Source organism: Ruegeria sp. BHSB056 (assembly GCF_059613305.1).
Window position 1 is genome coordinate 1 of sequence record NZ_JBXWSG010000003.1, and the last position, 54,859, is coordinate 54,859.

The 54,859-nt window shown below is 57.4% G+C and carries 61 protein-coding genes and 1 pseudogene (1 of these 62 cut by a window edge); 31 read left to right on the plus strand and 31 right to left on the minus strand.

Annotated features, from left to right (window positions below):
- A pseudogene (locus tag AC2FND_RS01325) lies at positions 1–295 on the minus strand (1-acyl-sn-glycerol-3-phosphate acyltransferase); the annotation flags it as partial.
- A 51-nt stretch (positions 296–346) separates the two neighbouring features.
- On the opposite strand from AC2FND_RS01325, the gene AC2FND_RS01330 reads away from it, so the two are divergent.
- The 3 genes from AC2FND_RS01330 (at position 347) to deoD (ending at position 3,577) form a co-directional block, all read left to right on the plus strand.
- The gene (locus tag AC2FND_RS01330; RefSeq protein WP_496767470.1) at positions 347–2,407 is read left to right on the plus strand and encodes a methylmalonyl-CoA mutase family protein; all 2,061 of its coding nucleotides are present in this window, start codon (positions 347–349) and stop codon (positions 2,405–2,407) included.
- Positions 2,408–2,530: 123 nt separating this feature from the next.
- On the plus strand, positions 2,531–2,848 hold the full coding sequence (locus tag AC2FND_RS01335) for an H-NS histone family protein (protein ID WP_496767471.1): 318 nt from the start codon (positions 2,531–2,533) through the stop codon (positions 2,846–2,848).
- Between the two features lie 18 nt (positions 2,849–2,866).
- Positions 2,867–3,577, plus strand: a complete 711-nt coding sequence (gene deoD / locus AC2FND_RS01340; RefSeq protein WP_496767473.1) for a purine-nucleoside phosphorylase — start codon at positions 2,867–2,869, stop codon at positions 3,575–3,577.
- Between the two features lie 24 nt (positions 3,578–3,601).
- Here deoD and AC2FND_RS01345 read toward each other — a convergent pair whose 3' ends face one another.
- The 12 genes from AC2FND_RS01345 to AC2FND_RS01400 form a co-directional block, all read right to left on the minus strand.
- Complete coding sequence (locus AC2FND_RS01345) at positions 3,602–4,465, minus strand: urea carboxylase-associated family protein (protein ID WP_496767475.1); 864 nt, start codon at positions 4,463–4,465, stop codon at positions 3,602–3,604.
- Between the two features lie 290 nt (positions 4,466–4,755).
- Complete coding sequence (locus AC2FND_RS01350) at positions 4,756–4,896, minus strand: hypothetical protein (protein WP_209506507.1); 141 nt, start codon at positions 4,894–4,896, stop codon at positions 4,756–4,758.
- A gap of 122 nt (positions 4,897–5,018) precedes the next feature.
- Positions 5,019–5,798: a succinate dehydrogenase iron-sulfur subunit gene (locus AC2FND_RS01355; RefSeq protein ID WP_152456842.1), complete on the minus strand. Its 780-nt coding sequence runs from the start codon at positions 5,796–5,798 to the stop codon at positions 5,019–5,021.
- A 31-nt stretch (positions 5,799–5,829) separates the two neighbouring features.
- Positions 5,830–6,456: a sulfotransferase gene (locus AC2FND_RS01360; protein WP_209598641.1), complete on the minus strand. Its 627-nt coding sequence runs from the start codon at positions 6,454–6,456 to the stop codon at positions 5,830–5,832.
- 96 nt (positions 6,457–6,552) lie between these two features.
- Complete coding sequence (gene sdhA / locus AC2FND_RS01365) at positions 6,553–8,358, minus strand: succinate dehydrogenase flavoprotein subunit (RefSeq protein WP_209506511.1); 1,806 nt, start codon at positions 8,356–8,358, stop codon at positions 6,553–6,555.
- Positions 8,359–8,376: 18 nt separating this feature from the next.
- Complete coding sequence (gene sdhD, locus AC2FND_RS01370) at positions 8,377–8,748, minus strand: succinate dehydrogenase, hydrophobic membrane anchor protein (RefSeq protein WP_209506513.1); 372 nt, start codon at positions 8,746–8,748, stop codon at positions 8,377–8,379.
- A 13-nt stretch (positions 8,749–8,761) separates the two neighbouring features.
- The gene (gene sdhC, locus AC2FND_RS01375) at positions 8,762–9,148 is read right to left on the minus strand and encodes a succinate dehydrogenase, cytochrome b556 subunit (RefSeq protein WP_496767477.1); all 387 of its coding nucleotides are present in this window, start codon (positions 9,146–9,148) and stop codon (positions 8,762–8,764) included.
- Between the two features lie 215 nt (positions 9,149–9,363).
- Positions 9,364–10,026 carry a DUF1194 domain-containing protein gene (locus AC2FND_RS01380; RefSeq protein WP_209506517.1) on the minus strand — a complete coding sequence of 221 codons (663 nt, stop codon included), beginning with the start codon at positions 10,024–10,026 and terminating at the stop codon, positions 9,364–9,366.
- A gap of 54 nt (positions 10,027–10,080) precedes the next feature.
- Positions 10,081–11,109 (minus strand): MaoC family dehydratase, encoded by a 1,029-nt coding sequence (locus tag AC2FND_RS01385; RefSeq protein WP_496767479.1) that lies wholly within the window; start codon positions 11,107–11,109, stop codon positions 10,081–10,083.
- On the minus strand, positions 11,109–11,315 hold the full coding sequence (locus AC2FND_RS01390; RefSeq protein ID WP_209506521.1) for a DUF1737 domain-containing protein: 207 nt from the start codon (positions 11,313–11,315) through the stop codon (positions 11,109–11,111). Before AC2FND_RS01390 ends, AC2FND_RS01385 begins: the two co-directional genes overlap by 1 nt.
- A 15-nt stretch (positions 11,316–11,330) precedes the next feature.
- On the minus strand, positions 11,331–11,882 hold the full coding sequence (locus AC2FND_RS01395; RefSeq protein WP_496767481.1) for an NnrU family protein: 552 nt from the start codon (positions 11,880–11,882) through the stop codon (positions 11,331–11,333).
- 6 nt (positions 11,883–11,888) lie between these two features.
- The gene (locus AC2FND_RS01400) at positions 11,889–12,746 is read right to left on the minus strand and encodes an HpcH/HpaI aldolase/citrate lyase family protein (RefSeq protein WP_496767482.1); all 858 of its coding nucleotides are present in this window, start codon (positions 12,744–12,746) and stop codon (positions 11,889–11,891) included.
- Positions 12,747–12,915: 169 nt separating this feature from the next.
- On the opposite strand from AC2FND_RS01400, the gene AC2FND_RS01405 reads away from it, so the two are divergent.
- On the plus strand, positions 12,916–13,221 hold the full coding sequence (locus tag AC2FND_RS01405) for a hypothetical protein (RefSeq protein WP_209598644.1): 306 nt from the start codon (positions 12,916–12,918) through the stop codon (positions 13,219–13,221).
- Here the strand turns inward: AC2FND_RS01405 and AC2FND_RS01410 are convergent, their stop codons facing one another.
- The gene (locus AC2FND_RS01410) at positions 13,222–13,977 is read right to left on the minus strand and encodes a sulfite exporter TauE/SafE family protein (RefSeq protein ID WP_496767484.1); all 756 of its coding nucleotides are present in this window, start codon (positions 13,975–13,977) and stop codon (positions 13,222–13,224) included.
- A gap of 161 nt (positions 13,978–14,138) precedes the next feature.
- Between AC2FND_RS01410 and mdh the strand changes: the two genes are divergently transcribed.
- From mdh to lpdA, 11 genes are all read left to right on the plus strand, one after another.
- Entirely contained in the window at positions 14,139–15,101 is a 963-nt protein-coding gene (mdh, locus tag AC2FND_RS01415) for a malate dehydrogenase (RefSeq protein WP_209506532.1), read from the plus strand.
- 308 nt (positions 15,102–15,409) lie between these two features.
- Positions 15,410–16,603: an ADP-forming succinate--CoA ligase subunit beta gene (gene sucC, locus AC2FND_RS01420; protein ID WP_267363198.1), complete on the plus strand. Its 1,194-nt coding sequence runs from the start codon at positions 15,410–15,412 to the stop codon at positions 16,601–16,603.
- Between the two features lie 79 nt (positions 16,604–16,682).
- A complete protein-coding gene (locus AC2FND_RS01425) occupies positions 16,683–17,216 on the plus strand; it encodes a hypothetical protein (protein WP_480506734.1) in 534 nt (177 codons plus the stop codon).
- A gap of 131 nt (positions 17,217–17,347) precedes the next feature.
- Positions 17,348–18,175, plus strand: coding sequence for a glycosyltransferase family 25 protein (locus tag AC2FND_RS01430; protein WP_496767486.1), 828 nt, complete (start codon positions 17,348–17,350; stop codon positions 18,173–18,175).
- Positions 18,176–18,188: 13 nt separating this feature from the next.
- A complete protein-coding gene (gene sucD, locus AC2FND_RS01435; RefSeq protein ID WP_209506539.1) occupies positions 18,189–19,070 on the plus strand; it encodes a succinate--CoA ligase subunit alpha in 882 nt (293 codons plus the stop codon).
- 121 nt (positions 19,071–19,191) lie between these two features.
- Complete coding sequence (locus AC2FND_RS01440; RefSeq protein WP_170712664.1) at positions 19,192–19,503, plus strand: hypothetical protein; 312 nt, start codon at positions 19,192–19,194, stop codon at positions 19,501–19,503.
- A 2-nt stretch (positions 19,504–19,505) separates the two neighbouring features.
- Positions 19,506–20,045, plus strand: a complete 540-nt coding sequence (locus AC2FND_RS01445; protein WP_496767487.1) for a DUF805 domain-containing protein — start codon at positions 19,506–19,508, stop codon at positions 20,043–20,045.
- Positions 20,042–22,999, plus strand: a complete 2,958-nt coding sequence (locus tag AC2FND_RS01450) for a 2-oxoglutarate dehydrogenase E1 component (RefSeq protein ID WP_496767488.1) — start codon at positions 20,042–20,044, stop codon at positions 22,997–22,999. The genes AC2FND_RS01445 and AC2FND_RS01450 overlap by 4 nt, the downstream gene beginning before the upstream one ends.
- A gap of 3 nt (positions 23,000–23,002) precedes the next feature.
- Complete coding sequence (gene odhB, locus AC2FND_RS01455) at positions 23,003–24,499, plus strand: 2-oxoglutarate dehydrogenase complex dihydrolipoyllysine-residue succinyltransferase (protein ID WP_496767490.1); 1,497 nt, start codon at positions 23,003–23,005, stop codon at positions 24,497–24,499.
- 2 nt (positions 24,500–24,501) lie between these two features.
- Positions 24,502–24,771, plus strand: a complete 270-nt coding sequence (locus AC2FND_RS01460; protein ID WP_209598650.1) for a hypothetical protein — start codon at positions 24,502–24,504, stop codon at positions 24,769–24,771.
- Between the two features lie 72 nt (positions 24,772–24,843).
- On the plus strand, positions 24,844–26,232 hold the full coding sequence (gene lpdA / locus AC2FND_RS01465; RefSeq protein WP_209506551.1) for a dihydrolipoyl dehydrogenase: 1,389 nt from the start codon (positions 24,844–24,846) through the stop codon (positions 26,230–26,232).
- 21 nt (positions 26,233–26,253) lie between these two features.
- On the opposite strand, the gene AC2FND_RS01470 is transcribed toward lpdA, so the two are convergent.
- The gene (locus AC2FND_RS01470; RefSeq protein WP_496767493.1) at positions 26,254–26,832 is read right to left on the minus strand and encodes a TetR/AcrR family transcriptional regulator; all 579 of its coding nucleotides are present in this window, start codon (positions 26,830–26,832) and stop codon (positions 26,254–26,256) included.
- A gap of 102 nt (positions 26,833–26,934) precedes the next feature.
- Between AC2FND_RS01470 and AC2FND_RS01475 the strand changes: the two genes are divergently transcribed.
- Positions 26,935–27,528 (plus strand): NAD(P)H-dependent oxidoreductase, encoded by a 594-nt coding sequence (locus AC2FND_RS01475; RefSeq protein ID WP_209506555.1) that lies wholly within the window; start codon positions 26,935–26,937, stop codon positions 27,526–27,528.
- Positions 27,529–27,547: 19 nt separating this feature from the next.
- Here AC2FND_RS01475 and AC2FND_RS01480 read toward each other — a convergent pair whose 3' ends face one another.
- Genes AC2FND_RS01480 through AC2FND_RS01495 form a run of 4 tightly spaced genes read right to left on the minus strand, consistent with a single transcriptional unit; the run spans position 27,548 to position 30,453 of the window.
- Positions 27,548–28,153, minus strand: a complete 606-nt coding sequence (locus AC2FND_RS01480) for a pyridoxamine 5'-phosphate oxidase family protein (RefSeq protein WP_496767495.1) — start codon at positions 28,151–28,153, stop codon at positions 27,548–27,550.
- The gene (locus tag AC2FND_RS01485; RefSeq protein ID WP_496767497.1) at positions 28,140–28,880 is read right to left on the minus strand and encodes a lysophospholipid acyltransferase family protein; all 741 of its coding nucleotides are present in this window, start codon (positions 28,878–28,880) and stop codon (positions 28,140–28,142) included. Before AC2FND_RS01485 ends, AC2FND_RS01480 begins: the two co-directional genes overlap by 14 nt.
- Positions 28,880–29,779 carry a cell division protein FtsX gene (locus AC2FND_RS01490; protein WP_496767499.1) on the minus strand — a complete coding sequence of 300 codons (900 nt, stop codon included), beginning with the start codon at positions 29,777–29,779 and terminating at the stop codon, positions 28,880–28,882. Before AC2FND_RS01490 ends, AC2FND_RS01485 begins: the two co-directional genes overlap by 1 nt.
- On the minus strand, positions 29,776–30,453 hold the full coding sequence (locus tag AC2FND_RS01495) for a cell division ATP-binding protein FtsE (RefSeq protein ID WP_496767564.1): 678 nt from the start codon (positions 30,451–30,453) through the stop codon (positions 29,776–29,778). Before AC2FND_RS01495 ends, AC2FND_RS01490 begins: the two co-directional genes overlap by 4 nt.
- A 182-nt stretch (positions 30,454–30,635) precedes the next feature.
- On the opposite strand from AC2FND_RS01495, the gene AC2FND_RS01500 reads away from it, so the two are divergent.
- Complete coding sequence (locus AC2FND_RS01500) at positions 30,636–31,358, plus strand: zinc-ribbon domain-containing protein (RefSeq protein ID WP_496767501.1); 723 nt, start codon at positions 30,636–30,638, stop codon at positions 31,356–31,358.
- Between the two features lie 3 nt (positions 31,359–31,361).
- Here AC2FND_RS01500 and AC2FND_RS01505 read toward each other — a convergent pair whose 3' ends face one another.
- The 4 genes from AC2FND_RS01505 to argH all read right to left on the minus strand — a co-directional run bounded on the left by AC2FND_RS01505 (position 31,362) and on the right by argH (position 37,094).
- Positions 31,362–33,842 (minus strand): TIGR02302 family protein, encoded by a 2,481-nt coding sequence (locus AC2FND_RS01505; RefSeq protein WP_496767565.1) that lies wholly within the window; start codon positions 33,840–33,842, stop codon positions 31,362–31,364.
- A gap of 96 nt (positions 33,843–33,938) precedes the next feature.
- Positions 33,939–35,204, minus strand: a complete 1,266-nt coding sequence (lysA, locus tag AC2FND_RS01510) for a diaminopimelate decarboxylase (protein WP_496767503.1) — start codon at positions 35,202–35,204, stop codon at positions 33,939–33,941.
- Between the two features lie 304 nt (positions 35,205–35,508).
- A complete protein-coding gene (locus tag AC2FND_RS01515; RefSeq protein WP_209598657.1) occupies positions 35,509–35,709 on the minus strand; it encodes an argininosuccinate lyase in 201 nt (66 codons plus the stop codon).
- Positions 35,706–37,094 carry an argininosuccinate lyase gene (gene argH / locus AC2FND_RS01520; RefSeq protein ID WP_496767504.1) on the minus strand — a complete coding sequence of 463 codons (1,389 nt, stop codon included), beginning with the start codon at positions 37,092–37,094 and terminating at the stop codon, positions 35,706–35,708. The genes AC2FND_RS01515 and argH overlap by 4 nt, the downstream gene beginning before the upstream one ends.
- A 21-nt stretch (positions 37,095–37,115) precedes the next feature.
- Between argH and AC2FND_RS01525 the strand changes: the two genes are divergently transcribed.
- From AC2FND_RS01525 to yddG, 10 genes are all read left to right on the plus strand, one after another.
- Positions 37,116–37,682, plus strand: coding sequence for a TlpA disulfide reductase family protein (locus tag AC2FND_RS01525; RefSeq protein WP_209506573.1), 567 nt, complete (start codon positions 37,116–37,118; stop codon positions 37,680–37,682).
- Between the two features lie 109 nt (positions 37,683–37,791).
- Positions 37,792–37,944 (plus strand): hypothetical protein, encoded by a 153-nt coding sequence (locus tag AC2FND_RS01530; protein WP_496767505.1) that lies wholly within the window; start codon positions 37,792–37,794, stop codon positions 37,942–37,944.
- Between the two features lie 42 nt (positions 37,945–37,986).
- Positions 37,987–38,373: a hypothetical protein gene (locus tag AC2FND_RS01535; RefSeq protein WP_496767507.1), complete on the plus strand. Its 387-nt coding sequence runs from the start codon at positions 37,987–37,989 to the stop codon at positions 38,371–38,373.
- The gene (locus AC2FND_RS01540) at positions 38,370–39,341 is read left to right on the plus strand and encodes a sterol desaturase family protein (protein ID WP_496767508.1); all 972 of its coding nucleotides are present in this window, start codon (positions 38,370–38,372) and stop codon (positions 39,339–39,341) included. Before AC2FND_RS01535 ends, AC2FND_RS01540 begins: the two co-directional genes overlap by 4 nt.
- 91 nt (positions 39,342–39,432) lie before the next feature.
- Entirely contained in the window at positions 39,433–39,621 is a 189-nt protein-coding gene (locus AC2FND_RS01545) for a hypothetical protein (RefSeq protein WP_209506581.1), read from the plus strand.
- 103 nt (positions 39,622–39,724) lie between these two features.
- Positions 39,725–40,558 carry an EAL domain-containing protein gene (locus tag AC2FND_RS01550; protein ID WP_496767510.1) on the plus strand — a complete coding sequence of 278 codons (834 nt, stop codon included), beginning with the start codon at positions 39,725–39,727 and terminating at the stop codon, positions 40,556–40,558.
- 190 nt (positions 40,559–40,748) lie between these two features.
- Positions 40,749–41,924 carry an acetyl-CoA C-acetyltransferase gene (locus tag AC2FND_RS01555; protein ID WP_496767511.1) on the plus strand — a complete coding sequence of 392 codons (1,176 nt, stop codon included), beginning with the start codon at positions 40,749–40,751 and terminating at the stop codon, positions 41,922–41,924.
- A gap of 187 nt (positions 41,925–42,111) precedes the next feature.
- Positions 42,112–42,834, plus strand: coding sequence for an acetoacetyl-CoA reductase (gene phbB, locus AC2FND_RS01560; protein ID WP_209506587.1), 723 nt, complete (start codon positions 42,112–42,114; stop codon positions 42,832–42,834).
- Positions 42,835–43,134: 300 nt separating this feature from the next.
- Positions 43,135–44,082 carry a transcriptional regulator GcvA gene (locus AC2FND_RS01565; protein ID WP_209506588.1) on the plus strand — a complete coding sequence of 316 codons (948 nt, stop codon included), beginning with the start codon at positions 43,135–43,137 and terminating at the stop codon, positions 44,080–44,082.
- Positions 44,079–44,945 (plus strand): aromatic amino acid exporter YddG, encoded by an 867-nt coding sequence (gene yddG, locus AC2FND_RS01570; RefSeq protein WP_496767512.1) that lies wholly within the window; start codon positions 44,079–44,081, stop codon positions 44,943–44,945. The genes AC2FND_RS01565 and yddG overlap by 4 nt, the downstream gene beginning before the upstream one ends.
- Here yddG and AC2FND_RS01575 read toward each other — a convergent pair.
- The 3 genes from AC2FND_RS01575 to AC2FND_RS01585 all read right to left on the minus strand — a co-directional run bounded on the left by AC2FND_RS01575 (position 44,942) and on the right by AC2FND_RS01585 (position 46,214).
- Complete coding sequence (locus tag AC2FND_RS01575; protein ID WP_083445267.1) at positions 44,942–45,106, minus strand: YdcH family protein; 165 nt, start codon at positions 45,104–45,106, stop codon at positions 44,942–44,944. The genes yddG and AC2FND_RS01575 overlap by 4 nt on opposite strands.
- Positions 45,107–45,237: 131 nt before the next feature.
- Entirely contained in the window at positions 45,238–46,002 is a 765-nt protein-coding gene (locus tag AC2FND_RS01580) for a tRNA1(Val) (adenine(37)-N6)-methyltransferase (RefSeq protein ID WP_209506590.1), read from the minus strand.
- Entirely contained in the window at positions 45,999–46,214 is a 216-nt protein-coding gene (locus AC2FND_RS01585; RefSeq protein ID WP_050604033.1) for a putative signal transducing protein, read from the minus strand. The genes AC2FND_RS01580 and AC2FND_RS01585 overlap by 4 nt, the downstream gene beginning before the upstream one ends.
- Positions 46,215–46,270: 56 nt before the next feature.
- Here AC2FND_RS01585 and AC2FND_RS01590 point away from each other — a divergent pair, with 56 nt between their 5' ends.
- The gene (locus AC2FND_RS01590; RefSeq protein ID WP_496767514.1) at positions 46,271–47,269 is read left to right on the plus strand and encodes a polyprenyl synthetase family protein; all 999 of its coding nucleotides are present in this window, start codon (positions 46,271–46,273) and stop codon (positions 47,267–47,269) included.
- On the opposite strand, the gene AC2FND_RS01595 is transcribed toward AC2FND_RS01590, so the two are convergent.
- The 4 genes from AC2FND_RS01595 to soxR form a co-directional block, all read right to left on the minus strand.
- Positions 47,262–48,083, minus strand: a complete 822-nt coding sequence (locus AC2FND_RS01595) for a 4-(cytidine 5'-diphospho)-2-C-methyl-D-erythritol kinase (protein WP_496767515.1) — start codon at positions 48,081–48,083, stop codon at positions 47,262–47,264. The genes AC2FND_RS01590 and AC2FND_RS01595 overlap by 8 nt on opposite strands.
- Complete coding sequence (locus tag AC2FND_RS01600) at positions 48,073–49,743, minus strand: tetratricopeptide repeat protein (protein WP_209506712.1); 1,671 nt, start codon at positions 49,741–49,743, stop codon at positions 48,073–48,075. The genes AC2FND_RS01595 and AC2FND_RS01600 overlap by 11 nt, the downstream gene beginning before the upstream one ends.
- A gap of 145 nt (positions 49,744–49,888) precedes the next feature.
- Positions 49,889–51,535 carry an electron transfer flavoprotein-ubiquinone oxidoreductase gene (locus AC2FND_RS01605; RefSeq protein ID WP_209506592.1) on the minus strand — a complete coding sequence of 549 codons (1,647 nt, stop codon included), beginning with the start codon at positions 51,533–51,535 and terminating at the stop codon, positions 49,889–49,891.
- A gap of 136 nt (positions 51,536–51,671) precedes the next feature.
- Positions 51,672–52,127 carry a redox-sensitive transcriptional activator SoxR gene (gene soxR, locus AC2FND_RS01610; protein WP_496767516.1) on the minus strand — a complete coding sequence of 152 codons (456 nt, stop codon included), beginning with the start codon at positions 52,125–52,127 and terminating at the stop codon, positions 51,672–51,674.
- A gap of 81 nt (positions 52,128–52,208) precedes the next feature.
- On the opposite strand from soxR, the gene AC2FND_RS01615 reads away from it, so the two are divergent.
- From AC2FND_RS01615 to AC2FND_RS01625, 3 genes are all read left to right on the plus strand, one after another.
- A complete protein-coding gene (locus AC2FND_RS01615) occupies positions 52,209–52,589 on the plus strand; it encodes a VOC family protein (RefSeq protein ID WP_209506596.1) in 381 nt (126 codons plus the stop codon).
- Between the two features lie 234 nt (positions 52,590–52,823).
- Positions 52,824–53,294 (plus strand): transcription elongation factor GreA, encoded by a 471-nt coding sequence (gene greA / locus AC2FND_RS01620; RefSeq protein ID WP_209506599.1) that lies wholly within the window; start codon positions 52,824–52,826, stop codon positions 53,292–53,294.
- Between the two features lie 14 nt (positions 53,295–53,308).
- The gene (locus AC2FND_RS01625; RefSeq protein ID WP_496767518.1) at positions 53,309–54,304 is read left to right on the plus strand and encodes a hypothetical protein; all 996 of its coding nucleotides are present in this window, start codon (positions 53,309–53,311) and stop codon (positions 54,302–54,304) included.
- Here AC2FND_RS01625 and AC2FND_RS01630 read toward each other — a convergent pair.
- Positions 54,301–54,859: the 3' portion of a GNAT family N-acetyltransferase gene (locus tag AC2FND_RS01630; protein WP_496767519.1), read on the minus strand. The gene runs 35 nt beyond the window's last position; the window shows 559 of its 594 coding nt (coding positions 36–594); its start codon lies off the right edge, out of view; it ends in the stop codon at positions 54,301–54,303. The genes AC2FND_RS01625 and AC2FND_RS01630 overlap by 4 nt on opposite strands.

Sequence of the window (54,859 nt, forward strand, 5' to 3'; positions counted from 1 at the left end):
GTGCTTGCTCGGATGCGACGGCTTCGGGTATTCCGGTTTCAAGGGCGTGATGCTGGACCGCTTTTCCGACCTGTGGATCATAAATCAGCCGTTGAATCATGTCGTGCCGGCGGGCCAGCTTGAACGGTTGGATCGGACGTTGCAGGCGCTGGTTCAAACGCGCCACGGCACGTTCCAACCGGCGGCGGAAGAACCACCGGACTGACGGGAACAGGAAATGTGAAGCGAAAGTAACCATGGCAAAGACCACGATCAGCACAAAAAGCCAAAGCGGAAGTTCCACGGTTTGCGTCATGGCCGCACCTTGCCACCAAACGCAGCTACTCACAATCTGAACAATTGCAGGATGCCGCAACGCAGCGAATTGACATGTCCCGAAAATTGCGCTTTAGAACCCGTAGACGTAATTTTATTGCCCACCGAAACGCGAGGCCCCTTCATGACGCAGATGCAGAAAGATCGCCCCTGGCTCATCCGGACCTATGCCGGTCATTCTACCGCCAAGGCCTCGAACGCGCTTTATCGTGGCAACCTTGCCAAAGGGCAAACCGGTCTTTCGGTTGCCTTCGATCTGCCCACCCAGACCGGATATGACAGTGACCACACGTTGGCACGTGGCGAAGTTGGCAAGGTCGGGGTCCCCGTTTGCCATCTGGGCGATATGCGGGTTTTGTTCGATCAGATTCCATTGGAACAGATGAACACGTCTATGACGATCAACGCCACCGCCCCTTGGTTGCTTGCCCTTTACATCGCAGCGGCCGAGGAACAGGGCGCTGACGTTTCCAAGTTGCAGGGCACGGTCCAGAACGACCTGATCAAGGAATATCTGAGCCGGGGCACTTATGTTTGCCCGCCAAAACCGTCGCTCAAGATGATCGCGGACGTGGCCGAGTATTGCTATACCAATGTTCCGAAATGGAACCCGATGAACGTGTGCTCGTATCACCTGCAAGAGGCGGGCGCAACGCCAGAGCAGGAGCTCGCGTACGCCCTGGCCACTGCCATCGCCGTGCTGGACGAATTGCGCCCACGAGTACCTGCCGAGGATTTCCCGGCGCTCTGCGGCCGGATTTCCTTTTTTGTGAATGCCGGCATCCGCTTTGTCACCGAAATGTGCAAAATGCGTGCCTTCGTGGATCTTTGGGATGAGATTCTGCAACAACGCTATGGTGTTGAAAATCCGAAGTTCCGCCGATTCCGGTATGGCGTGCAGGTGAACTCTCTGGGTCTGACCGAGCAACAGCCTGAAAACAACGTCTACCGCATCCTGATCGAGATGCTGGCCGTAACCCTGTCGAAGAATGCACGCGCCCGTGCGGTGCAGTTGCCCGCCTGGAACGAGGCGCTTGGCCTGCCACGCCCTTGGGATCAGCAATGGTCCATGCGGATGCAGCAGATTCTGGCCTATGAAACTGATCTGCTGGAATTCGATGATCTGTTCGATGGCAACCCGGCTGTTGATGCCAAGGTCGAAGAACTGAAAGCAGGTGCACGCGCAGAACTGGCGAACCTGGATTCGATGGGCGGTGCGGTTGCGGCAATCGAGTATATGAAATCCCGCCTTGTGGATTCCAACGCTGAACGTCTGAACCGGATCGAACGCAACGAAACCGTCGTCGTCGGCGTGAACAAATGGATGGAAGGCGAGGCTTCGCCCTTGCAGACCGAAGATGGCGGCATCATGGTCGTAGATCCTGCCGTGGAACAGGAACAGATCGACCGCCTGAATGCGTGGCGGGCTGAGCGGGACGAAGCGGCTGTTGCAGCGACCTTGGCCGCATTGCGCCAGGCTGCTCAGACAGGAGCGAACGTCATGGAGCCGTCCATTGCCGCTGCCAAGGCTGGTGTGACAACCGGAGAGTGGGCCGAAGAGATGCGCAAGGTCTTCGGCACTTATCGTGGCCCGACCGGTGTTTCCGGATCGGTCTCGAATAAGACCGAAGGGTTGGAGGACCTGCGCACGGCGGTTGATGCTGTCAGCGACAAACTGGGACGGCGCCTGAAGTTCCTGGTTGGAAAACCGGGGTTGGACGGCCATTCCAACGGCGCCGAACAAATCGCGTTCCGTGCCCGCGACTGCGGCATGGATATCAGCTATGAGGGTATCCGGTTGACCCCGGAAGAAATTGTCACCTCAGCCTGTGACGGTGACGCACACGTCATCGGGCTGTCGATCCTGTCCGGCAGCCATCTGCCTTTGGTAGAAGATGTAATGGATCGGCTGCAAAAGGCTGGGCTGTCTCACATTCCCGTGGTTGTCGGCGGAATTATTCCTGATGAAGATGCCGCAAAATTGAAAGCAATGGGTGTATCCAAGGTTTACACCCCCAAAAACTTTGAACTTAATGCGATCATGAGCGATATCGTAACGCTGGTAGACCCCAAAAACCTCGCAGCCGAGTAACTGAGGTTTTAGACTCCTAATTCTCCGTTTCTTCCCATTGGATATTTGGGATGGAATAAACCATTCGTTAGAATTACGGTGCGCGTTCAAGTGCACCGTAAATATATCCTTCGGAGATGAATGATGGGGATCAATCTTGAACAGATGTCGCGTAAAGACCTTATGGCACTGCGTGACGATGTCGAAAAAGCCTTGGTAGGAGCCGAAAAACGCGAGCGCCGTGAGGCATTGAAAGCCGCTGAAAAGGCCGCCGCGGAATTCGGGTATTCGCTATCCGAGCTTTCAGGCGACGCACCCCGCGCATCCAAGCAAAAGAAAACAAAAGAAAAATACCGCAATCCTGCCAATCCGGAACAAACCTGGACAGGTCGCGGCCGCAAGCCGAAATGGGTGCATTATGCGTTGCAGGCGGGTGCCGATATTTCCGATCTTGAAATCTGATCAGGGCGGATCAAAACAATGACAATCCATATAGGCGCTGAAAAAGGCGAAATTGCAGAAACTGTTCTATTACCCGGAGATCCTTATCGGGCGAAATGGGCAGCCGAGACGTTTTTGGACGATGTGAAACAAGTCAATAACGTCCGGGGGATGCTTGGGTTTACCGGAAATTGGAAGGGAAATCCTGTAACGATACAGGGTAGCGGCATGGGAATGCCCTCGCTCTCTATTTACGTAAATGAGTTAATTCGTGATTACGGTGCAAAAACCCTGATCCGAATTGGGTCGTGTGGCGGAATGCAGGACAGTGTCAAAATTCGAGACGTCATTCTGGCATTGACTTCGACAACGCTGAGCACGCCGTCACGCGGTATCATGAAAGAACTGAACTTTGCGCCCTGCGCCGATTGGAGTTTGTTGCAGGCGGCAGCAAAGGCGGCGGCTGCCAAAGGGACTCCTACCCATGTCGGTGGGATTTATTCTTCGGACGTTTTCTATGATGAGCGCCCGGACCTGAATGAACAGATGGTGCGTCACGGGATTCTTGGCGTCGAAATGGAGGCGGCCGAGCTCTATATCCTGGCAGCGCGCCACAAATGTCGTGCTCTGGCAGTTCTCACTGTTTCCGATCACCTTCTGACGGGAGAAGCTCTGCCATCCTCGGAACGTGAAAGCAGCTTTGGAGACATGGTGGAAATCGCGCTACAGGCCGCATTCCCGGGCAACTAGCAGTAAGGTGGGTGCCCGCAGATCCTAACGCCCGTGCGTGCGATCATAGCCATTGCGCGCCGGGCTTTCCCAGCCATCCAGGTCTGTGGCCGTCGCGGCAAATGTTTCGACCAACAAGGGATAACACGCGGCGGTGTCAGAGGAATGTTCCGAGGAACAATCCCCACCCGGACAGGCGCTGAGATTGCCAAGCAAATCGATCTCGGCAAAGAATTCCAGATAGTCGCCGGGGCGAACGGGCGATGCTTTCATGAAATACCGCCCTGTATCCCGAGTGAAACCGGTACACATGAAGACGTTCAAAACGTCGTGCACCGCGGGTTCGGCCTCATCCATCGGGATATTCAGATGATCCGCCAGCGCGCGGGTCAGGTTGGAATGGCAACAGTGGTGATACTGCGTGCCGGACAGCAAGTTGCCCGTATATGGATCACAACGCGTACCGATTACGTCATGAACCGATCCCCCATAGGCATCGATCCCGTACCACTCCAGTGTATCCGCTATGATGGTGGCCATCGGGCGCAGATGTGGGAAACTGGACCACATCCGCTCTCCGATGGTCAGGTGCGTGCCATGCAGAGCCCGCGTCTTTCCGGAATAAAAGCGCTCCGACAAATCATTGCGGTTCCACAAATTCAAATCGCCAACCTGCGGGCCTTCAACCGATGTGATGCGAAAGAAATGCCCGGCAGGTACATCAAAGCAGCGCGCCTCACGCGGAGGAACCAGGACTTCGCCGGTTTTGGCTGCCCGTTGGCGCACAGATCTCATCCAGGGCAAATCTGGTCGCGGCAATGCATCGTTCGGATAACAAATGACAGGGGCGACCGAACGACGGGCTTCGGCATCTTCTGGGGGGCGGGCAATATTCTCAGAACCGGTCATGGCGTGCAGAGTGGCGGATTCTCTGGCTCGCGAAAAGCCCTATATTCAACCCTCACTTCCCTTAAGACAGCGCATAGGTTGGTCCGTCGCAGCGTCTTCCGCTCCACAAAAGCTGCACCGCCAGATGCCCTGACGTCTGTCCTGCCGCCAGCGACAATCACGTGTCAGCGTTGAATGGCGCGAGCGCCAAAAAAAATAGGCGAACACTGCGGCGGCCAACAAAAGCAGAAGAACAGGCATTCCTCTGCTTTGCCGATTGACCAAAGCTTTTCAAGGGCTGTCGTATTTGATCAGGCCGCGTTTGCGTATTCGAACAGCTCGGGCTCTTTGTCGGCTTTAACCGGCTCCGGTGTGTAGTAGGCCCATGCCTGCTCCAGAAGATTCAGGGCCTCTTTGGCGTCGATTTTTTGTTTGGAAGTGTTTGTATTCATCGGAGTGATCCTGACTCGAACTCATCACTCCTCCCTGACCAAAAAATAAGGCAATGCAGCCGGGGCTACATCGCCTTATTTTGCAAGATCGACATGCGCTTACCGCAATGCGGCGCAGGTGCTTAAACCGCGCGTTCAACCATCATCTTCTTAATCTCGGCTATCGCCTTGGCCGGGTTCAAGCCTTTGGGACAGGTCTTGGCGCAATTCATGATGGTGTGGCAGCGATAGAGCTTGAACGGGTCTTCCAGCTCGTCCAGGCGCTCGCCCGTGGCCTCATCCCGGCTGTCGATGATCCAGCGATAAGCATGCAGCAGAGCAGCAGGGCCAAGATACCGGTCGCCGTTCCACCAGTAGCTGGGGCAAGAGGTCGAGCAGCTGGCGCACATCACACACTCATAGAGACCATCCAGCTTTTTCCGATCTTCAATCGACTGCTTCCATTCCTTTGCAGGACGGTTGGTTTTGGTTTCCAGCCACGGCATGATCGACGCATGCTGGGCATAAAAATGGGTCAGATCAGGGATCAGGTCTTTGACCACAGGCATATGCGGCAGCGGATAAATCTTTACGTCGCCCTTGATCTCATCCATGCCATAGATACAGGCCAGCGTGTTGATCCCGTCGATATTCATCGCGCACGAGCCGCAAATACCTTCTCGGCATGAACGGCGAAATGTCAGGGTCGGATCGATTTCGTTCTTGATCTTGATCAGCGCGTCCAAAACCATCGGCCCGCACGTGTCCATATCGACAAAGTAGGTATCTACACGGGGGTTCTGACCATCATCTGGGTTCCAGCGATAGATCTGGAACTTGCGCACATTGGTCGCGCCATCCGGCTTTGGCCAGGTCTTGCCGGTCGTAATCCGGGAATTTTTGGGCAGGGTCAGTTGAACCATGTCAATTCTCCATTCAGCACAAGGCCGCCTTTCAGCCTGTCCGGGCGCGCTGGGACGCCCCTCGGTTATAATGCCCCCAATGGGCGATGTTCACGTCAAAATCCGGCGCGAGCCAGTCCGCAACGCGTTGCGGATCATCACAGTCGATATCAAAGCGCAGGAAGCGCGGGTTGCCGTTAAAATAGGCTTCTACCTCGGCATGGTGCACATCATACATATGCGCCCAGCCGCGTTTCACTTCATCCACACTCAGGCCATTGGCTTTGCAACACCGATCCAGATACCCGCCACCGGAATGGTTGGCACGCGAAACAATCCAGTCATCCTTGTCCCGTGTGTTCAGCAAGAAATAGGCATCCGGGTAAGCAGCATGCAATTCACGGAAGAAACGCGCCCCGTCCAGCATGAAGCGGGGATTGACAAAAGCGATGTCTGTGAAGGCCCGCACCGCTCCGAACCCGTCCAGTGGTCGTCGCCCCATGGCAATGTTGGTCAACATCCGGTGCGCAAGATTTCGACCTTGGTCATCTTCCCAATGAACCGACGGTATCCCGCTGTTCTGGAACAGTCTGTGAAACGAGGTCGTCGCACAGCGGTTCAGCCCGATCAGGATAATCTTGGGATCGCCTGAACCGGATTGCAGGACCTCGACCGTCATGACAAGCACCGGACACGGATCGACCGCTGGCCAATGGCCGTTGCGGTCTTCGTGTGTATTTGGCGCTTGCTCACCATTGCCTGCTGTCCGAGCCTTTTAGAACGTACGTGCCTTGGGCGCGATTTTCTTCAGGCTGATGCCACCTTCGTCTTCGGTCGTCAGCGGATCGACGATCACGGGACGATAGCTGAGCTCAACCTTGTTGCCTTCGACCCGGCTAACCGTATGAACGCGCCAATTTTCGTCATCACGTGCAGAGAAATCCTCGTGCGCGTGGGCACCACGGGATTCTTTGCGCGCCTCTGCGCCGACGATCGTGGCCAGCGCGTTGGGCATCAGGTTGGTCAGCTCCAGCGTTTCCATCAGGTCACTGTTCCAGACCAGCGACCGGTCGGTGACTTTCAGATCGTCCATCTTGGCAGCGATTGCCGTCATCTTCTCGACGCCTTCGGCCATGGTCTTGGCGGTACGGAACACGGCAGCATCCGCCTGCATGGTTTTCTGCATTTCAAGCCGTAATTCTGCGGTCGGGATGGAACCGCTGGCGTTGCGCACCGCGTCGAACCGGTCAAAGGCCTTATCGACCGATACCTGGTTCAGAACCGGGTTCGCAGCTTCCGCATCCACGACTTTGCCTGCCCGGATCGCCGCCGCGCGGCCAAAGACCACAAGGTCAATCAGCGAGTTCGAGCCCAAGCGGTTCGCGCCGTGGACCGAGGCGCAACCGGCCTCGCCCACTGCCATCAGGCCCGGCACCACAGCTGTCGGGTTCTCGGCCGTTGGGTTCAGAACTTCACCCCAATAGTTTGTGGGGATACCGCCCATGTTGTAATGCACGGTTGGCAGAACCGGGATCGGTTCCTTGGTGACATCCACGCCGGCAAAGATCTTGGCGCTTTCCGAAATGCCGGGAAGACGTTCTGCCAAAGCCTCGGCTGGCAGGTGGCTGAGGTTCAAGTGAATATGATCCCCTTCCGCACCGACACCACGGCCTTCGCGGATTTCCATTGTCATTGAGCGCGAGACATAGTCACGCGGCGCGAGGTCCTTGTACTGGGGCGCATACCGCTCCATGAACCGTTCACCTTCCGAGTTGGTCAGGTAACCACCCTCGCCACGCGCTCCTTCAGTGATCAGACAGCCCGAACCGTAGATGCCGGTGGGGTGGAACTGAACGAATTCCATATCCTGCAAGGCCAGCCCAGCACGGGCCACCATGCCGCCGCCATCGCCGGTGCAGGTATGGGCCGAGGTCGCGCTGAAATAGGCGCGGCCATAACCGCCGGTCGCCAGCACAACCATCTTGGCATTGAAGACATGCATCGTACCATCGTCCAGCTTCCAGCAGACAACACCCTGACACTGGCCGTCATCGGACATGATCAGGTCGATGGCGAAGTACTCGATGTAAAACTCAGCATTGTTCTTCAGCGACTGACCATAGAGCGTATGAAGGATCGCGTGGCCGGTCCTGTCCGCAGCGGCACAGGTGCGCTGTACTGCCGGGCCTTCGCCGAATTCAGTAGTGTGACCACCAAACGGGCGTTGATAGATCTTACCCTCTTCGGTTCGGCTGAACGGAACGCCATAGTGTTCCAGTTCGTAAACAGCCTTGGGTGCTTCCCGTGCGAGATACTCCATCGCATCGGTGTCGCCCAACCAGTCCGAGCCCTTCACAGTGTCGTACATGTGCCATTGCCAATGGTCGGGGCCCATATTCGACAGCGACGCGGCAATGCCACCCTGCGCGGCCACGGTATGAGAACGGGTTGGGAAAACCTTGGTCACGCATGCCGTGCGCAGACCTTGCTCCGCCATACCCAATGTCGCCCGCAGACCGGCCCCACCGGCGCCGACAACGACCACGTCATATTCATGCGTTTCGTATTCGTATGCAGCCATTTCTTTCAGCTCCGGGAATTAAAGGGCAATGCGCGCGATGGCGAAGATGCCGGCCGCAGCCGCACCGTAGGACAGGCAGGTCACCAGAATGATCAGGACCTTCTCAAGCGTGCCGTGAACATAGTCTTCAAGCATCACCTGCGCACCGTCCGCAAAGTGTTTAAAGCCAACCGCCAGCGTCAGTGCTGCCACGATGGCAGGGAAAGGTCGCGAGTAGTAGTCAAGAACGACTTCGAATGGCTGGCCCAGGATCGGACCAAAGGTGAATACAAACAACGGCACAAGGATCAGCAAAGCAACCGAGCTGACTTTCATCGCCCAGAAATGGGCAGTGCCGGATTTCGCCGAGCCAAGTCCAGCGGCGCGTTTGCGGTCGGTCAGATAACGCATGTCAGGCCTCCAATCACGCGACGAGGACAAGGGTCAGAAGGGTCAAAACGACTGATCCGATGACAACAGCCCAACCCAGTTTGGTCGCCGTCGGAATATCCAGACCAACCGCATTGTCCCAGATCAGATGCCGCACACCGGCCAACGTGTGATACCAAAGCCCCCAAACGGACAGCGCCATCACAAGGTCTCCAAGCATCGAGGTTATTACCCCATTCGCTACTGCAAACTCTTCGGGCGAGGTTGCTGCGGCCAGAAACCACCAGACGATCAACAGAGCTGCGAGCAGAAGGGCGTTACCGGTGATGCGCGTCAGGATGGACGTGATCGACGTCAGCTGCGGGCGATAAATCGACAGATGCGGCGAAAGTGGGCGATTGCCCCGATTTACATCGGCCATGGCGGCTCCTTTTCGGTTGGCTACCGAACGTTTTACTGGTTTTTGCGACACTGTCACGTGCTGCGAGTGCAAAAACCATCAAATTGCGCTCAATTACACGGATAAATCAATTATGTGATCACACAAAATAATCTCGTGATCACATATTACATTCCGCGCTGTCAATGTTAGCGTTTTCAAGGCCGAAGAGATGTGATCACGAATCTCTCAAACCGTCATTTCAGGTCTGCCGTTTGCCGCGTCACTTCGCGCAGCAGTTTTCGGCGAATTCGTTCCGGGTAATCCGCGAACCCGGTGGCAGAAACGACAAAGGCACCTTCGCCCACGATGACATTCTCAAAGAAATATGCCGTCAGGTCCGGTTCGCTTTCCTCAATAGCCAGCGCGTTGACAACGATCCCCTCGGCGCGCAGGGCCGCATGAACCCGCGTCGGTTCAATCCCTTCATTGGACACACCGTCCCCTGACAGGTCAATCAGATGCCGTCGGCAGTCGGAAACCGAATCGAATGAACTCAGGGTCATTTGAAGCGCCTCGCCGATAGCCGTCGAAAAATTCCGCCAGATGCGCGGATCGGCGGCAACCTGGCCTGCAAACTGATCCAGCGTGGCAAAGCTATCGATATGTGTCCAGGGAATAGTGATCCGCTGGCGCGATGAGCCGGTCCATTGCACCAGCATCAGCCGCGCCTGCCCCCGCACCAGTGCCTCGGACACGATCGGGTCGCGCAAACCGGCGGCCAACCCATCCATCTGGATGCGGTATTCGCTGCTATCGACCGAACCAGAAACATCCACGGCCAAAGCCAAGGCCAGATCGCAGGCCTGAGCCGCCGGTGCCAGAATAACGCTGGCCAATATCGCGCGTAGCAGGTTCATTGTGCAAACCTATCACGCCTTGCAAGCCGTGGCGTCACATATCCGTCAGATCGCTTATTTGGGCATCAATGCCCAATAGTCGAGATCCAGCAGAACGTCTGGCAGGTACCGCCCTTCTTCGTTCTTCAGCTTGAACGGATCACCTCCCTTGGTCGCGACCAGACGCAATCGTACTGCGCCTATGCCGGGAACCCCAGTTTCCGCTTTGTCCAGAACTTCGGACCATGCCTTGATCGTATCACCCGCAAAACAAGGGTTAGCATGGGCGCCACCATTCAAGCCGACAATCATCTGCGCATTTGCAAGGCCATTGAAGGACAAAGTCCGCGCCATCGAGATTACATGCCCACCATAAATGAGCCTGCCTTCCGGACGGAACGTCAGGTCGTAATGCACCTTGGCGGTGTTCTGCCACAGACGTGTGGCAAGCATATGTTCGGCCTCTTCGACGGTGACACCGTCCACATGATCGATGGTTTCACCGATCTCATAATCGCCCCAGCGATGCACCTCGCCCGCAAGGCCAAAATTGTAGTTTGAAAAATCAAGCCCTTCCGGCACGATCAGGTCCTGCGGATCAAGCGCCGCCTTCAAATCAGGAACAACTGTCTCGGGCGCGGGTGCATCTACGTTTGCCTTGCGCACCATGACCCAGCGCACATATTCAAGAACCACCTCGTTCAACTGGTTCAACCCTTGGGTACGAACCCAGACAACACCGGTTTTTCCGTTGGAATTCTGCTTCAGGCCAATAACGTCTGATACGGATCGCAGCGTGTCGCCAGCATAAACGGGCTTCAGCCAACGACCTTCGGCATAGCCCAGATTGGCAACTGCGTTCAGGGAAATATCAGGCACGGTCTTGCCAAACACGATGTGGAACGCGGCCAGATCATCAATCGGGCTTTCCGGCAACCCACAGTCCCGGGCAAATTCATCCGAAGAGTAAAGCGCATGACGTGCCGGATAGAGCGCGTGATACAAGCCGCGCTCTCCCTCGGTCACGGTGCGAGGTACTGCATGCTGCAACACCTGCCCTACAGAATAGTCCTCGAAAAATCGGCCCGGATTAGTTTTCGCCATTACTGCTGTCCCAGTTTCATGTCGGGGGAATAATCGGCCTCGACCTCTTTGGTCACGGCCTGCGCGCAACGCATTACATTGCCGTTGGCATCAAAGGCGTAAGCCGGGTCGCCATACAGCTCCCATCCCTTTGACAGGGCGTCGGACACCTTGTGGCAGAAGGCCGAAGTGTCTTCTTCGGTCAGCAAGCGATAAAGTTTCGACATCAAATCAAATCCTTATCAGCCGAACGGAGACGGGCCAACCAGCCCGTGGATGTACCCGATAATTCCCATCAGAACGATCGAAGCCACAAAGAACATCGCATCCTTGCCGTAAGTGCCAGGCTCTGCCGGGGTCCACTCGGGTTCAGACTTGTTGATTACAATGACTTCGACCACCGCCCAGGCCAGAAGGCCACCAAACAGGATGATCGAGGCCAGATCGCCGTTCACCAACAGGTGCGCAAAAGCCCACAGTTTGAACCCGCCCAGCATCGGGTGGCGCAGCTTGTTCAGCAGCCGGCCTTTTGTGCCCGCAGGGCTCATCATATAAATCGCGATCAAAACCAACAGGTTGTTGACGTGAACAAGAAAGGTTGGCGGCGCCCAAACATGGATGAAGTCGGTCATGCGATACCCGAAGATCATCAGTAGGATCGACGCGACCAAAGCCAGGGCAACAGCGCCTTTACCCGCGTCACCCATTGCGGCGCGGCGTTCAGGTGCCACACGTTTGAACAGATGCGCCCCCCACCACAGCGCCACACCCAAGATCAGAAGAACAAAGCCCATGCTGGCCTACCCCGCTTGCAAAGCTAATATCGCCTCTGCTTTTGCCAGAATTTCACGAGCAGTTACAACGTGCAGATTTTCGACAATCTTGCCATCAACAACGGCGACCCCTTGGCCAAGGGCTTCGGTCTCTTCAAAGGCCGAGATCTGGCGACGAGCCAGGTCGATCTCGTCTTCCGATGGCGCGAAGGCGGTATTTGCCACTTCGACCTGGGCCGGGTGGATCAGCGTTTTGCCATCAAAGCCCATATCGCGGCCCTGCGCACATTCGAAAGCCAGACCTTCGACATCCTTGAAGGCGTTGTAAACGCCGTCGATGATAATCAGCCCTTCGGCCTTGGCGGCCAGCAAGCACAGCCCTAACGAGGTCATCATAGGCAGGCGATCTGGGCGGAAGCGGGTTTGCAACTCTTTCGCCAGATCATTTGTTCCCATCACGAATCCGGCCATCAGCGGATGCGCGGCGATTTCTGCCGCGTTCAGCATTCCACGCGGGGTTTCCATCATGGCCCAGATCGGCAGATCTCCGGTGATTGCTGCCAGCGCATCCAAGTCAGCCGCCGAATTCACCTTAGGTAACAGGACCACGTCGGCGTCCATGTCACGCACAGCCTCGGCATCCGCACGGCCCCATTCAGTGTCCAACCCGTTGATCCGTACGATTTTGACCCGCGCCCCGTACCCTCCGGCAGCCAAAGCCGCCTTGAGCGTTTCGCGCGCATTGTCCTTTTCGTCGGCTGCGACCGCATCTTCCAGATCAAAGATGATTGCATCTACCGGCAGAGTGCGAGCCTTTTCCAAAGCCCGATCCCGGGACCCGGGGATATAGAGAACCGAACGATAGGGGCGCTGACGAGGATCCATGGACCACTCCCATTGTAATAAAGTTGCGCAGAATGGGGCATTTTTTACCGGAAAGTTCAAGCCAAAAATTGCCGCACCGCAGCAAACAGGACGCAACGTGCTTTGCCTTAACAGAATTTCGGCCCCTGCGCCGCACCCTGACCGGCAGAGAGAACCGAAAGGATTCGGGATGCGAAAGACAATGTTCAAGATGACGATGGGACTTGGGATCATGGTTCTGGCGGCACAACAGGTACAGGCCCAGGGGCAAAACTGCGCACCGCGAGAAGATGTGCTGACAAGATTGACTGACACTTATGACGAAACGCGCAGGGGCTATGGTCTGGCCCAGCAAGGCGCGGTCATGGAGCTTTTCGCCTCAACTCAACGCGGCAGCTGGACCATCACGGTGACTTTTCCCAACGGGGTCACCTGCCTTGTCGCTTCGGGGCAATCTTTCGAGGCTGTAGCCGAAGCGCTGCCCCCGAACGCCTGATCAGGTAAGTGCGTCCCAGATCAGCTTACCGCCGGTAAGGGTCAGCAACACATAGGCAATTCCAAAGAACAGGCGTTCGGACAACATGAAATGTGCGCGGACGCCCAGCCAGGCACCGAGAACAGCAAACGGTGTTAACAGCATATCGGCCCATGCCGTCTGCCATGTGAACATGCCCAGATAAGCGTAGGGTACGAACTTTACGATATTTATCACCCAGAAAACCAATACTGTACTGGCTTGAAACTCGGTCTTGGTCAGCCGTTGGGACAATAGGTAAACGGCAGCCGGAGGGCCTCCGGCATGGCTGACGAAGCTGGTGAATCCCGCGACCAGCCCTGCAAACAGGCCAGCGGAGGGTGGCAACCGTCTGGCAAACCCGCGCACCCAGCCTTTTGACTGTGCGATGTGCCAGATCACAAACCCAACAGAGATGCCGCCGATCAGCAGGCGCAGCAGGTCATCATCCGTTGAACGGTAAAGCCATGCCCCCATTGCCACACCGGGTACAGCACCTAGGATCAGCACGCGTGCATCCCTCCAGCTCCACCGCTTCCAATAAGGGCCCAAAGTGGCCACATCGATCACCATCAGAATCGGCAGCATCAGGGCCAGGGCTTGCCCGGGCGTTAGGATCAAGGCCAGAATCGATGATGACGCAAAGGCCACGCCCGAGCCGAAACCGCCCTTCGAGATTCCCGCAAAAATCACCGCCGGGATCGCCACAGCAAAAAACATCAGGTTCAATTCGAACATCCACCAACCCCGGTTTTGGCTTGTCTCAAAGGCCCTTTAGCGCAACCACATAGGGTCTCGCAAACGGTATGCGGTTGTATGCCACGTCGCAGAACTCTTGCCTAATGCCGTTTTAGCGAATAGCACAGCCGCGATTTCAAAACCGACTGGAGATATTCCAAATGGCCAGACCCAAGATTGCGCTGATCGGCGCGGGGAACATCGGCGGCACGCTTGCGCATCTTGCAGCTGTCAAAGAACTGGGTGACGTTGTCCTGTTTGACATCGCTGACGGGCTGCCACAGGGCAAGGCGCTCGACATCGCCGAGTCAGGCCCGTCCGAAGGCTTTGACGCAACGATGAAAGGCACCAGCGACTATGCTGATATCGCCGGGGCGGATGTTTGCATCGTGACCGCAGGCGTAGCCCGCAAGCCGGGCATGAGCCGCGATGACCTGCTGGGCATCAACCTGAAAGTCATGAAATCGGTCGGCGAAGGCATCGCAGCACACGCGCCCGATGCGTTCGTGATCTGTATCACCAACCCGCTGGATGCCATGGTCTGGGCGCTGCGCGAATTCTCGGGCCTGCCGCACAACAAAGTCTGCGGCATGGCTGGCGTGCTGGATTCAGCACGTTTCGCGCATTTCCTGTCGGAAGAGTTCAACGTCTCGATGCGCGATGTAACCGCGTTCGTATTGGGCGGCCACGGCGACACCATGGTGCCGTCGGTTCGTTACTCGACCGTTGCTGGCATCCCGCTGCCTGATCTGGTTGAAATGGGCTGGACCTCGCAAGAAAAGCTGGATGCCATCGTACAGCGCACCCGTGATGGTGGCGCCGAAATCGTCGGTTTGCTGAAAACCGGATCGGCTTATTACGCGCCCGCCACCTCGGCGATCGAAATGGCCGAAGCCTATCTGAAAGACCAGAAGCGTGTTCTGCCTTGTGCGGCGTACTGCAGCGGTGAGTTGGGTGTTAACGGCCTTTATGTCGGGGTGCCGACAGTCATCGGCGCTGGTGGCGTCGAGCGCATTGTGAACATCAAGCTGAACGAAGACGAGCAAGCCGGCTTCGACAACTCGGTCAACGCCGTGAAGGGCCTGATCGAGGCGTGCAAAGGTATCGACAGTTCACTGGCATAAAACTACCAGACAATCCGAATTTGAGGCCGGCCCAATTCTGGGCCGGTTTTCATTTACCACCCCGGAACCCGGCCGCATATGTTGGCGCAAACGTCCCAAATCCCTTTTTTCGAATGTGATTTCAAAAAACTGTGCAGGAATATCGAATCAATCGATGACACTCGAATTTTTGTGATCACACCCTAAAAACCCGTGATCACAAATGTTGAAAATCTTCGACAATTTCCCGTTGCAGGTCAAAAAACCCTTTAAATTTGCCCGCTAGACACGCCTATAACGGTTAAACGCAGTCAGACGGGACAATTTCGATGAACATTCACGAATATCAGGCCAAGGCTCTTCTTCGCAGCTACGGCGCTCCGGTCTCCGATGGTCGCGCCGTATTGCGCGCCGAGGAAGCCAAAACCGCAGCCGGTGAACTGGATGGGCCGCTTTGGGTCGTCAAGGCGCAGATTCACGCGGGTGGCCGCGGCAAAGGCTCGTTCAAAGAAGCCGATGCTGGTGAAAAAGGCGGTGTCCGGCTGACGAAATCGGTCGAGGAAGCGGCCGAAGAAGCCAAGAAGATGCTGGGGCGCACTCTGGTCACCCATCAGACGGGTCCGGCAGGCAAGCAGGTCAACCGCATCTATATCGAAGCCGGTTCCGGCATCGAGCGTGAACTGTACCTGGCTCTGCTGGTAGATCGTCAGACCAGCCGTATCTCGTTTGTCTGCTCGACCGAAGGCGGTATGGACATCGAAGAGGTTGCTGCCGCGACGCCCGAGAAAATCCTGTCCTTCTCGGTTGACCCGGCCACCGGCTACCAACCCTACCACGGTCGCCGCATCGCGTTTTCGCTGGGGCTTGAGGGCGCGCAGGTCAAGCAATGTGTCAGGCTTATGGGCATCCTCTACAAAGCCTTCGTCGAGAAGGATATGGAGATGCTCGAGATCAACCCGCTGATCGTATCCGACAGCGGCGACCTGAAAGTGCTGGATGCCAAAGTTGGCTTTGATGGCAACGCAGTCTACCGCCACCCAGATATCGCTGAACTGCGCGACACGACCGAGGAAGACCCCAAGGAACTGGAAGCCAGCAAATACGACTTGAACTACATCGCACTGGATGGTGAGATTGGCTGTATGGTGAACGGTGCCGGTCTGGCGATGGCCACGATGGACATCATCAAGCTTTATGGGGCCGAGCCTGCCAACTTCCTCGACGTGGGCGGCGGTGCGACCAAAGAGAAGGTGACCGAAGCGTTCAAGATCATCACCTCGGACCCGCAGGTCAAAGGCATTCTGGTCAATATCTTCGGCGGCATCATGCGCTGTGACGTCATCGCCGAGGGCGTGGTGGCTGCGGTGAAAGAGGTTGGGCTGCAAGTTCCGCTGGTCGTGCGTCTGGAAGGCACCAATGTCGAGAAAGGCAAAGAGATCATCAACAATTCGGGTCTGGACGTGATCGCGGCGGACAACCTGAAAGACGGTGCCGAGAAGATCGTGAAGGCGGTTAAGGGTTGAGCAGAGTGGGAGGAAGATTTGCAGAAATGCAAACCTTCCTCTGTCCTCGGGATGAGTATCACTTTCAAAGGCCGATTGAATGAATTTCCAGAAGATCTCCTTGGCAACCGCAATTCTTTTAGCTGGTTGCACGAACGCGCCGGTAACACGAAGCAGTGCAATTGAAGAAGCGAGTGTGCTGTTTGAAACGGTCTGCATGGCCAGCTTGGGTAATCCTTCTCAAGCAACTCAAACGCTGGAGAACTCAGGCCTTGAACGTATTTCTAACACGTCCGAGGGAGGAACTCGGTTCTTCAGTGAGCCGAATTGGATCTATGCAGTCACCGGAACCAGAACTTCTGATTTTGGAACCAGGGGCAGGGTCGAGTATGACTACTGCTATATCGCGTCGAAAAACCTAACTTCCACTGACGTAGAAGAAATACAAAAGCGGATGGCTGCAAAGCACATCGATGGTTCATCTACTTATCAGACGACCAGAAGCTCTTCGAGAACTACGCTGAGAGCCGACAAACCCATTGCAGGGCGAAATGTCTACATCGTCTCCGGGCAACCTCCGAAACAACCCGCTGGACAGCAATACTCGTCCATCGAACTTCAACAGATAAGATAGCAAGCGAAGGAGCCACTAAAATGGCAGTCCTCATCGACGAAAATACCAAAGTGATCTGTCAGGGCTCTACCGGCTCGCGGACCAAATCGCTGTTGGTACAGACTGCCTGATCTGACTGGAAATGTAACCCCATGACCATCCCCATCTTCCTCATAGGCCTAGAACGCGCCACCGGGCGGGCGCGTTTGATGGCGCAGGAGCTGCAAAAGGCAGGCCTGTCGGCAACGCGCATCAACGCTGTTGATTGCGACGCCGCCACCCGTGAGGAGTTCCTGCGTGAATGCCGGTCTGAGGGACCTTGGGGTTATTTCCATACCAAGGACATGGCCTGCACCCTCAGTCACGCTAAAGCGTGGGAGGCCGTTGTCGCCTCTGGCGCGGAGCAGGCTTTGATACTTGAGGATGATGTTTTCCTGTCGCCAGAACTGGCGGATTGGTTGAACGATGCATCCTGGTGGCCAGAGGATGCCGATATCGTGCGGTTCGAACGCTGGCGCAGCACAAAGCTTTACCTCGCACTTGAGCGCAAAAGCTCATCCCATCTGGGTCGGGAACTGCGCCTGATGCACTCACGCCACCCCGGCGGTGCCGCATATGCGTTGACCCGAAATGCGGCAGAACATTTCCTGGCGCAAAAGCCCTATGACATCACGCTGGATGGCCTGTTGTTCAACCCATCAGCCTCGGCTGCGGCGCGTCGGGTCAATGTCTATCAGGTGGTTCCTGCGATGGTCGAGCAAGGCAACGAGGCGCCGGGCGAAATCCAGATGGGTGCCCCCCGCGCACGCCCTACGGGCTGGCCGCTGGTCCGACAAAAAATCAGGCGCGGTGTCGCCGAAATCAGCAGCGGCCTGCGCACGATGGCCAACCTGGTCCTTGGTCGCGCCACGCTTCAGAAAATTACCTATGCGCCGCAGGTTCTTCCAGCGGCAGAACCCTATCAATCCAACACCGCCTAGAGAAAGGGACAAAATGGCAGTCCTCATCGACGAAAACACCAAAGTGATCTGTCAGGGCTTTACCGGCTCGCAAGGTACATTCCACAGCGAACAGGCCATTGCCTATGGCACCAAGATGGTTGGCGGCGTAACCCCCGGCAAAGGCGGGATGGAGCATTTGGGCCTGCCCGTGTTCAACTCGGTCCACGAGGCAAAGCACGTGACCGAAGCCAACGCATCGGTGATCTACGTACCGCCCCCATTCGCGGCGGACTCGATCCTCGAAGCGATTGATGCCGAGATGGAAGTGATTGTCTGCATCACCGAAGGTATCCCGGTTCTGGACATGATGAAAGTGAAACGCGCGCTGGAAGGCAGCAAGTCGCGCCTGATCGGCCCGAACTGCCCCGGTGTCATCACGCCCGACGCCTGCAAGATCGGCATCATGCCCGGCCATATTCACAAACGCGGGAGCGTGGGTGTCGTTTCCCGCTCGGGTACACTTACTTATGAAGCCGTGAAACAGACAACGGACGTAGGACTGGGCCAGTCCACCTGTGTGGGCATTGGCGGCGACCCGATCAAAGGAACTGAGCATATCGACGTGCTGGAATGGTTCCTGGCGGACGACGAAACCACGTCGATAATCATGATCGGTGAGATCGGCGGCTCGGCCGAGGAAGAGGCTGCGCAGTTCCTGGCCGATGAGGCCAAGAAAGGCCGCAAAAAGCCGGTTGCAGGTTTCATCGCAGGCCGCACGGCCCCTCCGGGCCGCCGCATGGGCCACGCGGGCGCGATTGTTGCCGGTGGCAAGGGCGGTGCCGAGGACAAGATCGAAGCCATGCGCTCAGCCGGTATCGTCGTGGCCGAAAGCCCGGCGCAGCTGGGTGAGGCTGTTCTGGAAGCGATTGGCTGATGGAAAGCCGACTCTCCACAGGCGCTGAGGGCAGCGCCCGACCCTGGGTGGGTGCTGCAAGCGCCCTCCCGGGGGGAGGGTCGGGCGCTGCCCGGCGATGCCGCCGGGCGGGGCATCTAAGATGAGGTTTCTCAAGATCATAGGCTTTCTGTGCTGCCTTCTAGGCGGCTTTTTTGCCTTGTTGTTCTGGGCCGTGTCGTTTCCAGAGCGCTTGGCTCAGGAAGAAGCGCCAGACGGGGTCAGAGTGGTCTTGGTCGATTTTCCAAGCGATCCGAACATCGTGTCCTATGATCCAAGTCTGATTTCTTCGGATGCATTGTTCACATTTGGCAGGCAGCTTTGCGGCGATACGCCGGTTGTTTCAGAGTTGGAGCCGACATTCCTTGACAGGTTGCGCGACAATCAGCGCGCGAGCATAGTTTGCGGGTTATGAAGATGACCTTCTCTGACGCCATCCGCACCTGTTTCTCCAAATTCTTCACCTTCTCGGGTCGTGCCTCGCGGCCTGAATACTGGTTCTTTTTCCTGTTCATCTTGATCTGGAGCATCATCGCCGGGGTCATTGATCTGAAGTTTTTCACGCAGGTCGCGGTGTCCGAGACCGAGGCGTCTACATCCGTTGCGGCCACGTCCTCGGGGCCGGTGCAGAGCATTGTCGGCCTGATTGTCTTCTTCCCGCATCTGGCTGTCGCCTGGCGGCGGATGCATGATACCGGGCGCAGCGGGCTTTATGCCTTGTTGCCGATCCTGCTGATCCTTGGTGCTTTGGCCGTCCTGATCTTTGGCATCGGCCTTGCCAGCCAGTTCCATGGCGGCACGCTGGACATCCTGCTGACCGAGGCCACGTTGCTTATCGTCATCCCGACACTCATCGTTCTGGTGGTGTCACCCCTTCTGGTGCTCTGGTGGCTGGCCCGTCCCAGCGAACCCGGCACCAACAAATACGGTCCCAACCCAACAGAGGTAGCCCCATGACCGAACACAGCCCTAACGACCAGTTTCATGCCTCGAGCTTTATGCAGGGGCATAATGCCGAATATCTGGAACAGCTTTATGCCCAATACACCAAGGATCCCGGTGCGGTGGATGCCGCATGGGGCGCGTTCTTTGATGCCATGGGTGATGCCGCACCCGATGTTCAGCGCGAAGCCGACGGTCCGTCCTGGGCGCGCACCGACTGGCCTCCGATGCCTGCAGATGACCTCACGGGCGCGCTGACCGGGGAATGGGCCGAGATTGACGCCAAAGCGGCGGGCAAGAAGATCAAGGACAAGGCGGCTGACAAGGGGGTCGAGGTCAGCGACGACCAGATCAAACGTGCGGTGCTGGACAGTTTGCGGGCACTGATGCTGATCCGGGCCTATCGCATCCGGGGCCATCTCGCCGCGGATCTGGACCCGCTGGGCATGCGTGCTGCCAGCACACATCCTGAGCTGGACCCGAAGACTTACGGTTTCACCGATGCCGACATGGATCGCCCGATCTTTATCGACAACGTACTGGGATTGCAGGTCGCTTCGATGCGGCAGATCGTTGAGATCGTGAAACGCACATATTGCGGCACTTTTGCGCTGCAATACATGCATATCTCGAACCCCGAGGAAGCCGCGTGGCTGAAGGAGCGGATCGAGGGCTATGGCAAGGAAATCGCATTCACCAAAGAAGGCCGCAAGGCGATCCTGAACAAAATGGTCGAGGCCGAGGGCTTTGAGAAGTTCCTGCACGTCAAGTACATGGGCACCAAGCGGTTCGGTCTGGACGGAGGCGAGGCGCTTATCCCGGCGATGGAACAGATCATCAAGCGCGGTGGCGCGCTTGGCCTCAGTGACATCGTCATCGGGATGCCGCACCGGGGCCGCCTGAACATTCTGGCCAACGTGATGGGCAAACCTTATCGCGCGATTTTCAACGAATTCCAGGGCGGTAGCTTCAAGCCCGAAGACGTGGACGGCTCTGGCGATGTGAAATATCACCTCGGTGCCTCCAGCGATCGCGAATTCGATGGCAACAGTGTGCACCTGTCACTGACCGCCAACCCCTCTCACCTTGAGGCGGTAAACCCGGTGGTTCTGGGTAAGGTCCGCGCCAAGCAAGACCAACTGGGCGATACAGATCGCACAAGGGTCATGGCGATATTGCTGCACGGTGATGCGGCCTTTGCCGGTCAGGGTGTTGTGGCCGAGGGCTTTGGCCTGTCCGGCCTGAAAGGGCACAGAACCGGCGGCACAATGCATATCGTGGTGAACAACCAGATCGGGTTTACCACCGCGCCACATTTCAGCCGCTCAAGCCCCTATCCCACCGATATCGCGCTGATGGTCGAGGCCCCGATCTTCCATGTGAACGGTGACGACCCCGAGGCGGTAGTTCACGCCGCGAAGGTGGCGACCGAGTTCCGCCAGAAGTTCCATAAAGATGTGGTTCTGGACATCTTCTGCTATCGCCGGTTTGGCCATAACGAGGGCGATGAGCCCATGTTCACCAACCCGATCATGTACAAGAAGATCAAGACCCATAAGACAACGCTTTCCTTGTATACCGAGCGGCTGGTCAAGGACGGCCTGATCCCCGAGGGTGAGATCGAAGATATGAAGGCCGCCTTTCAGGCCCACCTGAACGACGAGTTCGAAGCCGGGAAAGACTACAAACCCAACAAGGCCGATTGGCTGGATGGGCGCTGGTCGCATCTTGACAAGAACAAGGATGATTATGTCCGGGGTGAAACAGCGATCTCGGCAGAGACACTGGCGGAAATCGGAGCCGCACTGACCAAAGCTCCTGACGATTTCGCAATGCACAAAACCGTTGGGCGGTTGCTGGAACATAAGAAGCAGATGTTCGAGACCGGTGCAGGTTTTGACTGGGCCACGGGTGAGGCACTGGCGTTTGGATCGTTGCTGACCGAAGGATATCCCGTGCGTCTGGCCGGGCAAGATGCAACGCGGGGCACGTTCAGCCAGCGTCACTCTGGGTTTGTTCATCAGGAAACCGAAGAACGGTATTACCCGCTTAACAACATCCGTGCCGGGCAATCCCAATACGATGTTATCGACTCGATGCTGTCCGAATACGCGGTGCTGGGTTTCGAATACGGCTATTCGCTGGCAGAACCGAACGCTCTGGTTCTGTGGGAGGCGCAGTTCGGCGACTTTGCCAACGGAGCGCAGATCATGTTCGACCAGTTCATCAGCTCGGGTGAAAGCAAGTGGCTGCGGATGTCCGGTCTGGTCACATTGCTGCCACACGGGTTCGAAGGGCAAGGCCCGGAACACTCGTCAGCGCGTCTGGAACGGTTCCTGCAAATGTGCGGTCAGGACAACTGGATCGTGGCGAATTGCACGACACCGGCGAACTATTTCCACATCCTGCGCCGTCAGTTGCACCGGACCTTCCGGAAGCCACTGATCCTGGTGACACCGAAGTCACTGCTGCGTCATAAGCTGGCCGTCAGCACGGCGGATGACTTTACCACTGGGTCCAGCTTCCACCGGGTGCTGTGGGATGATGCGCAGAAGGGCAACTCTGACACCAAGCTGGTGGCCGATGACAAGATCAAGCGCGTCGTCATGTGTTCCGGCAAAGTCTACTTCGACCTGCTGGAGGAACGCGATGCGCGTGGCATCGACGACATCTACCTGATGCGGATCGAACAATTCTATCCGTTCCCGGCACATTCACTGATCAACGAACTCGAACGGTTCAAGAATGCCGAGATGGTCTGGTGCCAGGAAGAGCCCAAGAACCAGGGTGCGTGGACCTTTATCGAACCCAACATCGAATGGGTCCTGTCCCGTATCGATGCAAAACACACTCGCCCGACCTATGCCGGTCGCGCCACATCGGCCTCGCCCGCAACGGGGCTGGCCAGCCAACACAAAGCCCAACAAGAAGCGCTGGTTAACGAAGCGCTGAGCATTGAAGGAAAGTAAGCGATGACGATTGAAGTTCGTGTTCCCACGCTTGGCGAATCGGTCACCGAAGCCACAGTTGCAACCTGGTTCAAAAAGCCCGGTGATGCGGTCGCCATGGATGAGATGCTGTGTGAGCTGGAGACAGACAAGGTCACCGTCGAGGTTCCTTCGCCGGCAGCGGGTGTAATGGGTGAAATCGTGGCAGCCGAAGGCGAAACCGTCGGTGTTGATGCCTTGCTGGCAACGATTGCGGCGGGCGAAGGCGCAGCCCCGGCGCCAGCCGCAGCCCCGGCAGCGGTACCTGCCGCATCAGGTGGGTCGGTTGGCGTGATGGTTCCGACACTTGGTGAGTCTGTGACGGAGGCAACCGTTTCGACCTGGTTCAAGAAGGTTGGCGACAACGTCGCGCAGGACGAGATGCTGTGCGAATTGGAAACCGATAAAGTCTCGGTTGAAGTTCCCGCACCGACTTCGGGTGTTCTTGCGGAAATCGTTGCTCCAGAAGGATCGACCGTGGATGCGGCTGCCAAGCTGGCTGTCATCTCCGGAGCAGCCGCTGGTGCAGCAGCCGCGCCGGCACAGGCAGCAGCGGCGGCGCCCGCAGCAACAAGCACCGGAAAAGACGTCGCAAACGCACCGTCCGCCCAGAAAGCAATGGCCGAAGCCGGACTGTCGGCTGATCAGGTCACCGGAACAGGCCGCGACGGTCGCATCATGAAGGAAGACGTGTCCAAAGCCGTCGCAGCAGTTTCGGCCCCGGCACCTGCGCCCGCCCCTGCAGCGCAAGCCCCACGCGCCCCGGTGGCCGCCGAAGACGAGGCCCGCGAAGAACGCGTGCGGATGACCCGCTTGCGCCAAACCATTGCCAAACGTCTTAAGGACGCACAAAACACCGCTGCGATCCTGACCACCTACAACGAAGTGGACATGACCGAGGTCATGGCCCTGCGCAATCAGTACAAAGACCAGTTCGAGAAGAAGCATGGCGTGCGTCTTGGCTTCATGTCCTTCTTCACCAAGGCCTGCTGCCATGCCCTGAAAGAAGTGCCCGAGGTGAATGCCGAGATCGATGGCAATGACATCGTTTACAAGAACTTCGTTCACATGGGCGTTGCTGCCGGTACACCGCAGGGTCTGGTGGTTCCGGTGATCCGCGACGCCGACAGCATGTCCTTTGCCGCGATCGAAAAAGCCATCGCCGAAAAGGGCAAGCGCGCCCGTGACGGCAAGTTGAGCATGGCTGAGATGCAGGGTGGCACCTTCACGATCTCGAACGGTGGTGTTTACGGCTCGTTGATGTCTTCGCCGATCCTGAACCCCCCGCAGTCGGGCATTCTGGGCATGCACAAGATCCAGGACCGTCCGATGGTCATCAATGGCGATATCAAGATCCGCCCGATGATGTATCTGGCCCTGTCCTATGACCACCGCATTGTTGACGGCAAAGGTGCCGTGACCTTCCTGGTTCGTGTGAAAGAGGCGCTGGAAGACCCGCGCCGCCTGCTGATGGATCTGTAACCATGGCGACACATGTACTCTGGCAGGCCGATGTGGCCGATTTCGACGCCTGGCTGAAGGTGTTCCGCGAGGATATGCCAATGCGCAAGGCCGCGGGTATCCGCGACCTGCATGTCTGGCGCGATCCCGATCAGAAAGACCATGCGATCGCGATGTTCGAGGTGATCAACCTGGAAAAGGCCAAGGCATTTTTCGGATCCGAGGAGTTGGCGATGCATCACGAACGCGGCGGTATCGCGCATATCTCGATCAAGCTGCTGGAACCTGTTTGACAAAGTCTATTTCCGGCCCACCAAATCGGGTCGGGGAAGCGCCGGAACGTCCGGTCGATTTAGGAGAATGTAATGGCAAATTATGACGTCATCGTAATCGGCGCCGGACCCGGCGGCTACGTCTGCGCGATCCGCTGCGCTCAACTGGGTTTGAAAACCGCCGTGGTCGAAGGGCGCGAAACACTGGGTGGCACTTGTCTTAACGTGGGCTGCATCCCCTCGAAGGCGCTGCTGCATGCCAGCCACCAACTGCACGAGGCCGAGCATAACTTTGCCAAGATGGGCCTGAAGGGCAAAGCGCCTTCGGTCGATTGGAAACAGATGCAGGCCTATAAAGATGAGGTGATCGAGGGCAACACCAAGGGCATCGAGTTTTTGTTCAAGAAGAACAAGATCGACTGGCTGAAAGGCTGGGGCTCGATCCCTGCGGCCGGCAAAGTTCAGGTCGGCGATGAAATCCATGAAACCAAGAACATCATCATTGCGTCAGGCTCCGAACCGTCCTCGCTGCCCGGTGTCGAAGTGGATGAGAAGGTGGTTGTGACCTCAACCGGTGCTCTGTCTCTGGGCAAGATCCCGAAGAAAATGGTGGTGATCGGCGCGGGTGTGATCGGGCTGGAACTGGGATCGGTATACAGCCGCCTGGGCGCTGAAGTTACCGTGATCGAGTTCCTCAAGGAGATCACGCCGGGCATGGACCCCGAGGTGCAAAAAACCTTCCAGCGCATTCTCAAGAAACAGGGCCTGACCTTTGTCATGGGCGCGGCGGTGCAGAAAACCGAAGCGACCAAGACCAAGGCCAAAGTTACCTACAAGCTGCTCAAAGACGACAGTGAACATGTGATCGACGCCGATACCGTGCTGGTGGCCACCGGGCGGAAACCCTATTCGGATGGTCTGGGATTGGACGCTTTGGGCGTCGAGATGACCCCGCGCGGCCAGATCAAGGTGGGCAAGGACTGGCAGACCAACGTACCGGGCATCTACGCCATCGGCGACGTGACCGAAGGCCCGATGCTGGCACACAAGGCCGAAGACGAAGGCATGGCCGCCGCCGAGCAGGTTGCAGGAAAGCACGGTCATGTGAATTATGGCGTGATTCCGGGCGTGATCTATACATGGCCCGAAGTTGCCAATGTCGGTGAAACCGAAGCGACGCTCAAAGAACAGGGTCGTGCCTATAAGGTCGGCAAGTTCATGTTCATGGGTAATGGCCGCGCCAAGGCGAATTTTGCGGCAGACGGGTTCGTCAAGATTCTGGCCGACAAGGAAACCGATCGCATTCTGGGTGCCCATATCATCGGCCCCGGCGCGGGTGATCTGATCCATGAGGTCTGTGTGGCAATGGAATTCGGTGCTTCTGCCGAGGATCTGGCGCTCACCTGCCACGCACATCCGACCTATTCCGAAGCGGTGCGCGAGGCTGCCCTGGCCTGCGGCGACGGCCCGATCCACAGCTAACATCCCGGACCCCGGTGGCGATCAGCCTGCCGGGGTCAACCACGCATCCAGATATGTTTCCAGCCTGTCTGTGAACGTTGTTGCTGAGTGCAACGCACAATACTGTAAGGACATGGCCTGAATGGCAAAGGCCTGCACGCCTTCTGCCAACAACTCGGACGGTACATCCTTGCGCATCTCTGCGGTTTCAAGCCACATCATCACGACCCGAAAATATCGTTCAAAACAATAGGCAATCGGCCCAATATCTGCGATGGCCGTTGCCCCCGAGTATCTGATCAACAAATCGAACACGTACCGTTCGGATGTCATGAATTCGTGGACCGGTTCCAGCGATGCGATGATCTCTGGTACCGTTTTGGGTGGAGTTTCGGATTGGGCCTGATCCAGACAGGCATTCAGCTTGTCCGCGATCAGGATTTCCATCAGTGCGTCCTTGTCGCGGAAATGCGCGAAGAAGGTCCCCTTGGCAACTCCCGCGACCTTTACAACTTCTTCCACCCGCAAGGCTTCATATCCGCCGTGTCGGATAACCTCTTCCGCAGCTGAGAGAAGCTTGGCGCGGGTCTTGATCGTACGTTTCTGGATCGGTTTTTGCATAACGCTCAATCGCACAGTTTTTGACCGTGGTCAAATTTTATATTGACCGCGGTCATTTATTGATTCTATAAACTGACCACGGTCATTTTCAGGAGAACCCCAATGCACCCCAAGAAAATACTCATCCTCGATGGACATCCTGCAGAAAGCAGCTTGTCACGCACATTCGCAGAAACCTATGGCGAGGCAGCTCGCAAAAACGGACATGACGTCCGGATAGTCCATCTGAGCGACCTACAGTTCGATTTTGATTTCGGTCAGGGCAACTATCACGACTTCAAGCCGCTTGAGCCGGTTCTGGAACACGTGTTGCAGGACTTCGAATGGAGCGATCATTTGGTCCTGACCACACCTATGTGGTGGGGCGGGCTGCCTGCAAAACTCAAGGGATTGATTGACCGGATGTTCATACCGGGACGGACATTCGACACCCGCAACACCACGATGGCTGGCCTGCCAGCCCCGATGCTGACTGGACGCACCGCGCGCGTTATCCTGACCTCTGACACGCCGGGCTGGTTCATGCGCCTGATGTACAGGCAAGCGCTTATTCGACAGGTTCGGGGCCAGATCCTCGGGTTTGTTGGCTTCAAACCAACGCGGTTCACTTATTTTGCCGGCGCAAGCTATCCCAAACCGGGCAGCGTCGAGCGCTGGATCAAAAAAGTGTCCAGAATCGGAGCCGCCGCAGCTTGACTGAACAACTGTCTGTTACCTACCACATTGTTTTGGCGGCGCGTGCAGCCCAGTCTTTGTCATACTGCGCGCCGCCCTCTTCACCTTCTGACGCCTCGGACAAAAGCTGCCCAATCGTCGGAAGGTCCTTGCTTTCGTCGCCACAAGTCCAAGTGCGGGCGCGCATCAGTGCACGCGCGCACTGGCTGTAAATCTCGTCAATCTGCACAACGATAACCGTCGCCGGAACCTTGCCAGCCTTTTTGAACTGGTTGCGCAATGCCGCGTCTGCGGTCAATCGGGCCGTTCCGTTCACCCGAACGACATTGTCAGAGCCCGGCACAAAGAACATCAGCGAAACGCGCGGATCTCGAACGATGTTGCGCAAGCTGTCCAGGCGGTTGTTTCCCCGCCAGTCAGGCAACGCCAGTGTTTTTGTGTTCAATTCGCGCACAACAGCACTGTCGTCCCCACGGGGGCTTCCATCCACCCCCTCGGGACCAACCGTACTGAGAACACAAAGGCGCGCCGCTTCAATCCACTTGCGATAGAGCGGAGTTAAGTGTCGAACGACCTTCCGCAAAGAAGCAGCACCCGGCGTTCCGTACAATGCCTCGATATCTTCTACTTTTTCAATGAATTCCATCAGGATCAAACCCCACTTCGCGCATCAATTCGTTCGAACGTGTTTCGATCACTTCCTCCAACCGCGCGAGGAACTCATCGCGGGCAACACCTGGTTTGATCGGCTCCAGAAAATCTACAATGGCAAGGCCGGGTTTACGCATCACGCCTGTGCGGGGCCAGAACACGCCAGCATTCGTCGCAACCGGAACGCATGGAAAACCAAGGCCTTCATACAGGACCGCTGTACCAACCTTGTAGGGTTTCTTTACTCCCGGTGCCACACGCGTGCCCTGCGGATAGATCACCAGCTGACCGGGTTCGGAAAACTCTTTTGAGACGTCCTTGACCATTTTTGCCACAGCCGCACCGCGCTTGCCGCGATTGACCGGGATACAACCAAGGCGTCGTGCATACATGCCAATGACGGGTGTAAACAACAGCTCGCGCTTCATGATAAATTTGCCGTGCGGAATGGCATCAAAAATCATGATGATATCAAGGAACGACTGATGTTTAGCCCCGATGACCACTTCATTCGTTGGGGCATTGCCCCGCACCTCGCAGCGGATACCAACCATCCACCGGGCCAGCCACATGGTGCTTCTGGCGTAGGTTTTACACGCTTTCAGGGCACCGTTTTTGGAAAACAGCGCATAAGGTAGAAACGCGATGCCAAGGATCAGCATCCAGGCATAGATCACAATCATGAAGATGAGGGAACGAACCCACTGAATTGCCGTCAACATCAGGAAAGCTCCTTCAACTTGCGTCGGGCCGCGGCCCATGTGGCAACAAAGGCAACGGCTGCCCCAAGGACGGGAATAAGAACCGGCAACACCCAGTCTTTGCCCTGAAATCCAACTCCGGTCAGAAACCCGCCCGCGTCCGAAGCTTCGGGCAAAAGCAAGACACCTGTCATTCCCAGCAGAGTCCCAACCGAAGCGCCGAAAAACGCGCGATAGGTAAACCGCCGTACAAAAGCACCGGCGATGAAACCATCCTGCGCGCCAACCAATCGCAGGACCTCGATAATCTGCGCATTGGCCGCAAGCGATGCGTTGGCCGCAAGAGTAATCATCGCAGCGGTCGCGCCACCGATCAGCAGGATAGATATCCACCCCAAACGACGCAGCGACATCGCTGCATCGACCAGCGGTTTGCGCCATCGCGTGTGATCATCCAGAACCGCGCCGGGTACCTCGGCCCCCAATCGCAATCGCAGCCCGAGTGCATCCAGCCCCGGTTCGCCCTCGATGATCTCAATCAGCTGCGGGATTGGCAAAGTATCCAACGGCAGGTCCGGTCCGAACCAAGGTGCCAGCAATGCGGCCTGTTCTTCTGTGCTAAGCGCACGGGCGGAGGCGACACCTGGTGTCTGGCTGAGGACGGTCAATGCCGCTTCTGTCTGGGCAGCAAGCTGCTCGGCCGGTGCGTTGATGCGCAAGGTTGCAGCGCCCGCCAGTTCCGAGGCCCACCGATCCGCGATGCGGCCAGAGGCGAGGGACAAAGCCAAAGCAAAAACAGCAAGAAATGCCATAGCACCAGCGACAAACAGCGTCAGATGCGCGGTGTAGCCGGTTGGTGGAACAACGCGGTCAGCACGGGTATCGCCGCGCAGCAGGTTTTGGATATCAGCCCCAGTCACAGATCTGCCCCCGCCAGATGCAGCTTTCGCTGCGAAATCCGCAAAACACGTGCCTGAACATGGCTTTTTGCAGCGCGGATCAGGCTCAGGTCATGGGTGGCAATCAGAACGGTCTTTCCCATACGGTTCAGCTCAACCAGCAGGCGCAACAAACGTTGCGACATCTCCCAATCTACATTGCCCGTGGGTTCATCCGCCAATATGACATCAGGCGACAGGATGACAGCGCGCGCCAGAGCCGCCCGTTGACGTTCACCGCCGGATAATTCCGGTGGCCGTGCTTCGAGACGTGCACCAAGCCCCACCCAGCTGAGCAGTTCGGTCAAATTATCTTGCCCGGAGGATTCCCCGCGCCCCGAGACCATCAGTGGCAAGGCGACATTCTCGGCAAGCGTCATATGGTCAAGGAACTGGCAATCCTGATGAACAACGCCGACGCGTCGGCGGAGCACGGCCAGCTGATCCCGATCAAGGGCCGAGATATCCTGATCAAATACGCTAAGACGTCCAGAGGTTGGTAACAGTGCCCCGTAACACAGCTTGAGCAATGTCGTCTTTCCCGCTCCTGACGGACCGGTCAGAAAGTGGAACGACCCCGGCTGTAGTTGAACCGAGACATCGCTCAGCAACTCGCCGCCACCGTAGGTATAGCTGACATTTTCCAGCTCGATCACACGTGCCCCCAATATTTTGCCGCTCTTCTTGCCCGAGCAGGGCGACGGTTTCAATGGCTCTACCGAGTCCAATTGGTGACACTTGGCCCATGAAACCGAAAACGCCCTTTGCTGTTGGGTCTTAACGGAATATCATCCCTGAAAAAACTATTATCGGCCCTTCATCCGGCCGAGGAGGCAGTATGCGTCTTACATGTCCGAATTGCACTGCGCAGTACGAAGTTCCTGACGAGGTCATCCCCGAGGAAGGCCGCGACGTGCAGTGTTCGAACTGCGATCAGACCTGGTTTCAGGCCAAGCATCCATCCGAGCAGACGGATGAACCGAACGCGCCCGAGGACAAGCCTGTTGAGGTAGATACATCGGACACCGAGGTCGAGGCCCAGAAGGACGCCGAGCCCGCAGAAAAAACAGCGCCAGAGGTTGAAAAACCTGCGGCATCCACAGGAAATGTCGCCCCATCAGTTGCCAGCATCCTGAAAGAAGAAGCCGCACGAGAAGCGGAGTTGCGCGCGCAGGAAGGCGGTGGTCTGGAAAGCCAGCCCGATCTGGGCCTGGAAGCCCCGCCAGAGCCAAAGGTCAGGCCCAAACGCCCTGCAACTTCGGAAACCGCTGTAGATGCCGGGCAAAAGGATGCACTGCCGGATGTCGATGCCATCAACTCGAGCATGCGCTCCGACCCGGCGGAAGATGAGGCGCAAGCGCCCGGCAAGTCCGGTGGGTTCTTGCGCGGTTTTGCGCTGATGCTGATCATCGGCGTGGTCCTGTACCTGATCTACGGGAATGCCCGCCAGATCAGCGAGGCTGTACCGCAGGCCGATCCGCTGCTCAGCTCATATGTGTCGCTGGTGGATCAGGCGCGAATCTGGCTCGAAACTCAGGCAGGATCCGGTGCGCAGAACTGAGGGTTAGAACCGTTCCAGCAACCGCTTGAGGTATTCCAGCTCGATCTGGGGACGGTCTGTTTCACCGGTCCGGCGGCGGATTTCATCCAGCAACTCGCGCGCACGGCGATAGACGTCTTCGCCCTGCAACAGGTTTTCATCGGTTGAAATCGAACCGGCAGCGCCTGGGTTTCGGCCCAGCGGATCGCGGTTGTTGGCCTGCATATCGCCGTCCTGCGTTCCCTGCCCCGGTTGGTTCTGCTGTTCCTGCGCCATGGCTTCACCCAGCGACCGCATCCCTTCGCGCAGAGCTTCCATCGCTTCGGACTGGCGGTCGATAGCTTCGGCGAGATCATCGCCACGCAGGGCTTGCTCGGCCTCGTCCATGGCGCGCCCGGCCCGATCCAACGCCTCGCGCGCGGCGTCACCTTCGGGCGTGCCGGCACCGGGCAATCCCTGTTGCTGGCGGCTCAGTTCATTTCTCAGCGCTTGCTGCCGATCCGCAAGTGAGCCTTGACCCTGCTGGCCTTCGCCAGCCTGATCCGAGCCTTCGCCCTGACCGCCCTGACCTTCGTGGCTTTGCCCCCGACCTTGCCCGCCGTTGCGGCCTTCGTTCCCTTGGCTTTCACCTGATTGCGCGCCTGGGTTGAACTGTTCCTGCAAATCACGAAAGGCCTGATCGCTAAGGCCCTGCTGTTCGCGCAGGGTTTCGGCGAGACCTTCCATGGCCTGCTGGCCTTCGGATTGCTGCCCTTGGCCCTGACCCTGAGTTACACGCATGTTCTCCATCATCTTCTGGAATTCTTCCAACGCCTGCTGGGCTTCGGCCATGCGGCCTTGTTCCATCAGTTCCTGAATGCGGTCCATCATGCGCTGCAGGTCATCCTGCGTCATTTGCAAAGATTCACCATTCTGGCCGGGCTGACGCTCGCCGTCTTCGCCATCTTGCTGTGCAAGGCGTTGTAGTTGCTGAAGGTAATCTTGCGTCGCCTCGCGCAACTCCTGCATCAGTTCGGCTATTTCTTCATCGCTGGCCCCGTTCTTCATCGCTTCGGTCAGACGTTCCTGCGCGCGGCGCATCCGTTCCAATGCATCCGCCAGCGTCCCGTCCTCGATCAGCACGGCAAGGTCCCACAGGGCCTGCGCAATCTCTTCCTGTTGTTTGGGCTTCAACCCGTATCGGTGAAACGTTTCCAATCGCCGCAGCACAACCCGCAGGCGCAGATAGGCTGTGTCAGAGCGAAACAAATCCTCGGGGCGGTGCGACACAGCCCTCAGGACCTGCGAGACACGAGGTGCATTTGATCGCGACCAAAGCAGATCGCGCCTCTGTTCAATCACGGCTGCCGCCAGCGGATCAAAGAAGCGCCGTGCTGGCAATGCTGTCGCATAGGGATCCGAAGACGTTTGCTGATCCGCTGCATCCGTCGCCATCAAGGTTATTCTGACCGGCAGATGCGCCCACGGATGCTGCGAGAAATCCTCGATCAGGTCTTCGGTAAAGTCCGCCCTGTCACCGGTGATCGGCATAGGTAACTCGATTTCGATCACCTCGCGCGGCTCTGGCTCGGCCGCCAGTCCGTACCGACGGTCAATCGCCGCCAGATCCAGCTCGATCCGGGCCAGACCCGAGACCACTCCGTAATCGTCGCTGGCGGAAAATGGCAGCTTCATCTGCCCGCCCGCTTCAGACACTGCGGTACCGGAAACTTCGATCTTCGGAGCCACGTCATCAATGACCTGCACCGACCACTCCCGCCCCGCCGGTCCATCGATGCGAAACTGACCCGAGCGTTCGGCGACAAACTCCTGTTCCGGGTCTGTTGCCGCCTCGGTTCCGCTAGCAGAACTGCTCTCGGACAGACTGTGTGCGCCAACTTCACCATAAAGTCGCAAGGTGATGCGACTGCCCTTGGGAACAGAAAGCGCGCCCGTCTGATCAGCAAGATATAAGGTCGGTAAACCTGTGTATCTGGGGGGTTCCACCCATCCTTCCCAAGTTGGGCCCTGTCCAGCGACGGCTGTGCCCGGGGCCATGTCCGCCACTGAACCTACGCGCCACAATGAACCAAAGATCAGCGCCACAACAAATGCCAGCAGAGCGGCATACCGCAGCGCATACGGGTCGCGCGACGCAAGCCGAAGATCAGGTTTCACGGCCTCAGCAGTGGCCGCACGCTGTGCCATGCGTTCCTTGTGCGCCTGCCACAAAGCAACCGAGTCCCCATCATTGGCACCGATTGCCTGCTCATCCAGCAAAGCCTGAATCGGCCGGCCAGGCAGAGCCTCATCCAGCCGCGCCAGCGCATCAGCGCGGGATGGCAGTTTGAATTTCGTGACACCCCGGACGGATGCCACACCAAAAGAAATCAACGACAGCGCACCAGCACCCCAGACGATTTCAACGGGCAGATGATCCTGCAACCCCAGAATCAGAGCGGCGAGCAAAGCCAGAACAATCGAGAACGCAGGCCAGAACGCGCGCAGCACCTGTTCAGCCACCATGCCGAGATGGGTTAGCCACAGGGACAGGCGCGGAATGGGCAGGTTCGTTCTGTTGGTCAAGACGGGCCTCCGAGGTGGGCCCGCGCGGTTATCGCGTCAAAGCCACGATGGTATGGTATCGCGGTTTATGATTTCGTCAAAGCTTGGCCGTTCACGAATGACTGCAAATTGATCACCATTCACCAGAACTTCGGGGATCAACGGGCGGGTATTGTATTCGCTGGACATCACCGCACCGTACGCACCCGCGCTGCGAAATGCGACAAGATCACTCGATCTCAACGGCGGCATATTGCGCTGCTTGGCAAAGGTATCCCCGGATTCGCAGACCGGACCGACAATGTCATAAGGGCGCTGTTCCACACCGACGACAGGCTCCTGCACTGCAACGATATCGTGGTAAGCTTCGTACATTGCGGGGCGGATCAGGTCGTTCATCGCCCCATCAAGGATCAAAAAGTCGCGACCTTCGCCTGATTTCACATAGATGACCTTGCTGACCATAATCCCGGCGTTGCCCGCGATCAGGCGGCCCGGTTCTATTTCGATCTCACAGCCCAGATGGCCCAGTGTTTTCTTGACCAGCGCACCATATTCAATCGGCAAGGGGGGTGCGTTGTTCGACCGGGTGTAAGGAATGCCCAGACCGCCACCCAGATCGAGACGCCGAATGTTGTGACCTTCAGAGCGGAGACGCTCGGTCAGCTCGGCCACCTTTGTGTAGGCCAGCTCATACGGTTCAAGTTCGGTCAGCTGCGAGCCAATATGAACGTCGATGCCGATCACCTCCAACCCCGGAAGGCTGGCGGCGTGGGCGTAAACTTCCGAGGCACGGGCAATCGGAATGCCAAACTTGTTCTCGGACTTGCCCGTGGCAATCTTGGCGTGCGTCCTGGCATCAACATCCGGGTTTACCCTGACGGTGATCGGCGCAATCACGTCAAGCTCAAGCGCGATGGCGTTGATCACTTCCATTTCGGGCTCGGATTCGACATTGAACTGGCGAATGCCACCGCTCAGCGCCATGCGTATCTCGTCCGCTGTTTTCCCAACGCCTGAGAACACGATCTTGTCACCGGGAACACCAGCCGCCTTCGCCCGAAGATATTCTCCGCCCGAGACCACGTCCATCCCCGCGCCCGCTTGCGCCAGTGTCTTCAGGATCGCCTGATTGCTGGCCGCTTTCATCGCGTAGCAGACCAGATGATCGGTGCCGTCCAACGCGTCATCGAACAGTTTGAAATGCCGCAGCAACGTTGCCGTGGAATAGACGTAGAACGGTGTTCCGACCGCGGCTGCGATTTCGGAGACTGGGACGTCCTCGGCGAAAAGCGCGCCGTCGCGGTACAAAAAGTGATCCATGCCTGCGCGCTTAGACCATAAGAGGACTTCGGATCAATGGATTCCGAACCCCACGCCCTTGTTTAATTTTGTGTTGAAACACCAACGCGGCCATAGCCCGAGATTGAAATGCCGGTGCCCGATTGTTTTGGTTCAGCTGCAGGTTCCGGGCGTCGCGCTGACGAAGGCTCACAAGCTGCCAAAACCGCAAGTGCAGAAACCAGTCCCAGTATTCTCATTTCAGTACCAATTCTTTGCGTGACAGGTGATTGATACGTGGACCCAACATGAGGTGTCGGGACCAAGGGCGCAACATTCAAAAAGATCAGAATCCAAGATAAATGCCCAACGGTCCCCGGCTTAGGCCGACACCCCCACCAACATACGCGCCGCTTGATCCAACCCCGATTGTTGCACTGACCGTGGGCTGAGGGGCAATTGGTTGCTCAGGCTCGCCATCAGCCCCGCACCCGGCCAGCACCAGGCCGGAAACCGAAATCAGGATCGCACGTAGCGCGGTTGTCATACCATTGCCTTCCATCGTTCGATCTGGGTCCGCACCTGATCGGGGGCGGTGCCGCCGTAGGACTGGCGCGAGTTTACCGAATTGTCGACGCCAAGGACAGAGTAGACGTCATCCGAGATTTCACCATGAACCGATTGCATATCGTCCAGAGTCAGGTCGGGCAGGTCACACCCCTTGCCCTCGGCCATGGCCACCAGCGATCCGGTGACGTGATGCGCATCCCGGAACGGCAGGCCCAGCACCCGCACCAGCCAGTCGGCCAGATCCGTCGCGGTTGAAAAACCCGACCCGGCGGCGGCAGCAAGGCTGTCGCGATTGGCGGTCATGTCCTTGACCATACCTTCCATCGCCGCCAGAGCCAGCATCCAGTTGTCGGCGGCATCAAAGACCTGTTCCTTGTCTTCCTGCATGTCCTTTGAATAGGCCAGCGGCAGGCCCTTCATCACCATCATCAACGCGGTATTGGCCCCATAGATGCGCCCAACCTTGGCGCGGATCAGTTCCGCCGCATCCGGGTTCTTTTTCTGCGGCATGATCGACGAGCCGGTGGAAAACCGGTCGGAAAGGGACACGAAACGGAACTGGGCCGACGACCAAATCACCAGCTCCTCGGCAAAGCGCGACAGGTGCACAGCGCAGATCGAGGCTGTCGACAGGAACTCCAGCGCGAAATCGCGGTCGCTGACAGCATCCAGCGAGTTGGCGGCGGGGCGGTCAAAGCCCAGCGCCTGTGCCGTCATGTGGCGGTCGATGGGGAACGAGGTTCCGGCCAGCGCCGCAGCACCCAGCGGGGATTCGTTCATGCGCGCGCGCGCATCGCGGACGCGGGACAGGTCGCGGCCAAACATCTCGACATAGGCCATCATATGATGGCCCCAAGTTACGGGTTGCGCCGTTTGCAGATGGGTAAAGCCCGGCATGACCCAGTCGGCACCTGCTTCGGCCTGCGCCAAAAGCGCGCGGATCAGGGCCAGAATACCGGACTCCGCCGCATCAAACTGATCCCGGACCCACAGTTTGAAATCCGTCGCCACCTGATCGTTACGCGAACGCCCTGTGTGCAAACGGCCTGCCGGCTCGCCAATGATCTCTTTCAACCGCGCCTCGACATTCATGTGAATGTCTTCCAACGCTGTTGAGAACTGAAACGTGCCGCTCTGGATTTCTGACAAAACGGTGAGCAGCCCTTCCCGAATGGCCTGCGCATCACTATCACTTATTACGCCTGTGGCAGCCAACATGGCCGCATGGGCGCGCGAGCCTGCGATGTCCTGGGCTGCCATCCGCTGATCGAACCCGATCGAGGCGTTGATCGCCTCCATGATCGCGTCTGGACCGGCGGCAAAGCGGCCGCCCCACATCTGGTTCGAGGATTGATCGGTCATGTAAGAAAACCCGGAGTTGATATGCGCCTATTTCGTTTGATCCCCCTTTATATGGCCCTTGCGCTGGGTGCAAACGCCGCTTTTGCGACCGATGCCGAAACGCTGGCTCCTCTGCGGGAAGACAGCCTGAAACGTCTTATCCTGCACAAAGAACCCAAACCCGCAAAAGAGATCGAGTTTCAGCTGGAAGATGACGGCGGTGTTGGAACGTTGGCTGATTACGAGGGCAAGTATGTGCTGCTGAACTTCTGGGCCACCTGGTGCGCCCCCTGCCGCAAAGAGATGCCGCAGATCGCCGAATTGCAGGACGAGTTCGGGGGTGACAAGTTCCAGGTTCTGACTCTTGCCACAGGCCGCAACTCGCCAGCTGGGATCAAGAAGTTCTTTGAAGAAAATGGCATATCCAACCTGCCGCGTCATCAGGACCTCAGCTCGGCCGCTGCGCGCGAATTTGGCGTAATTGCTTTGCCCATCACGGTCATTCTGAATCCCGAAGGTCAGGAAATCGCGCGTTTGATCGGCGACGCCGAATGGAATTCGGACAGCGCCAAGGCGATTATCTCGACGCTTGTTGGCGCAGAAAGCTGATGAAATAGCTTTAAAATCAGTGAATCATCCTATCCTCCGGGCATTCAACCCGGAGGATATTTCGGTGAAACCAATTGCAGGAATTGCGGCGATGGCGGGTGTTTTCTAGATGGCCGCCGATGCTGCTACTGCCAAGGATGTAAGCAAGAAGGGCAAGGGAGATCCGGTTACCTACACGATCGCCGACCAGTATTCCCGCTTGTCGAATGGTTCCGGTCAAAGCCTTGGTTTTGGAACACAACTGACGCGACGCCACCTTTGACAGTTTCCATCCTCCTTTGCACTCTGCGCTCAGGAGGATGGAATGCAGCTGGAAATTCTATTGGTGCTGGTCGTTGGGGGCATAGCCGGGATTACGCTGTTGCTGCATCTGACGGGCAAGTCGCGGTTGCACATACTGACGCCGGACACGGCGCCACGCCAATGGATGCGGCATTTTCCCGATGACACGGTGATCGACGTGACAATCGCCCATGACGGCCACGCGGCGCTGGTGCGAACCCAGAACGGGGCCGGACTGATCTGGTCCTTTGGGGCCGATACAGTAGCGCGGCATCTTCAGGATTTCGACTGGTTCGAGACCGCCAATGGCATCGAAGTTCGGTTTCACGACTTCAGCACACCGCGCGCGACCCTTCACCTTGACCAGACAGAACGCCAGCACTGGCAACACATGATGAGGCCCGCATGACAGACCAGGTAAGTTTTCCCGATGCGGTGCAATGGGCCGTCCCGTTTTTTATCGCTGCCATACTGGCGGAATTCCTGTGGATCGCAGTCAAGGGCAAAGGCGGGCGGTATGAAACACGCGATGCTGTGACCTCGCTGATCATGGGGGCAGGAAACATTGCGTCGGGCTTTTTGCTGGGCTTTATCGCCTATGCGTTTTTCATGTGGCTGTGGCAGATCACACCGTTGGATCTGGGTACATCTATTCCCGTTATCATTCTGTGCTTTGTCCTGGATGATCTTCGCTATTACTGGGTACACCGTTTTGGGCATCGCATTCGCTGGGTCTGGGCCAGCCATGTCAACCACCACAGCTCGCAGCACTACAATCTGACCACAGCTCTGCGGCAGACTTGGACCTATACCTTTACGTTCATGATGGTCGTTCGCGCGCCGCTGATACTGCTGGGTTTCCATCCGGCCATGGTTCTGTTCGTTGGCGGATTGAACCTGATCTATCAGTTCTGGATTCACACCGAGGCCATCGGCAAAATGCCCCGATGGTTTGAGGCGGTCATGAATACCCCCAGCCATCATCGCGCGCATCACGGCCGGAACGCACGGTATCTGGATTGCAATTACGCCGGAGTTTTCATTGTCTGGGACAAGATGTTCGGGACATTTGTGCCTGAACAGGAAAACGACCGGGTCGATTACGGGCTGGTTCACAATATCGGCACCTTCAACCCTTTGCGCGTTGCGTTTCACGAATGGGTCGGCATCTGGCACGACGCCACGCAGCCCGGCCTGACACTGCGGCAACGTTTGGCCTATTGTTTCGCACCTCCTGGGTACAGCCACGACGGCAGCCGCGACAACTCGGAGCAGATAAAAGCCAAGCACCTGGCTCGCCATCCCGAGGACCGGGGAACGCCCGGTTTTGAGCAGGTCGACAAGATCCTGCCCAAAGGACAGGCAGAACAGGCCTGACACAGCCAGCAGGCCCCGCCCAGACTTGAACTCCGGTCTTTGCACGCCATATCGGTGATTGAATGTGGCGCATAACTGAGCGAGGGGCGGCATGAAACGTTTGGCAACCATTTCAACCTTCGTCGGGTTGTTTGGCCTGTTGCTGGCCATGCTTGCTGCGCTTGGCAGCTTTGTTGGTGCACTGGTCGCATTGGGTTTTGCCCTGATGATTCTGGGTGCGACAGGAGCCCTTCTTGGAGCCGCGGCATCTCTTGTCCGTGCCGGACATTCCGCGCGCTGAAACCACGATTAGCAACTTCTTCTGACGCTTTAACCGCAGATTCATCTGTTTGCCCCGAAACTGTGTCAAAACACCTGTTCCGGACACACGGGAATCTGCGCCTATGGGAAACAAAAAGCTCGCCAATCTTCCCGAAGGATTGGACACCCCTTTGAATGCAGCAGTTTCAACGCGGGATCGTTCGGTAGTGCAGATGGCAACCGATGCTGTGAAGCACAAGCAATGTCGGTTGGCCTTTCAGCCGGTTGTCCAGGCACACACGCCGCATGGCATCGCGTTCTACGAAGGGTTCATTCGCGTGCTGGATGAAACAGGGCGCGTTATCCCGGCGCGCGAATTCATGCCTCAGGTTGAAAACACCCCGATCGGACGTGATCTCGACTGCGTCGCATTGGAACTTGGTCTGCGCACGTTAGTGAAGAACCCCCAGATCCGCCTGTCGATCAATATGTCCGCCCGCTCGATCGGTTATTCCAACTGGTCCGGAATACTGGACCGGTTTCTGAAACGGGACCCGCAGCTGGGCGAACGGCTGATCCTCGAAATCTCCGAAAGCTCTGCCATGCAGGTGCCGGAATTGGTGGTCGACTTCATGGACCGCCTTCAGGATCGCGGCATCGCCTTTGCGCTAGACGACTTTGGTGCCAGCAACTTCAGTTTCCGCCACTTTCGCGAATTTCTGTTCGACGCCGCCAAGATCGATGGACAGTTTATCCGGGGCATCAGCGACAGCCCCGACAACCAGGCTTTGGTGCGGGCCCTGATTGCCGTGGCGCGTGAGTTTGAAATCCTGGTCACTGCCGAATCGGTCGAAACTCACAAGGATGCAGCATTTTTGCGTTCGAGTGGCGTGGATTGCATGCAGGGCTTTTTGTTTGGTGCGCCCAGTGTTTCGCCCCCGTGGAAGCAGGAAAGAAGTTCAAAAACAGCAATTTGATCTGTGGTTGATCGACATTTTTCCGCCAGTTCCCATGCTGAGACAAGCTGCCCGTTGCTGCAACTGCAGCATTACGCTATTGCAGAAGTACTTGAGCGGGGGATAACGGGGCGCTCTTGTTTCGAGAGGGAAACTCTCGGCCTGCGCCGTCAGACATTCCGCCAGACAATGACGGTAAAGGACTGATCATATGACCAACGTAGTAATCGCATCCGCCGCACGAACAGGTGTTGGCAGCTTTAGTGGTTCGTTTGCGAACACCCCCGCACATGATCTGGGCGCGACCGTCCTGGAAGCAGTTGTTGAGCGCGCCGGGATTGAAAAAGGCGAAGTCAGCGAAACCATCTTGGGTCAGGTGCTGACAGCGGCTCAGGGCCAAAACCCGGCTCGGCAGGCGCATATCAACGCCGGTTTGCCGCAGGAAAGTGCCGCCTGGGGAATCAACCAGGTTTGCGGCTCGGGCCTGCGTGCGGTCGCATTGGGCGCTCAGCACATCCAACTCGGCGATGCCGACATCGTCGCCGCTGGTGGCCAAGAGAACATGACCCTGTCGCCCCACGCAGCTGCCCTGCGCGCCGGTCACAAGATGGGTGATATGAAATATATCGACACCATGATCCGCGATGGTCTGTGGGATGCCTTCAACGGCTATCACATGGGCCAAACGGCGGAAAATGTTGCCGAAAAATGGCAGATCAGCCGCGACATGCAGGATGAATTCGCTGTCGCCTCGCAGAACAAGGCCGAGGCGGCGCAAAAAGCTGGCAAATTTGTCGACGAAATCGTGCCCTTCACCATCAAGACCCGCAAGGGCGACATCGTGATGGACAAGGACGAATACATCCGCCACGGCGCTACAATGGAAGCCATGGCAAAGCTGCGCCCCGCCTTCACCAAGGACGGATCGGTCACAGCTGCAAACGCTTCGGGCCTGAACGACGGCGCGGCCGCAACCCTGCTGATGTCGGCGCAAAACGCAGAAAAGCGCGGAATCGAACCTTTGGCGCGCATCGCGTCCTACGCAACTGCTGGACTGGACCCGTCGATCATGGGCGTTGGCCCGATCTACGCTTCGCGCAAGGCATTGGAAAAAGCGGGTTGGTCCGTCGACGATCTAGACCTGGTTGAAGCCAACGAAGCCTTTGCTGCGCAAGCCTGCGCAGTGAACAAAGACATGGGCTGGGACCCGTCGATTGTGAACGTGAACGGTGGCGCAATTGCCATCGGCCACCCGATCGGTGCATCAGGTTGCCGCGTTCTGAACACGCTTCTGTTCGAAATGAAGCGCCGCGACGCAAAGAAAGGTCTGGCCACTCTGTGCATCGGCGGCGGCATGGGTGTCGCCCTGTGTGTGGAGCGCGACTAAGTGCGCCAATAACGAAATAGATAAGGGCGTCCACGGGACGCCCTTTTTTGTTACACTGGGGTCGTACCCCTTAGATGCGACGATATTGCCATCCGAAATAAACACCTTAACGACGAAACAATATTGCGCACAAACATCTCTCAAAGTAACAGCATTACCAAGGCGACTAAAATTGGAGGAGTCCTAAATGGCACGTACAGCACTCGTTACCGGCGGTTCCCGCGGCATTGGCGCAGCAATTTCCAAGGCGCTCAAAGCCGAAGGATACAACGTTGCAGCCACCTATGCAGGGAATGACGAAGCCGCCGCGAAATTCACCGAAGAAACCGGCATTAAAACCTACAAGTGGAACGTCGCCGATTATGACGAATCCAAAGCAGGTATCGAAAAGGTTGAGGCCGAGGTTGGCCCCATCGATATCGTTGTCGCCAACGCAGGCATCACCCGTGATGCACCTTTCCACAAAATGACACCCGATCAGTGGAAAGACGTGATCGACACCAACCTGACCGGTGTATTCAACACTGTGCACCCTGTCTGGCCCGGCATGCGCGAGCGCAAATTTGGCCGTGTCATCGTCATCAGCTCGATCAACGGCCAGAAGGGTCAGTTCGCTCAGGTGAATTATGCTGCGACCAAGGCAGGCGATCTGGGCATCGTGAAATCTCTGGCGCAGGAAGGCGCGCGGGCAGGCATCACGGCCAACGCGATCTGCCCCGGTTATATCGCAACCGAGATGGTGATGGCGGTGCCCGAAAAGGTGCGCGAATCGATCATTGGCCAGATCCCCGCCGGTCGTCTGGGCGAGCCCGAAGAGATTGCACGCTGTGTGACCTTCCTGGCCTCGGACGAATCTCAGTTCATCAACGGCTCGACCATCTCGGCCAACGGTGCGCAATTCTTCGTCTGATCCAGACTTGTGAACAAAAAAACGGGCCGGTCACTTTGGACCGGCCCTTTCTGATCCCGTAAGAACGCGCGCGCTGCGATCAGCGGGAACCGAATATCCATCCCCAAAACTGCCAAATCACCCTGCTGCGCTCTTGGTGGGCACGCAGGATCGCCATCTGGGCGGCGGGATTTGTCGTCATCTCGATCATGGCAGTCTCCTTTTTCAAATCAGTTTTATTTGACCTGATGCGAACATGGCGGATAAAAACAAATGCGACAAACGAGCTTTCTTGGGACTTCAGTTAAGTTTTTCTTCACTATGAGTGACTATCTGCCCCCACTTACCGCATTGCGTGCTTTTGACGCCGCAGCCCGGCACATGTCTTTTTCGAAGGCGGCGGAAGAGCTGCATGTGACGCCAGCTGCCCTGTCCTTTCAAATCAAGTCGCTTGAAGAACACCTTGGACGTCCGCTGTTTCGCCGTCTGAACCGCGCCGTAGAGCTGACCGAGGCGGGCCGTGCCCTTGCTCCTGGTGCGGCAGAAGGGTTTGCCACCTTGCAAACCGCGTGGCGCGCCGTGCGCAGGAAGGAGAATGACACCGGACTGACCGTCACCGCAGGTCCGGCACTGACTGCAAAGTGGCTGGCGCCTCGCCTTTACGAGTTTGCCCGTGCGCATCCCGAGATCGACCTGAAATTCTCGGCCACGTTACGCAACATGGATCTGGAGCGGGACGATGTGGACGTCGCCATCCGGTTCGGGAACTCGGCCGATGACGGGCTGTATTCCGTTCCTGTCAGAAAGGAATGGCTGACCCCGGTCATGACCCCGGAGCTGGCAGAACAATTCACCACGCCAGACAGCCTGCGCAACGCACCGTTGATCCATGACGATTCGATCAGTTTTCTGACCCCGCCCTGCGATTGGCCCGCTTGGTTCCGCGCCGTGGGAATGGATTTTACCCCGACCCATGGTGCGCATTTTTCCAACGCAGATCACGCGATTGACGCCGCTGTCGCCGGTGTTGGTGTCGCCCTTGGACGGCGTGCCATGATCCTCAAGGACTTGACCGAAGGTCGGCTGGTCGCACCCTTCAAGGTCGCGCTGGAAACACAGGGCCGGTTCCGGTTCCTGTGCCTTCCGGGGGCCGAGAAACGTCCTCAGATCGCAGCCTTTCGGGATTGGTTCCTGACCGAGATTGAAAAGACCGCACATATTTCGGATGAGTTCGACATCATTCCGATCGAAGAGGTTTCCGGTTCATGACCAAAACGCGCGCAACAGCCGTCGGCTTTGGGGCCGTCCTATTATGGGCTTTGCTGGCACTTTTGACCGTCGGCTCTGCACCTACACCACCTTTGCTGTTGAACACGATTTGCTTTTCGATTGGTGGGGCGCTTGGGTTGATCTGGACAGGTGCAACCGGTGGGTTTAGCGGGTTGAAACAGGTCCCCTGGACGACCTATCTGTTCGGTTCATTGGGTCTGTTCGGGTACCACGCATTGTATTTTTCGGCCCTGCGTATGGCCCCTGCGGCCGAGGCCGGACTGATTGCCTATCTCTGGCCCCTTCTTATCGTTCTGTTTTCCGGCCTGCTGCCGGGCGAACGGCTTCGCGCGGGTCATCTGATTGGGGCATGCCTTGGCTTTGCTGGGGCTGCTTTGATCATCACCGGAGGCGGGAGCGCCGGTTTTCAGGCGCAACATCTGCCCGGGTATGCATTGGCCTTGCTTTGCGCCCTGACATGGTCAGGCTATTCGGTTCTGTCGCGCAAATTGGGGGGTACACCGACCAGTTCGGTTGCGGTCTTTTGTCTGATGGCTGCGTTGGCTTCGGGTCTGCTGCATCTGGCTATAGAAGACACCGTGCTGCCTAACACGACACTGGGGTGGGTTTCTGTACTGGCACTTGGCCTCGGGCCCGTTGGACTGGCCTTTTATATCTGGGATATCGGGGTAAAGCAGGGCGATATTCAAATGCTCGGAACCTCATCTTACGCGGCCCCGTTATTGTCGACACTTGCTTTGGTGATGGCCGGGATCGCTGCCCCATCCTGGGGGCTGGCGATCGCGGCCTTTCTGATTACCGGTGGGGCCTTGATCGCGGCCCGATCCAGTTTGAAATCTTAAGCAGACAGTCGCTCGATCTCTTCCTTCAGCTTGAGCTTCTGTTTCTTCAGCTGGGCGATGTGGAGATCATCGATGCCTGGCGAGCGTTGGGCTTGTTCTACTTCTAGACCGAGAGATTCGTGCTTTTTCTTCAGTTCCGTCAGATGTGCGCTCACGCTCATTGCGATCCTCCTTTTATACGTGTCTGAATGTCACGTAAGAAGTTGATCACATCGTTTCCACCCTGTCACGCTGCAGACGCACAGAATCTAAAACAAATCCGACAAAATCGGCTGGACATTGCCGGTCGCCGTCAGAACCCGGGCAGGGCAGCGGCCTTCCGGAGCACGGCCGAAACTGCATCCGTATAGCTTTCGCCGTCTTCTTCGTGACGTTCACCCGCGTGCACAATCAAAGGTGGGTGGAGGCGAAATGCCGCACGCCCTCCTTTGCGGGCGCGCAGAATGATCAGCTCAGCCTCTCGCCCTGTCCGTGGGCTTAGTGGCAACAACTCCACCGATCCCAGCACCCCCTGGCACGCTGCCAGCATGTCGGGCAGCCGATCGGCTTTCTGGATCATGTGCAGGTACCCTTTTGGCGCAAGGCGTTTTGCAGCCACTGCAATCCAGTCGGCCAACTGGGTGTCTTCGCTCAGGGCCACACTTCGTCCCGCATCCTTTGCAGGGCTATGCGCCCCTGCCCGATAATAGGGCGGATTCGCAATGACGTGATCGAACTGGCGCTGCCGAAACGCCTCGGGCAAAGCGGTCAGGTCTGCTTGGACAACTTCCAGCTCTATCCCGTTGATTTCCGCATTTCTGCAGGCCAATTCCGCATAGGCGGGCTGTAGCTCGATACCTGTCAGGTGCAGACCGGGCAGTCGTGACGACAAGCAAAGAATGGCAGCCCCTGCACCGCACCCCAGTTCCAACACGGACTGACCTGCCCTGGCCGGAACGGATGCGGCAAGCAATACCGGGTCGACCCCGGCACGATAACCCGACCGAGGTTGCAGCAACCGGACCCTGCCCCCCAGGAAATCATTGCAGCTGAGTTCACTATCGGAAAACCGGGTCATCGGCCCAGCGGAATTTCATTGTCGCGCATCACACGTTCGGCACGGGTCAGGTCTTCGGCGCGAACCATCAGTCGGCGGGGAAATATCCCGATCCCACCTTCGAGGATGCTCATATTTACGTCCATCTGAAAGCAGTCTATATCCTCGCCTTCAAGGAGAGCGGATGCAAAGGCCAGGATCGTCGGATCGGTACTGCGCAATAGTTCTTTCATGGGGATGGATGTAAGGGCAAGGCGGGGCGAAAGTCGAGCCTTGTATCAGGAGTATGATGACCGTCGGCATGATCTCAAAACCGCATGAGCGCCTCGCTGAAATACTGGCGGGTGAAATGGAGGCTGTGAACACGTTGATCCGCACCCGGATGGCGTCGGACCATGCCCCACGTATCCCCGAAGTGACCCAGCATCTGGTCGAGGCGGGCGGGAAGCGCCTGCGCCCGATGCTGACATTGGCAGCTGCGCGGCTGTTTGGCTATTCGGGCGAGCACCATGTACGCCTTGCTGCCACGGTCGAGTTCATCCACACCGCCACCCTTCTGCACGACGACGTTGTGGATGAGAGCGCCCAACGGCGCGGACGCCCAACTGCAAATCTACTTTGGGACAACAAATCCAGTGTGCTGGTCGGTGATTACCTGTTTTCCCGCAGCTTCCAATTGATGGTCGAAACGGGTTCGCTGCGCGTTCTGGATATCTTGGCCAATGCCTCAGCAACCATCGCCGAGGGCGAGGTGCTGCAAATGACCGCAGCAACCGACCTGCGGACAGATGAAAGCGTTTATCTACAGGTCGTGCGCGGCAAGACAGCAGCTTTGTTTTCAGCTGCGACCGAGGTGGGCGGCGTGATCGCCGGTGCATCGGAAGAACAGATCAAGGCCCTGTTCGATTATGGTGACGCATTGGGGATCGCATTCCAGATTGCAGACGATCTGCTGGACTATCAAGGGGACAGCAAGACAACCGGCAAGAATGTGGGCGATGATTTCCGCGAACGAAAGCTGACCCTGCCTGTCATCAAGGCTGTTGCACAGGCCACGCCCGAAGAACGTGCATTCTGGGAGCGTACGATCGAAAAAGGTCGCCAACAGGATGGTGATCTGGATCATGCGCTGGGTCTGATGGACAAATACACAACGCTGGAAAAAACCCGACAGGACGCTTTGGGCTGGGCGAGTAAGGCAAAGGCATCTTTGAATGTTCTGCCCGATCATGAGATTCGCAGCTTGCTGCACGAACTGGCCGATTACGTGGTCTCGCGCCTCAGTTAAGCTGCGTCGCGCGGCACCACCAGTCAGGATGCGCCGCACCGATCTCATAGGCCGCGAAATGCGCGTCTTTTATCGTTGGATATAGGGCAAAACAGGTTGATCCTGACCCTGACATGCGTGCCACCAACGCGCGGTTTGTTTGCCACAACTCATCCAGAACTCGTTCGATCTGGGACGCGACAGCCTTGGCAGGGATTTCAAGATCATTGCGTTGATCATTCAGCCACAAGGCGCAATCCTCGACACTGTCGAAACCCGGAACATTTTCAGGCATCGGTGGATTGTCTCGGGACGCCAGCGCGTTGAAAACGGTACCTGTCGGCACCGGCACATTCGGGTTGACCAAAAGCGCGGGCAGGTGCGGAAGGTCCACCGATGCTAAACGATCGCCAATGCCTTGCATTCGGATCGCGCGGTTTTCCAGACAAACGGGCACATCTGCCCCCAGTGACAACGGCAGGTCAGGCGGGATGTTACGGCCCAGACCGCCCAGCATATTCAGCGTAGCGGCCGCATCCGATGACCCGCCCCCTATACCTGCACCGTGGGGCAGAGACTTGATCAGCTCGACATGCCCGGTCCAGCCGACGCCTTCGGCCGCTTTCCAGACCAGGTTACGGCTGTCCGTGGGCACGCCTTCGGCAAACTCCCCACTCACGTCGATAGTCAGCTCGGGACCGGGCGAGAATGTCAACTGATCGCCCAGATCAGCAAAAACCACTAACGAATCCAACAGGTGATAACCGTCCTTACGACGTCCGGTCACATGCAGGGTCAGGTTGATTTTGGCGGGCGCAAACGCCTTAATTTCCATTTGCGACTTTCAAGGGTTCCGCGCCTTCTTCGGCCAGAACGGCACTTAGTCCGACCTCGATCTTGCGTCGAATGCGATCCGGGTCAGCCTCACCATCCGTGTCTTCGGGGTCAACAAAGGACAGCGCCCGTTTCCATTGGAACTCGGCCTCGCGTGCACGCCCAACAGCCCAATAGACATCCCCCAGATGATCATTGACGACAGGATCAACGGGCATCAGCTCGACCGCGCGCTCCATATGCTCGACCGCTTCTTCGTAACGACCCAGACGGAACAGAACCCAACCCAGACTATCCACGATGTAGCCGCTATCCGGACGGGCTTCGACCGCACGCTGGATCATGTCCAGCGCTTCATCCAGCTTTTCTTTCCGCTCTACCAGAGAATAGCCCAGATAGTTCAGCACCTGCGGCTGATCCGGATTCAACTCCAGCGCCCGACGGAAATCGGTTTCAGCCTGATCCCATTGCTTCAGCCGCTCGTGGCTTATGCCGCGCGCGTAGTGCAGGAACCAATTCCCGCCTGCCTGACTGTCCGTCAGAGCAATCGCAGTGTCATAAGAGGCAACCGCAGCTGCATAGTTTTCCTGACGACGCTGAAGATCTGCCAGAGAAACATGCACGCTGGGCAAATCAGGATTTTGCAACGCCAGATTTTGAAGAACTTCAATGGCTGCATCGGTTTTTCCGGATTTGTCCAGGATTTCGGCCCGCCCAAGTTCTGCGGCATGGTGGTCATTGCTGCTTGCCGGGACCATGCGATAGGCGGCAACGGCCAGATCATACTGTTGCAGCTTGTCCAGCAATTCCGCGCTCAGCAGAATGGCGTCCACGTGGTCTGGGCGCAGAAAGCTCGCCAGTCGTGAATAAAGCAGGACGTAGTCAGCCGAAGCCTCGCTGTTCAATGCGGCACCAACGGTAAAGAATATTTCCGCCATTCCATCCAGCGCAGAGCCCGCGTGGGTGAACGGAAGCGTCTCGCCCGCGGTCAATTTATCAGTGTAGGCTTCAATGGTCGGATCGCTACCGGAAACAAACACATCGTCCAGAAACTGTATGGCGTCTTCGTTGCGATCCAGCTGTGACAGCACCTCTGTACGGGCCAGCGCGGCCCGGCGCGAGAACCGCGCAACCGCGCCGTTGTTATCCGCAAATATCACCTCGGCACCTTCGAAATCGCCGATAGAGGCCAGTGCCATGGCTTTGTGATACAGCGCAAACTCCCTGAGGCCTTCCTGCGTGGCCACGGCATCGAACTGCTCCATGGCCTTTGTCATTTCACCTTGCCCCAGGTGGGCCCATGCAATCATCAGCCCATCAACCAAAGGACCGATCCCCTGCGTTTCAGGGTCACGCGCCAAAAGTTCGTCAAACTTGCCGTCTGCAATCAAATTGGCCGAAATCGCCATACGCGCGGCCTGACTGGGAAGGTTGGCTTCCTCGATCTGCTTTGCAACAGGCAAAGCACGGGCAATTTCCCCCAGCGCAAGGCGGGCGACGACAACGCTTTCCAAGAGCAGCGCGTTTTCCGGATCAAACCTGAGAGCCTGGGCGTAGTATCTTTCCGCCGCAGAATAGTCGCTTTCGTAGATCGCCTGACGCCCGGCCAGATATGAACCGGCACCCGAATCCGAAAAGGCCGGCACAGCGACCGACGACATGAGCAGCACGGACAATGCCGTGCGACGAACCAGGGAAACCACCGAAATCCTGCCTTACTATCGTTGACTGACGGTTAAGCTAGGGCTTCGGTCGGCAAGAGGCAATGGCAGAGCCTTCACGACCCTGCCATTGCCGGTTTTTTGCTTACATGTTCGGATAGTTTGGTCCGTCGCCACCCTGCGGCGTGGTCCAGGTGATATTCTGGCTTGGATCCTTGATGTCGCAGGTTTTGCAGTGAACGCAGTTCTGGAAGTTGATGACGAATCGCGGCCCGTTGTCATCCTCGACCATTTCGTAAACGCCTGCCGGGCAATAGCGCTGCGCCGGTTCGTCGAACTTTGGCAGGTTGACCTTGACCGGGATTTCCGGGTCCGCCAGGCGCAGGTGGCAGGGCTGGCTTTCCTCGTGATTGGTTGCCGCAAAGGACACGTTGGTCAGCCGGTCAAAGGACAGCGTCCCATCGGGCTTGGGATAGTCGATCGGCTTGTGCTTGCTGGCTTCCTCGGTCGACTGGGCATCGTTCTTGCCATGCCCTAGCGTACCAAAGAGCGAAAAGCCCAATGTGTTGGTCCACATGTCCAGACCACCCAGCACCAGCGAGGGGATCATGCCCCACTTGGACCACATCGGCTTGACGTTGCGCACCTTCTTCAGGTCCTTGCCAATCTCGCCATTGCGAACATCGGCCTCGTAAGCGGTCAGCTCATCGCCCGAACGGTCAGCCTTGATCGCGTCATAGGCGGCCTCGGCGGCAGCCTTGCCCGACAGCATCGCATTGTGGTTGCCCTTGATGCGCGGCACGTTGACCATGCCCGCGGAACAGCCCAGCAACGCCACGCCCGGCGCCACCAGCTTGGGCATCGACTGAAGACCGCCTTCGGTGATCGCACGGGCACCGTACGCCACGCGCTTGCCGCCTTTCAGCAGCTCGGCCACCATCGGGTGATGCTTGAAACGCTGGAATTCCATATAGGGGTACAGGTGCGGGTTCTTGTAGTTCAGGTGAACCACAAAGCCGACATAGACCTGATTGTTTTCAAGGTGATAGATGAACGACCCGCCACCTGCGTTGCCGCCCAGAGGCCAGCCCATTGTGTGCGTGACCGTACCTTCTTTGTGCTTGGCTGGGTCAATCTCCCAGATCTCTTTCATGCCGACGCCGTATTTCTGCGGCTCTTTGCCGGCAGACAAGTCGTATTTGGCAATGACTTCCTTGGACAGTGAGCCGCGCACACCTTCCGACAGGAAGACGTATTTGCCGTGCAGTTCCATGCCAGGCTCTGTATTGGGGCCATAAGAGCCGTCCGCTTCCAGACCAAAGACACCGGCCACGACGCCTTTGACTTCGCCATTGTCACCGTAAACCAGCTCGGAACAGGCCATGCCGGGGAAGATTTCCACGCCCAGCTCCTCGGCCTGCTCGGCCATCCAGCGGCAAACATTACCCATCGAGACGATGTAGTTGCCATGGTTGTTCATCAACGGCGGCATCGGGAAGTTGGGAATGCGGATCTTGCCTGCCTCGCCCAGCATGTAGAAATTGTCTTCATGCACCGGCACGTTCAGCGGAGCACCCTTTGCCTTCCAATCCGGGATCAATGCATCCAGTCCGCAGGGATCGAGAACTGCGCCAGACAGGATATGCGCACCTACTTCCGAGCCCTTTTCCAGAACGACGACGTTCAGGTCCGCATCCAGCTGTTTCAGACGAATGGCAGCCGACAGGCCTGCAGGACCTGCGCCTACGATCACCACGTCATATTCCATTGCTTCGCGTTCAATCTCGGCCATCGCGGGCTCCCTAGCTTACTTTCCGAATTGGCGCTGTCACTGCAGGATCTGCGCAATTTTGTTTCACGGCTGATTACATGGTCAGAAAGACTTTGGTCAATCGAAACACGGCGTAACAAGGGCGCTATTCGACACATCAGTCCTCTGGTGCATCACCCATCAGGTATCTGGGACCGCTACCATGGGATTTTGCCCTGTCATCGGGGTTATAAAGCTTGCATTTCGGCAAACTGAGGCACCCACACCCGATGCAGCCGTCCAGATAGTCGCGCAATCGCATCAGGGTATCGATTCGCTGGTCCAGATGAGTGCGCAACCGCACGCTTATAGCTTTCCAATCCTGTGGTGTCGGTGTTCGCTTTCCCGGCAAGTCCGACAAGACCTCGCGAATTTCAGGCAAGGTCAGGCCGAACTGCTGTGCGATCATGACAAAGCTCAGCCGCCGGATATCTGCCCGCTGGTAACGTCGCTGCCCACCCGCATTACGCCAGGGCGCGATCAAACCCTGTGCTTCGTAATACCGGATCGCTGAAACGGCCAACCCCGTACGTCGGGCCAATGCCCCGATTGCCAACCCTTCTGAAACAGCCATGTCGCCCTCGAAGAAATACCTTGACCTAAAGTTAGGTTTAGAAATTACGGTGAGTCGAAACAAGCCAAAAAAGGAGATCCCATGATGGCAACGCTTGAGCATACCAATTTCACTGTCAGCGACCCACAGGCCTCGGCCGCCTGGATGCAGCAGGTCTTTGGCTGGAAAACACGCTGGGAAGGACCCGCAATATCAGGCGGATACACGGTGCATGTCGGATCGGCCCACACCTATCTTGCGCTTTACAAACCCGATGCGCCGAAACCATTGGTCGAAAGCAGCTACGACGTCGTCGGCGGGCTGAACCATGTTGGTGTGCTGGTTGAAGATATCGATGCAACGGAGGCCAAGGTGCGCAAGGCGGGGTTCGAACCCCATAATCATGCCGATTACGAACCGGGGCGTCGGTTCTATTTCAGGGATGACAACGGCATCGAGTTTGAAGTGGTACAATATGATTGAGATGCTGTGGCTCTGCACGTCTTCGAGGCGATGGTGCAAGGGCGGGCAACCGGACCATCGCCATAGGCCACACCCGAAACAATCCCGGCGGCGCAATGTTGCAAATTGATCGCTGCGCCTGCTGACACCCCTTGCAATTCACGTGTTAATTGGGTCAGGTAATCGTCAACCTAGGACTCGCCCCGACGCTTCTGTGCGGCGGGGCGAGTCAGTTTATGCGTGGACGTAGAGAGTATGGAAAAGATCCCGATGACGCCTGCGGGCAATGCCGCACTCGCAGCTGAGCTGAAGAACCTCAAATCCGTCGAACGCCCTGCGATCATCGAAGCCATCGCATCGGCGCGAGAACTTGGCGACCTGAAAGAAAACGCCGAATATCATTCAGCCCGCGAAAAGCAGGGGTTTATTGAAGGTCGCATCAAGGAACTGGAAGGTATCCTGTCACTGGCGGATGTAATTGACCCTGCAAAACTGTCTGGCGCGATTAAGTTTGGCGCAAAGGTTACATTGGTTGACGAGGATACCGACGAAGAAAAGACATGGCAGATCGTCGGTGAATATGAAGCCAATATCGAAGCTGGCCTTTTGAATATCAAATCCCCCATCGCCCGCGCCCTGATCGGCAAGGACGAAGGTGACAGTGTCGAGGTGCGCACCCCTGGCGGCGTGCGCTCTTATGAAATTCTGAGTATCAAGTACGCCTGACCGGAGCGCATGTAATGTCGGGGCCCAAACCTGACCCGGAAACTGAAAGACCGACTTCGCTGGGCATCTATGACCGCCCAAAGGCACCGTCTGTCACCGAGATTGAGATTGCCGCATTGGTGCTCAGCCTGATTTGGCTGGTGGTGTCGGTTGTTTTTCTGGTGTTGCCGGGTAAGGCGCAGAGCGGTGGTTTTGTTGTCACCTTTCTGGCCGTTTTCATGCCTGTGGCGATGATCTGGGTCGCGGCCACTGCCATGCGTGCCAGCCGCGTGATGCGCGAGGAAAGCGCGCGGCTGCAAACTGCGATTGACGCGATCCGTCAGGCGTATGTGGCGCAGCAGCAGCGCGCATCCAGCACCTACGAACCTGCGGTAGCAAAGAAACTGGATGAGATCGCAGCCGCGACGCGAAAAACCGAAAGCACGCTGGCAACATTTTCGACCAAGCGCACAACGCCACCTTACGTCCCTGCAAAACCACTCGTTGCGGGTGCTCAAACCTCGCTTGAACTGGGCACGTCTGCGGAAGAAATTGCGCCACCGTTGAGCACCGAAATCTTTATCCGCGCCTTGAACTTCCCGGAAACTCAGAATGACACCGAAGGGTTTAATGCCCTGCGCGTGGCGCTGAAAGACCGCAAGACGGCGCAGATCGTGCAAGCCTCGCAGGATGTTCTTACACTGCTCAGCCAGGAAGGCATCTACATGGACGACCTGCGCCCTGACATGGCCCGGCCCGAAATCTGGCGTCAGTTCGCGCAGGGCGCGCGGGGTCGCTCTGTCGCCTCGCTGGGGGGTGTACGCGACAGGTCCTCGCTGGCGCTGACAGCTGCGCGGATGAAACAGGATCCCATTTTCCGCGACGCCGCCCACCATTTTCTTCGCCGCTTCGACAAGATGATGGCCGAGTTCGAGCCCACCGCAAGCGATGCAGAACTGAGCGCTTTGGGTGAGACCCGCACGGCGCGGGCGTTCATGTTGCTGGGGCGCGTGGCCGGGACGTTTGATTAGTCCGATTTGACGACCCAAGACATCTTTGTCGCGCTGCTGAAACCAAACACGTAACTTAGAGGTCCGGTTTTTTCTTCACCCACAGGCCGAAATCCTTCGCGCTCATATAAAGCGCGGGCGCGGGGGTTTGTGTCGATAACGTCAAGCTGAACCACTGACATGTTTTGTTTCCGCGCCTCACGCTTAACGGCATCCAGCAAGGCCGTACCAACGCCTTTTCCACGCGAGCCCGCGGCCACAAATATGCCATCCATCTGAAACACACCGGGTTTCAGTTCGCGTTCCAAAATGCTGAGGATGAGGGCGCGCCAAATGGCCCCAAACCAGCCATAGACCTTTGCTAGGTCTGACATTCTGCCTCCGGCCAATGCACCATCGCGTGTCTTGAAACCTGCAAGCCCCAAAATCCGGTCTTCCTTGTCCCGTGCAACAAGCGCGAAATCCGGGTTCAACGAAGTTTCGAAGAAAGCCAGCCCCTTTTCATCCGGACCCATGACTTTGTTCAGTTTCGCCGAGAATGCCTGCCAGAACAGGGTCGCCACCAGCTGGCGTTCC

Coding starts and splice junctions, on each gene's coding strand:
- AC2FND_RS01330 (WP_496767470.1), top strand. CDS start 347: ATGCCGCAACGCAGCGAATTGACATGTCCCGAAAATTGCGCTTTAGAA.
- AC2FND_RS01335 (WP_496767471.1), top strand. CDS start 2,531: ATGGGGATCAATCTTGAACAGATGTCGCGTAAAGACCTTATGGCACTG.
- deoD (WP_496767473.1), top strand. CDS start 2,867: ATGACAATCCATATAGGCGCTGAAAAAGGCGAAATTGCAGAAACTGTT.
- AC2FND_RS01345 (WP_496767475.1), bottom strand. CDS start 4,465: ATGACCGGTTCTGAGAATATTGCCCGCCCCCCAGAAGATGCCGAAGCC.
- AC2FND_RS01350 (WP_209506507.1), bottom strand. CDS start 4,896: ATGAATACAAACACTTCCAAACAAAAAATCGACGCCAAAGAGGCCCTG.
- AC2FND_RS01355 (WP_152456842.1), bottom strand. CDS start 5,798: ATGGTTCAACTGACCCTGCCCAAAAATTCCCGGATTACGACCGGCAAG.
- AC2FND_RS01360 (WP_209598641.1), bottom strand. CDS start 6,456: ATGACGGTCGAGGTCCTGCAATCCGGTTCAGGCGATCCCAAGATTATC.
- sdhA (WP_209506511.1), bottom strand. CDS start 8,358: ATGGCTGCATACGAATACGAAACGCATGAATATGACGTGGTCGTTGTC.
- sdhD (WP_209506513.1), bottom strand. CDS start 8,748: ATGCGTTATCTGACCGACCGCAAACGCGCCGCTGGACTTGGCTCGGCG.
- sdhC (WP_496767477.1), bottom strand. CDS start 9,148: ATGGCCGATGTAAATCGGGGCAATCGCCCACTTTCGCCGCATCTGTCG.
- AC2FND_RS01380 (WP_209506517.1), bottom strand. CDS start 10,026: ATGAACCTGCTACGCGCGATATTGGCCAGCGTTATTCTGGCACCGGCG.
- AC2FND_RS01385 (WP_496767479.1), bottom strand. CDS start 11,109: ATGGCGAAAACTAATCCGGGCCGATTTTTCGAGGACTATTCTGTAGGG.
- AC2FND_RS01390 (WP_209506521.1), bottom strand. CDS start 11,315: ATGTCGAAACTTTATCGCTTGCTGACCGAAGAAGACACTTCGGCCTTC.
- AC2FND_RS01395 (WP_496767481.1), bottom strand. CDS start 11,882: ATGGGCTTTGTTCTTCTGATCTTGGGTGTGGCGCTGTGGTGGGGGGCG.
- AC2FND_RS01400 (WP_496767482.1), bottom strand. CDS start 12,746: ATGGATCCTCGTCAGCGCCCCTATCGTTCGGTTCTCTATATCCCCGGG.
- AC2FND_RS01405 (WP_209598644.1), top strand. CDS start 12,916: ATGCGAAAGACAATGTTCAAGATGACGATGGGACTTGGGATCATGGTT.
- AC2FND_RS01410 (WP_496767484.1), bottom strand. CDS start 13,977: ATGTTCGAATTGAACCTGATGTTTTTTGCTGTGGCGATCCCGGCGGTG.
- mdh (WP_209506532.1), top strand. CDS start 14,139: ATGGCCAGACCCAAGATTGCGCTGATCGGCGCGGGGAACATCGGCGGC.
- sucC (WP_267363198.1), top strand. CDS start 15,410: ATGAACATTCACGAATATCAGGCCAAGGCTCTTCTTCGCAGCTACGGC.
- AC2FND_RS01425 (WP_480506734.1), top strand. CDS start 16,683: ATGAATTTCCAGAAGATCTCCTTGGCAACCGCAATTCTTTTAGCTGGT.
- AC2FND_RS01430 (WP_496767486.1), top strand. CDS start 17,348: ATGACCATCCCCATCTTCCTCATAGGCCTAGAACGCGCCACCGGGCGG.
- sucD (WP_209506539.1), top strand. CDS start 18,189: ATGGCAGTCCTCATCGACGAAAACACCAAAGTGATCTGTCAGGGCTTT.
- AC2FND_RS01440 (WP_170712664.1), top strand. CDS start 19,192: ATGAGGTTTCTCAAGATCATAGGCTTTCTGTGCTGCCTTCTAGGCGGC.
- AC2FND_RS01445 (WP_496767487.1), top strand. CDS start 19,506: ATGACCTTCTCTGACGCCATCCGCACCTGTTTCTCCAAATTCTTCACC.
- AC2FND_RS01450 (WP_496767488.1), top strand. CDS start 20,042: ATGACCGAACACAGCCCTAACGACCAGTTTCATGCCTCGAGCTTTATG.
- odhB (WP_496767490.1), top strand. CDS start 23,003: ATGACGATTGAAGTTCGTGTTCCCACGCTTGGCGAATCGGTCACCGAA.
- AC2FND_RS01460 (WP_209598650.1), top strand. CDS start 24,502: ATGGCGACACATGTACTCTGGCAGGCCGATGTGGCCGATTTCGACGCC.
- lpdA (WP_209506551.1), top strand. CDS start 24,844: ATGGCAAATTATGACGTCATCGTAATCGGCGCCGGACCCGGCGGCTAC.
- AC2FND_RS01470 (WP_496767493.1), bottom strand. CDS start 26,832: ATGCAAAAACCGATCCAGAAACGTACGATCAAGACCCGCGCCAAGCTT.
- AC2FND_RS01475 (WP_209506555.1), top strand. CDS start 26,935: ATGCACCCCAAGAAAATACTCATCCTCGATGGACATCCTGCAGAAAGC.
- AC2FND_RS01480 (WP_496767495.1), bottom strand. CDS start 28,153: ATGGAATTCATTGAAAAAGTAGAAGATATCGAGGCATTGTACGGAACG.
- AC2FND_RS01485 (WP_496767497.1), bottom strand. CDS start 28,880: ATGTTGACGGCAATTCAGTGGGTTCGTTCCCTCATCTTCATGATTGTG.
- AC2FND_RS01500 (WP_496767501.1), top strand. CDS start 30,636: ATGCGTCTTACATGTCCGAATTGCACTGCGCAGTACGAAGTTCCTGAC.
- AC2FND_RS01505 (WP_496767565.1), bottom strand. CDS start 33,842: ATGGTGGCTGAACAGGTGCTGCGCGCGTTCTGGCCTGCGTTCTCGATT.
- lysA (WP_496767503.1), bottom strand. CDS start 35,204: ATGGATCACTTTTTGTACCGCGACGGCGCGCTTTTCGCCGAGGACGTC.
- AC2FND_RS01515 (WP_209598657.1), bottom strand. CDS start 35,709: ATGACAACCGCGCTACGTGCGATCCTGATTTCGGTTTCCGGCCTGGTG.
- argH (WP_496767504.1), bottom strand. CDS start 37,094: ATGACCGATCAATCCTCGAACCAGATGTGGGGCGGCCGCTTTGCCGCC.
- AC2FND_RS01525 (WP_209506573.1), top strand. CDS start 37,116: ATGCGCCTATTTCGTTTGATCCCCCTTTATATGGCCCTTGCGCTGGGT.
- AC2FND_RS01530 (WP_496767505.1), top strand. CDS start 37,792: ATGGCCGCCGATGCTGCTACTGCCAAGGATGTAAGCAAGAAGGGCAAG.
- AC2FND_RS01535 (WP_496767507.1), top strand. CDS start 37,987: ATGCAGCTGGAAATTCTATTGGTGCTGGTCGTTGGGGGCATAGCCGGG.
- AC2FND_RS01540 (WP_496767508.1), top strand. CDS start 38,370: ATGACAGACCAGGTAAGTTTTCCCGATGCGGTGCAATGGGCCGTCCCG.
- AC2FND_RS01545 (WP_209506581.1), top strand. CDS start 39,433: ATGAAACGTTTGGCAACCATTTCAACCTTCGTCGGGTTGTTTGGCCTG.
- AC2FND_RS01550 (WP_496767510.1), top strand. CDS start 39,725: ATGGGAAACAAAAAGCTCGCCAATCTTCCCGAAGGATTGGACACCCCT.
- AC2FND_RS01555 (WP_496767511.1), top strand. CDS start 40,749: ATGACCAACGTAGTAATCGCATCCGCCGCACGAACAGGTGTTGGCAGC.
- phbB (WP_209506587.1), top strand. CDS start 42,112: ATGGCACGTACAGCACTCGTTACCGGCGGTTCCCGCGGCATTGGCGCA.
- AC2FND_RS01565 (WP_209506588.1), top strand. CDS start 43,135: ATGAGTGACTATCTGCCCCCACTTACCGCATTGCGTGCTTTTGACGCC.
- yddG (WP_496767512.1), top strand. CDS start 44,079: ATGACCAAAACGCGCGCAACAGCCGTCGGCTTTGGGGCCGTCCTATTA.
- AC2FND_RS01575 (WP_083445267.1), bottom strand. CDS start 45,106: ATGAGCGTGAGCGCACATCTGACGGAACTGAAGAAAAAGCACGAATCT.
- AC2FND_RS01580 (WP_209506590.1), bottom strand. CDS start 46,002: ATGACCCGGTTTTCCGATAGTGAACTCAGCTGCAATGATTTCCTGGGG.
- AC2FND_RS01585 (WP_050604033.1), bottom strand. CDS start 46,214: ATGAAAGAACTATTGCGCAGTACCGATCCGACGATCCTGGCCTTTGCA.
- AC2FND_RS01590 (WP_496767514.1), top strand. CDS start 46,271: ATGACCGTCGGCATGATCTCAAAACCGCATGAGCGCCTCGCTGAAATA.
- AC2FND_RS01595 (WP_496767515.1), bottom strand. CDS start 48,083: ATGGAAATTAAGGCGTTTGCGCCCGCCAAAATCAACCTGACCCTGCAT.
- AC2FND_RS01600 (WP_209506712.1), bottom strand. CDS start 49,743: ATGTCGTCGGTCGCTGTGCCGGCCTTTTCGGATTCGGGTGCCGGTTCA.
- AC2FND_RS01605 (WP_209506592.1), bottom strand. CDS start 51,535: ATGGCCGAGATTGAACGCGAAGCAATGGAATATGACGTGGTGATCGTA.
- soxR (WP_496767516.1), bottom strand. CDS start 52,127: ATGGCTGTTTCAGAAGGGTTGGCAATCGGGGCATTGGCCCGACGTACG.
- AC2FND_RS01615 (WP_209506596.1), top strand. CDS start 52,209: ATGATGGCAACGCTTGAGCATACCAATTTCACTGTCAGCGACCCACAG.
- greA (WP_209506599.1), top strand. CDS start 52,824: ATGGAAAAGATCCCGATGACGCCTGCGGGCAATGCCGCACTCGCAGCT.
- AC2FND_RS01625 (WP_496767518.1), top strand. CDS start 53,309: ATGTCGGGGCCCAAACCTGACCCGGAAACTGAAAGACCGACTTCGCTG.